Annotated in this window: 47 protein-coding genes, 1 tRNA gene and 1 pseudogene (2 of these 49 running past the window's edge); 32 read left to right on the forward strand and 17 right to left on the reverse strand. The window is 56.9% G+C overall.

Annotated elements, in window-relative coordinates; translation table 11 throughout:
* The 3 genes from ACR3EQ_RS21175 to yghX form a co-directional block, all read left to right on the forward strand.
* Nucleotides 1–743, forward strand: partial view of a malonyl-CoA decarboxylase gene (locus ACR3EQ_RS21175; protein ID WP_170611115.1) — the 3' portion only. Its footprint begins 556 nt before the window's first position; the window shows 743 of its 1,299 coding nt (coding positions 557–1,299); the start codon falls outside the window, past its left edge; the stop codon is at nt 741–743.
* Nucleotides 740–2,263 (forward strand): malonate--CoA ligase, encoded by a 1,524-nt coding sequence (locus ACR3EQ_RS21180; protein WP_170611118.1) that lies wholly within the window; start codon nt 740–742, stop codon nt 2,261–2,263. The genes ACR3EQ_RS21175 and ACR3EQ_RS21180 overlap by 4 nt, the downstream gene beginning before the upstream one ends.
* Before the next feature lie 90 nt (nt 2,264–2,353).
* The gene (gene yghX, locus ACR3EQ_RS21185) at nt 2,354–3,241 is read left to right on the forward strand and encodes a YghX family hydrolase (protein WP_480492002.1); all 888 of its coding nucleotides are present in this window, start codon (nt 2,354–2,356) and stop codon (nt 3,239–3,241) included.
* A 464-nt stretch (nt 3,242–3,705) separates the two neighbouring features.
* Here the strand turns inward: yghX and ACR3EQ_RS21190 are convergent, their stop codons facing one another.
* Nucleotides 3,706–4,647 carry a LysR family transcriptional regulator gene (locus ACR3EQ_RS21190; protein WP_480442350.1) on the reverse strand — a complete coding sequence of 314 codons (942 nt, stop codon included), beginning with the start codon at nt 4,645–4,647 and terminating at the stop codon, nt 3,706–3,708.
* Between the two features lie 100 nt (nt 4,648–4,747).
* Between ACR3EQ_RS21190 and ACR3EQ_RS21195 the strand changes: the two genes are divergently transcribed.
* The 3 genes from ACR3EQ_RS21195 to ACR3EQ_RS21205 all read left to right on the forward strand — a co-directional run bounded on the left by ACR3EQ_RS21195 (nt 4,748) and on the right by ACR3EQ_RS21205 (nt 5,922).
* The gene (locus tag ACR3EQ_RS21195) at nt 4,748–4,972 is read left to right on the forward strand and encodes a DUF1127 domain-containing protein (RefSeq protein WP_170611124.1); all 225 of its coding nucleotides are present in this window, start codon (nt 4,748–4,750) and stop codon (nt 4,970–4,972) included.
* Complete coding sequence (locus ACR3EQ_RS21200; protein ID WP_170611126.1) at nt 4,962–5,189, forward strand: DUF1127 domain-containing protein; 228 nt, start codon at nt 4,962–4,964, stop codon at nt 5,187–5,189. The genes ACR3EQ_RS21195 and ACR3EQ_RS21200 overlap by 11 nt, the downstream gene beginning before the upstream one ends.
* Nucleotides 5,190–5,370: 181 nt before the next feature.
* Nucleotides 5,371–5,922, forward strand: a complete 552-nt coding sequence (locus ACR3EQ_RS21205) for a GNAT family N-acetyltransferase (RefSeq protein WP_170611129.1) — start codon at nt 5,371–5,373, stop codon at nt 5,920–5,922.
* A 159-nt stretch (nt 5,923–6,081) separates the two neighbouring features.
* Here ACR3EQ_RS21205 and ACR3EQ_RS21210 read toward each other — a convergent pair whose 3' ends face one another.
* The 3 genes and pseudogenes from ACR3EQ_RS21210 to ACR3EQ_RS21220 form a co-directional block, all read right to left on the reverse strand.
* Complete coding sequence (locus ACR3EQ_RS21210) at nt 6,082–6,345, reverse strand: PfkB family carbohydrate kinase (protein WP_170611131.1); 264 nt, start codon at nt 6,343–6,345, stop codon at nt 6,082–6,084.
* 165 nt (nt 6,346–6,510) lie between these two features.
* Nucleotides 6,511–8,394, reverse strand: a pseudogene (locus ACR3EQ_RS21215) (DUF3604 domain-containing protein).
* Between the two features lie 10 nt (nt 8,395–8,404).
* On the reverse strand, nt 8,405–10,351 hold the full coding sequence (locus ACR3EQ_RS21220; RefSeq protein WP_480492004.1) for a DUF3604 domain-containing protein: 1,947 nt from the start codon (nt 10,349–10,351) through the stop codon (nt 8,405–8,407).
* A gap of 103 nt (nt 10,352–10,454) precedes the next feature.
* On the opposite strand from ACR3EQ_RS21220, the gene ACR3EQ_RS21225 reads away from it, so the two are divergent.
* The 3 genes from ACR3EQ_RS21225 (at nt 10,455) to ACR3EQ_RS21235 (ending at nt 13,401) form a co-directional block, all read left to right on the forward strand.
* On the forward strand, nt 10,455–11,153 hold the full coding sequence (locus ACR3EQ_RS21225) for a Crp/Fnr family transcriptional regulator (RefSeq protein ID WP_480492005.1): 699 nt from the start codon (nt 10,455–10,457) through the stop codon (nt 11,151–11,153).
* A gap of 199 nt (nt 11,154–11,352) precedes the next feature.
* A complete protein-coding gene (locus ACR3EQ_RS21230; protein ID WP_480492007.1) occupies nt 11,353–12,282 on the forward strand; it encodes a hypothetical protein in 930 nt (309 codons plus the stop codon).
* Nucleotides 12,283–12,351: 69 nt separating this feature from the next.
* Nucleotides 12,352–13,401: a hypothetical protein gene (locus tag ACR3EQ_RS21235; RefSeq protein ID WP_480492008.1), complete on the forward strand. Its 1,050-nt coding sequence runs from the start codon at nt 12,352–12,354 to the stop codon at nt 13,399–13,401.
* 281 nt (nt 13,402–13,682) lie between these two features.
* Here the strand turns inward: ACR3EQ_RS21235 and ACR3EQ_RS21240 are convergent, their stop codons facing one another.
* The gene (locus ACR3EQ_RS21240) at nt 13,683–14,681 is read right to left on the reverse strand and encodes an aldo/keto reductase (RefSeq protein ID WP_170611144.1); all 999 of its coding nucleotides are present in this window, start codon (nt 14,679–14,681) and stop codon (nt 13,683–13,685) included.
* A gap of 203 nt (nt 14,682–14,884) precedes the next feature.
* On the opposite strand from ACR3EQ_RS21240, the gene ACR3EQ_RS21245 reads away from it, so the two are divergent.
* Nucleotides 14,885–15,642 (forward strand): IS5 family transposase gene (locus tag ACR3EQ_RS21245; protein ID WP_480492010.1). Its coding sequence is split into 2 segments (ribosomal slippage): nt 14,885–15,209 and nt 15,209–15,642, totalling 759 coding nucleotides; the frame shifts between segments, so codons are not numbered across the junction.
* A gap of 123 nt (nt 15,643–15,765) precedes the next feature.
* Here the strand turns inward: ACR3EQ_RS21245 and ACR3EQ_RS21250 are convergent.
* A tRNA-Leu gene (locus tag ACR3EQ_RS21250) sits at nt 15,766–15,850 on the reverse strand.
* A gap of 422 nt (nt 15,851–16,272) precedes the next feature.
* The gene (locus ACR3EQ_RS21255; protein ID WP_170611150.1) at nt 16,273–17,721 is read right to left on the reverse strand and encodes a trimethylamine methyltransferase family protein; all 1,449 of its coding nucleotides are present in this window, start codon (nt 17,719–17,721) and stop codon (nt 16,273–16,275) included.
* Between the two features lie 351 nt (nt 17,722–18,072).
* On the opposite strand from ACR3EQ_RS21255, the gene ACR3EQ_RS21260 reads away from it, so the two are divergent.
* The 12 genes from ACR3EQ_RS21260 (at nt 18,073) to ACR3EQ_RS21315 (ending at nt 34,092) form a co-directional block, all read left to right on the forward strand.
* The gene (locus ACR3EQ_RS21260) at nt 18,073–18,564 is read left to right on the forward strand and encodes a hypothetical protein (RefSeq protein ID WP_480441549.1); all 492 of its coding nucleotides are present in this window, start codon (nt 18,073–18,075) and stop codon (nt 18,562–18,564) included.
* A 3-nt stretch (nt 18,565–18,567) separates the two neighbouring features.
* Nucleotides 18,568–20,580, forward strand: a complete 2,013-nt coding sequence (locus ACR3EQ_RS21265; RefSeq protein ID WP_170611153.1) for a dynamin family protein — start codon at nt 18,568–18,570, stop codon at nt 20,578–20,580.
* Nucleotides 20,581–20,588: 8 nt separating this feature from the next.
* Nucleotides 20,589–22,316: a dynamin family protein gene (locus tag ACR3EQ_RS21270; RefSeq protein WP_170611155.1), complete on the forward strand. Its 1,728-nt coding sequence runs from the start codon at nt 20,589–20,591 to the stop codon at nt 22,314–22,316.
* A gap of 52 nt (nt 22,317–22,368) precedes the next feature.
* Nucleotides 22,369–22,770 carry a hypothetical protein gene (locus ACR3EQ_RS21275; RefSeq protein ID WP_170611158.1) on the forward strand — a complete coding sequence of 134 codons (402 nt, stop codon included), beginning with the start codon at nt 22,369–22,371 and terminating at the stop codon, nt 22,768–22,770.
* Between the two features lie 22 nt (nt 22,771–22,792).
* Nucleotides 22,793–23,647 (forward strand): hypothetical protein, encoded by an 855-nt coding sequence (locus tag ACR3EQ_RS21280; protein WP_170611161.1) that lies wholly within the window; start codon nt 22,793–22,795, stop codon nt 23,645–23,647.
* A gap of 67 nt (nt 23,648–23,714) precedes the next feature.
* Complete coding sequence (locus tag ACR3EQ_RS21285; protein ID WP_170611163.1) at nt 23,715–25,757, forward strand: dynamin family protein; 2,043 nt, start codon at nt 23,715–23,717, stop codon at nt 25,755–25,757.
* Nucleotides 25,754–27,046, forward strand: coding sequence for a dynamin family protein (locus ACR3EQ_RS21290; RefSeq protein ID WP_480492012.1), 1,293 nt, complete (start codon nt 25,754–25,756; stop codon nt 27,044–27,046). The genes ACR3EQ_RS21285 and ACR3EQ_RS21290 overlap by 4 nt, the downstream gene beginning before the upstream one ends.
* Nucleotides 27,047–27,384: 338 nt before the next feature.
* Nucleotides 27,385–29,604, forward strand: a complete 2,220-nt coding sequence (locus tag ACR3EQ_RS21295; RefSeq protein WP_170611168.1) for a serine/threonine protein kinase — start codon at nt 27,385–27,387, stop codon at nt 29,602–29,604.
* Between the two features lie 209 nt (nt 29,605–29,813).
* Nucleotides 29,814–30,863: an FHA domain-containing protein gene (locus ACR3EQ_RS21300; protein WP_170611171.1), complete on the forward strand. Its 1,050-nt coding sequence runs from the start codon at nt 29,814–29,816 to the stop codon at nt 30,861–30,863.
* Nucleotides 30,864–30,866: 3 nt separating this feature from the next.
* Nucleotides 30,867–31,652 (forward strand): PP2C family protein-serine/threonine phosphatase, encoded by a 786-nt coding sequence (locus ACR3EQ_RS21305; RefSeq protein ID WP_170611173.1) that lies wholly within the window; start codon nt 30,867–30,869, stop codon nt 31,650–31,652.
* Between the two features lie 22 nt (nt 31,653–31,674).
* Complete coding sequence (locus ACR3EQ_RS21310) at nt 31,675–32,937, forward strand: type 2 periplasmic-binding domain-containing protein (protein WP_480492015.1); 1,263 nt, start codon at nt 31,675–31,677, stop codon at nt 32,935–32,937.
* Between the two features lie 45 nt (nt 32,938–32,982).
* Entirely contained in the window at nt 32,983–34,092 is a 1,110-nt protein-coding gene (locus ACR3EQ_RS21315; protein WP_170611179.1) for a transporter substrate-binding domain-containing protein, read from the forward strand.
* A 470-nt stretch (nt 34,093–34,562) separates the two neighbouring features.
* On the opposite strand, the gene ACR3EQ_RS21320 is transcribed toward ACR3EQ_RS21315, so the two are convergent.
* From ACR3EQ_RS21320 to ACR3EQ_RS21350, 7 genes are all read right to left on the reverse strand, one after another.
* Nucleotides 34,563–36,776: an NADP-dependent isocitrate dehydrogenase gene (locus tag ACR3EQ_RS21320; protein WP_480492017.1), complete on the reverse strand. Its 2,214-nt coding sequence runs from the start codon at nt 36,774–36,776 to the stop codon at nt 34,563–34,565.
* 231 nt (nt 36,777–37,007) lie between these two features.
* Nucleotides 37,008–38,033 carry a trans-3-hydroxy-L-proline dehydratase gene (locus tag ACR3EQ_RS21325; protein ID WP_170611185.1) on the reverse strand — a complete coding sequence of 342 codons (1,026 nt, stop codon included), beginning with the start codon at nt 38,031–38,033 and terminating at the stop codon, nt 37,008–37,010.
* 9 nt (nt 38,034–38,042) lie between these two features.
* On the reverse strand, nt 38,043–39,284 hold the full coding sequence (locus ACR3EQ_RS21330; protein ID WP_170611188.1) for an NAD(P)/FAD-dependent oxidoreductase: 1,242 nt from the start codon (nt 39,282–39,284) through the stop codon (nt 38,043–38,045).
* Nucleotides 39,281–40,213 carry a 4-hydroxyproline epimerase gene (locus tag ACR3EQ_RS21335; protein WP_480492019.1) on the reverse strand — a complete coding sequence of 311 codons (933 nt, stop codon included), beginning with the start codon at nt 40,211–40,213 and terminating at the stop codon, nt 39,281–39,283. Before ACR3EQ_RS21335 ends, ACR3EQ_RS21330 begins: the two co-directional genes overlap by 4 nt.
* The gene (locus ACR3EQ_RS21340) at nt 40,204–41,163 is read right to left on the reverse strand and encodes a dihydrodipicolinate synthase family protein (RefSeq protein WP_480492021.1); all 960 of its coding nucleotides are present in this window, start codon (nt 41,161–41,163) and stop codon (nt 40,204–40,206) included. The genes ACR3EQ_RS21335 and ACR3EQ_RS21340 overlap by 10 nt, the downstream gene beginning before the upstream one ends.
* A gap of 173 nt (nt 41,164–41,336) precedes the next feature.
* On the reverse strand, nt 41,337–42,395 hold the full coding sequence (locus ACR3EQ_RS21345; protein ID WP_480492023.1) for an ABC transporter ATP-binding protein: 1,059 nt from the start codon (nt 42,393–42,395) through the stop codon (nt 41,337–41,339).
* The gene (locus ACR3EQ_RS21350; protein ID WP_170611200.1) at nt 42,392–43,198 is read right to left on the reverse strand and encodes an IclR family transcriptional regulator; all 807 of its coding nucleotides are present in this window, start codon (nt 43,196–43,198) and stop codon (nt 42,392–42,394) included. Before ACR3EQ_RS21350 ends, ACR3EQ_RS21345 begins: the two co-directional genes overlap by 4 nt.
* Before the next feature lie 140 nt (nt 43,199–43,338).
* On the opposite strand from ACR3EQ_RS21350, the gene ACR3EQ_RS21355 reads away from it, so the two are divergent.
* From ACR3EQ_RS21355 to ACR3EQ_RS21400, 10 genes are all read left to right on the forward strand, one after another.
* Entirely contained in the window at nt 43,339–44,598 is a 1,260-nt protein-coding gene (locus ACR3EQ_RS21355) for an ABC transporter substrate-binding protein (protein WP_170611203.1), read from the forward strand.
* 97 nt (nt 44,599–44,695) lie between these two features.
* Nucleotides 44,696–45,619 (forward strand): carbohydrate ABC transporter permease, encoded by a 924-nt coding sequence (locus tag ACR3EQ_RS21360; RefSeq protein ID WP_170611206.1) that lies wholly within the window; start codon nt 44,696–44,698, stop codon nt 45,617–45,619.
* Between the two features lies 1 nt (nt 45,620).
* Nucleotides 45,621–46,469, forward strand: coding sequence for a carbohydrate ABC transporter permease (locus ACR3EQ_RS21365; RefSeq protein ID WP_170619379.1), 849 nt, complete (start codon nt 45,621–45,623; stop codon nt 46,467–46,469).
* The gene (gene melA / locus ACR3EQ_RS21370) at nt 46,466–47,806 is read left to right on the forward strand and encodes an alpha-glucosidase/alpha-galactosidase (RefSeq protein ID WP_170611212.1); all 1,341 of its coding nucleotides are present in this window, start codon (nt 46,466–46,468) and stop codon (nt 47,804–47,806) included. Before ACR3EQ_RS21365 ends, melA begins: the two co-directional genes overlap by 4 nt.
* A gap of 58 nt (nt 47,807–47,864) precedes the next feature.
* Nucleotides 47,865–49,571 (forward strand): IlvD/Edd family dehydratase, encoded by a 1,707-nt coding sequence (locus ACR3EQ_RS21375; protein ID WP_480492025.1) that lies wholly within the window; start codon nt 47,865–47,867, stop codon nt 49,569–49,571.
* Complete coding sequence (locus tag ACR3EQ_RS21380; RefSeq protein WP_480492027.1) at nt 49,571–50,338, forward strand: SDR family NAD(P)-dependent oxidoreductase; 768 nt, start codon at nt 49,571–49,573, stop codon at nt 50,336–50,338. Before ACR3EQ_RS21375 ends, ACR3EQ_RS21380 begins: the two co-directional genes overlap by 1 nt.
* Nucleotides 50,339–50,342: 4 nt before the next feature.
* Nucleotides 50,343–51,236, forward strand: a complete 894-nt coding sequence (locus tag ACR3EQ_RS21385) for a 2-dehydro-3-deoxygalactonokinase (protein ID WP_480492029.1) — start codon at nt 50,343–50,345, stop codon at nt 51,234–51,236.
* Nucleotides 51,233–51,838: a 2-dehydro-3-deoxy-6-phosphogalactonate aldolase gene (locus ACR3EQ_RS21390; RefSeq protein ID WP_480492031.1), complete on the forward strand. Its 606-nt coding sequence runs from the start codon at nt 51,233–51,235 to the stop codon at nt 51,836–51,838. Before ACR3EQ_RS21385 ends, ACR3EQ_RS21390 begins: the two co-directional genes overlap by 4 nt.
* Nucleotides 51,835–52,695, forward strand: a complete 861-nt coding sequence (locus tag ACR3EQ_RS21395) for an SMP-30/gluconolactonase/LRE family protein (RefSeq protein ID WP_480492033.1) — start codon at nt 51,835–51,837, stop codon at nt 52,693–52,695. Before ACR3EQ_RS21390 ends, ACR3EQ_RS21395 begins: the two co-directional genes overlap by 4 nt.
* Complete coding sequence (locus tag ACR3EQ_RS21400) at nt 52,692–54,611, forward strand: beta-galactosidase (protein WP_170815945.1); 1,920 nt, start codon at nt 52,692–52,694, stop codon at nt 54,609–54,611. Before ACR3EQ_RS21395 ends, ACR3EQ_RS21400 begins: the two co-directional genes overlap by 4 nt.
* Nucleotides 54,612–54,649: 38 nt before the next feature.
* On the opposite strand, the gene ACR3EQ_RS21405 is transcribed toward ACR3EQ_RS21400, so the two are convergent.
* The 3 genes in view from ACR3EQ_RS21405 to ACR3EQ_RS21415 are tightly spaced (at most 12 nt apart) and all read right to left on the reverse strand, a layout consistent with a single transcriptional unit that may run on beyond the window.
* Nucleotides 54,650–55,927 (reverse strand): ABC transporter permease subunit, encoded by a 1,278-nt coding sequence (locus ACR3EQ_RS21405; protein ID WP_170611232.1) that lies wholly within the window; start codon nt 55,925–55,927, stop codon nt 54,650–54,652.
* Nucleotides 55,924–56,844, reverse strand: a complete 921-nt coding sequence (locus ACR3EQ_RS21410; RefSeq protein ID WP_170611235.1) for an ABC transporter permease — start codon at nt 56,842–56,844, stop codon at nt 55,924–55,926. The genes ACR3EQ_RS21405 and ACR3EQ_RS21410 overlap by 4 nt, the downstream gene beginning before the upstream one ends.
* Nucleotides 56,845–56,856: 12 nt before the next feature.
* On the reverse strand, nt 56,857–57,671 hold the 3' portion of the coding sequence (locus ACR3EQ_RS21415) for an ABC transporter ATP-binding protein (RefSeq protein WP_170611238.1). 298 nt of this gene lie beyond the right edge of the window; the window shows 815 of its 1,113 coding nt (coding positions 299–1,113); the start codon falls outside the window, past its right edge; the stop codon is at nt 56,857–56,859.

A 57,671-nucleotide genomic window follows, 5' to 3' on the forward strand; every position in this document is an offset into this window, starting at 1 on the left:
CGGTCCATCAAATCAACGATCTGGATGATCTGCGACGCAGGCTCTACCCGCCGGATCGTCGTTGCTTTGCATTCTTCCATCCTTCGATGCCAGATGAGCCGCTGATTTTTGTCGAAGTTGCTCTGACGGCTGAAGTTCCAGACGCAATCGATGCGCTTTTGTCCGAAGATCGGGAACCGATCGAAACTGAACAAGCGAAAGTCGCGGCGTTCTACTCTATCTCGAATTGCCAGAAAGGTTTAACCGGTATCAGCTTTGGCAATCTGTTGATCAAACAGGTTGTAACTGAGCTGTCGCGAGAACTTGAGGGGCTTGATACATTTGTGACCTTGTCGCCGATACCGGGACTGAACCGTTGGCTAGAGGGCGAAACAGACAATCCTGAGCACGGCCACGCCGCCGAGGCCGTACTTGCGGCAACAACCTCGCCGCAAGATTTGCGCGCAATGGCCGCCCGGTACCTGTTGTTCGCCAAGCGCGAGGATGGGATGCCGTTGGATCCCGTGGCCCGCTTTCACCTCGGAAACGGTGCCGAGTTGCACGAGTTGCACGCCGAAGCCGATTTGTCACCGAACGGACGATCACAATCCGGCGGTGCGATGGTGAACTACCTGTACGATTTAAACAAAACAGAACGTCATCACGAAGAGTTCGCGACACATGCGACGATCGAAGCCTCGCGTTCTGTTCGCGCGGCCTCAACCGCTGCGCTTGCGACCAAGCCAAGGGAAAATACAGCGTGACCAACACTCTATACGACAGCCTGTTTGCCCGGCATGAGGGCAACGAGGCTCCGTTCCTGCAACTCGACGATGACCAGATTGTGTCCTATGACGCGTTTTTGAAGCGCACCGCGCAGGTCGCGCATGTTTTGCAAAACAACGGCGTTTCACCAGGCGATCGCATCGTTGTGCAAGCGCCCAAGTTGGCCGATACGATTGCCCTCTACGCCGCTTCGGTACAGGCAGGTGCAGTCTATCTGCCGCTTAACACTGCCTACACTTTGGCAGAGTTGGACTATTTCATCTCTGATGCCCAACCTTCGATGATCGTTTGCGATAGCAGAGACGAAATTGAAGTCGGAAAATTGGCGGCTCGGTCTGGGGCAAAGCTGCGGACACTCGGCGGCGTTTACCCTAGCCTGAGCAGCGAGGCCGACGCGCAGCCCTGCGTATTCGAAACCGTGGATCGCGCTCCGGACGATCTTGCCGCGTTGCTCTACACATCAGGCACCACAGGCCGTTCCAAAGGCGCAATGCTGAGCCATCAAAACCTATTGTCCAACGCCCAAGCTCTTGTTGGTCTGTGGGGTATCACAAACGACGATCGCTTGGTTCACGCGCTGCCGATCTTTCACACGCACGGGCTTTTCGTGGCGATGAATACGTCACTACTCGCCGGTGCCAGAGTTCGCCTTATGCAAAAGTTCGACCTCGGCGCCATCCTGGATGAATTGCCCAAGTCGACCCTTTTGATGGGGGTTCCCACTTTCTATACCAGACTGTTGGCAGACGACCGGTTCACAAAAGAGATCACAGGGAACATGCGCCTGTTCGTCTCGGGCTCTGCCCCCCTGCTTGCCGAAACCCATCAGGCATTCGAAATGCGCACCGGCCACCGAATACTTGAGCGCTATGGCATGACCGAGACAAACATGAACACCTCTAACCCCTATAGTGGCGAACGTCGCGCGGGAACTGTTGGCATGGCACTGCCCGGCATCGAGGTGATCGTCACACATACGAAAACCGGAGAACCACTTCCCCCGGGCGAAGTTGGAATGATCGAAGTCCGCGGCCCCAACGTGTTCAAAGGCTATTGGCAGATGCCCGAGAAAACCGCCGAAGAGTTACGAGAGAACGGGTTCTTCATCACCGGGGACTTGGGCCAATTCAGCGAGGACAGCTATCTATCGATTGTGGGGCGGTCGAAAGACCTGATCATTACCGGTGGTTACAACGTGTATCCCAAAGAAATTGAAGAGATCCTGAACGACATCGACGGTGTTCTGGAATCGGCGGTTTTCGGCGTCCCCGACAACGATTTTGGCGAAGCAATCATCGCCGCTCTGGTTATTGAGCCAAGCGTAAAACTTGAAGCGGATCAGATTGCTGAGACCATCAGGGACAAGCTGTCGCGCTTCAAACATCCGCGCCGCTACGAATTCGTCTCGGAATTGCCGCGAAACACTATGGGAAAAGTTCAAAAGAACGTGCTGCGCGAACGGTACGCGGACATGGAACTGTCGCCGGCAGAATCTTAGTAAGCCCATCCAGACGCTCAATCAAATCAAGACTTTCAGATCGGATACTACCCTCCCCTTCAGACTGCCAAACTCATTAGGAGATCCATAATGACCCGCATGACGGCAAAAGACTTCGACCAGGAACTTCTGGACCTGTACGACTTTTACGCGCACGGCAAGATTACCAAGCGCCAATTCCTGGATCGCGCAGGCAAGTTCGCGGTCGGCGGCGTGACTGCGGTCGCGCTGCTGAACATGCTCAGCCCGAACTACGCGATGGCTCAGCAAGTGTCGTTCAACGATCCCGATATCCACGCGGACTACACCACCTATCCTTCACCGAATGGAACCGGTGATGTCCGAGGGTATCTTGTCCGGCCCGCTGGCGTTGAAGAGCCCCTACCTGGGGTGTTGGTGATCCACGAAAACCGCGGTTTGAATCCTTACATCGAGGATGTGGCGCGCAGGTTGGCAAAAGCCGGATTTATGGCGTTGGCCCCCGACGGTCTGACATCGGTTGGCGGCTACCCGGGCAACGACGCCGATGGGCGCGAGTTGCAAAAGACAGTGGACCGTGTCGAGTTGATGAACGATTTCTTCAATGGGTTTGAATACCTGTTGAACCGAGATGACAGCACCGGAAAGGTCGGCGCAGTGGGTTTCTGCTATGGCGGCGGTGTAGTCAGTGCAATTGCCGTGGCCTACCCAGAACTGGCCGCAGGCGTGCCGTTCTATGGTCGCCAGCCAGCAGCTGAGGATGTTGCCAAAATTCAGGCGCCGCTACTGATTCAAATGGGAGAGCTTGATGAGCGCATCAACGAAGGCTGGCCGGATTTTGAGGCTGCTCTGCAGGCCAACGACAAAGTATACGAGGCATATATATACGAAAACGCCAACCACGGTTTTCATAACGACAGTACGCCACGCTATGATGAGGAAATGGCAAACCTAGCATGGGACCGCACAATTGATTGGTTCAACACCTATCTGAAGTAATTGGTACAAGCTACCAAGCCAGTCATGCGTTGATATCTTTTCGTTGAAATCCTCGCCCCATCTTGGCCAAGACCTTAGAAGCTACAGTAACTTGAACTTCGCAGTTAGAGATTCTGCGACAAGGTCTTGGCCCGCAATCCCTACTATTGGATGTTTTTATGGTTTCGAAACCATGGACGGATATTGTCGAAGCGGTTTTAGATGAAGCGATTCATCGTTAAGTGTTCAGCTCATCTGCGGGTTAAACGTAATATCACTTTTATGCCGCTGATATCAGCCATTGATAACGCGTTCGGAGAAGGCAGCTAGGTGACCGAAATGACCTATGTAGTGTTTTTTGATCAATGCCAGGTTTTTGATGGAGGTACCCCTTCAGTTCTCTTCCAATGTCGGCCGGAATTTTAACCACTCACAGCGGACGGGACCGGAATATTTTGGACAACTACGACCGTTTCTATGCGTAGTTAGCCGTTCCTTTGGTTCTCTTCGGCATCCCGAAACCGCCGCGCGAGATAATCCACAAACGCGCGCGTTTTTGGTGCCAGATTCCTCCGTTCGGCAAACATTACGACAATATCCGTGCTGGGAGGTGCATACTCCGGCATGACATGGACAAGTTCGCCAGAGAGAAATTTCCTGTTTGCCATATAGCAGGGCAGCCGTGCGATGCCGATACCAGCCAGAGCGGCTCTAAAGACGACATCGGTGCTGTTCCCCTCAAAGCTGCCCGTTGCTTCAAACTTTTCGCCTGCGTTCGGTTCGATGCTGTTCCAAGCGTTCCGTTGGCTTCTCCCAGCAACTCTCAAGCAATTGTGCTCAGCCAGTTCGGCAAAATTCGACGGTGTTCCACAACGCTCAAGGTATTCAGGTGAGGCACATAGTACCCTTCGACTCTGCATAACGCGCCTAATCACCATATCTGGATTCTTCCGTTGTTCCGCAAAGCAGATCGCCGCGTCGAACCCTTCGCTCCGAAGATCAATTTCTCGGTCGGTCAGATTTAAAGACATTTCTACCTCTGGGTTCTCTTTCATGAACTCTGGGAGGGCAGGAATCAGTTGGGACTTACCGAATGCAACAGTGGATGCGATCCTGAGTTCTCCGCGTGGGACACCGTCAAAGCTGTGGATCATCGCTTTGGCTTCATTGAATTTGTCAGCCATCTCTTTGCATTTTTCATAGAAATCTTGGCCTTCCCGCGTTGGAGAGACACCCGTTCTGGTACGATTCAGAAGGCGGTAGTGCACCTGATCTTCAAGTAACCCGATCTGCTTACTTACTGCTGATGGGGTCTGCCCCATTGATCTTGCAGCCGCAGAAATACTGCCCTGCTCGACAACCGTCGCAAAGATTAGCATTTGCGCAGAAATGTCCATGTCATAACCTTTGCTGTTCCAATATGGCATGGGGCCTTTGCCAAAATGGCGAGTTGTGAGCGCTACCAAATGCCCTTATCTCTGCATTGCAGCATAAATACTGCATTGCAGCAATGGACGAGGCAATATCATGGCAATTACTCGATCAAACAGCGCGCTGGATGTCGTTTTCGAAGCTGGCCGCACGTTCTTTCATCAAAAGCTGGACACGATACGCAAGGCACGGGCCAAACGCAGGGTTTATCGCGAAACTTGTTATGAACTCTCGGTGCTATCTGACCGTGACTTAATAGATTTGGGCATTCCGCGCAGTAGCATCAAAAGACTTGCTATGGAGGCTGCATATGGCTGCTAACACCCAAACGGCTGGTACAGATCGTGGTCACGCCATTGCCCTATCAATCAGCTTCTTGGCGTGGATCAGATCCACGGCAAAAGCTGCCTTGAAAGCACTGAAATTGGCCCGGATGCTCTCTGCGCTTTCAAATATGAGCGATTACCAACTCTCTCAGATCGGAATTTCGCGATCTGAGATCCCGGAATATGCCGGAAAATTGATGGCTGACGAATAGGTAAGCGAGCCCTCAGGTCCAAAAGCTTACACGAAAAATGCTGGTTCTCGCTCCTCCCAGAGTAAGCCAGCATGAGCGGTGGCGAAAAAGCCGACAGGGAGCGCCAACGCACGGGCCAGCATTTTCAACTCCTCCCGAAAGTGCTGGCCCAAACCAACCTGCCAAGCAGGAGCCCCGAAAAATGAGCGATAGGAGAACTTCACAAGATCTGGTCGTCCGTCGTCTCGGTTTCGGCGATCTAGATAACATCTGTGATCATTTTCTGCGGTTAGATGTCCGAACGCGGCGGGCACGATTTTGTGGAGCCGTCGACGACAATGGTGTCTTGAGTTACGCACAGAATATCCTCCGGTACGACAGTATCGCTTGTGGAGCGTTTGTCTGGGGCCAATTGAGAGGCCTTGTCGAACTGCGCGGCCTCTTTCATTCATGGCCATCAAAGCCAGAGGCTGCACTCTCTGTCGAAGCTGAGTGGCAAGGCATTGGGATTGGCGACGCTTTGTTTCAACTGATGTACGCGATGGCGCAGAACAGAGGCGTCCGGACTATCCAAATGATGTGCCTGAAGGAAAACCGCCACTTGCGCTATCTTGCGGCGAAACATAACGCGCAGTTTGTAGCTGACGCGGATATTGTTGAAGCAATCTTGCACCCCAACTGGCCGACGCCCGCGTCAATTGCCATTGAGATTATCGCTGAAACTAGGGCACACTCACATCTGCTTTTTACTTAGACGACCAATAACACACTGCGTATTGCGGTCGTTTAATTGGACTTAAGCGAATGACCTTTTCTAATACCTTTATTGTTTCAGTGTTTAAGTTGCCTTTCTTGAGATAATGGCCGTGCGGTGCGCATATTCCACGTTAAACACAAGTCGGGATTTATCGTCTCAGGCTGTAACACGCAGTGCATCGACAGGAACCAGCGCTCCCTTGGCTTGGATTACGTAGCTGGCCAATTGGCAGCCTAATGATATTCCTGCGCGGAAATCGCTTTTCTCCAAAACGCTGAGCAAAACGCCAGCGTTGAAGCTGTCACCAGCGGCTGTTGTATCAATAGCGGAAGTTTCCGGCTTAGCGGGCACCTCCCCTCTAATATTCCCATCTTGATAAACCACAGAATGCTCGCCGTTCTTTACGACGATCCGCTCCACACCATGTCTTGCATATCGTTCAAGAGTCGCGGTCGGACAAGGGCCGCGGTACCCAGCGCGGGACGCAGGCCGCGTAGAAATTTGTCCATTTATGTCACCTCGTTCAGACGAATTCACGCGTTTGTCGCGTTGTCCCTTCGTGCGGGGGTTGATTACTGATTGGGATCAGGGCGTGTACCAGATGGGCGATGTGTAAGCCCGGTCCTGAATGGACTCGGGCGCGCCTTCGGGCAGTTCGACGCCAAAGAACTTGCGGTCAAAGGTGGTCCAGCGCGGGGTAGGGATTTCCAGAACCCGGACGTAGTAGAACGCGCTTTGTGTGGGTTCGAAATCAGGGTCCTCCCAATAGCCACCTAAAATCGCCTGGCCGATGTCGTTGGTATAAGTAGCCTCTTGCGCATCAACTGAGTTTCCAACCGGGCCATCACACGCCCCGTCGACAATCTCGCGACCACCGCATGAGACGTCATAGACTTTCTCGGATGTGGTGCCGTCGGCGTTCAGCCAGCCCTTGATGACCTGAACCCGGTCCAGATTGGCGCCATCCGGGTCACGCAACGCCCGAATTAGGAATCGCGGCGCACGACCTTCACTCGTTTCCAGATCACCCCCCATAGGTACGCCATTGGCGTAGCCGTGCGCCGCGAAGTCCGACCGAGGGAGGTCAGATTCTTCAAAGTCATATCCGGCAAACACACGGACGCGGATGCGCGTTCCGGTGGTTGCGAAAACCTCGCGCCGCATCATCGCGTCAAAGATCTCTTCCCGTGTATTGTCACGAGCCCAGACGGCTGCAAGGCCGGATGCGCTGGTCTGCCACGCCCGCAACCATGTGTCTTGTGGCCCGAGCCGTCCGGCGACCGGTTCCTCAAAACGGATCGGATCCGCCGTTGGCTCAAGCTGCGCAACTTTGCCGAAAAAGTTGTTTTCACGCGTCGATGCCAGAGAGGTGTGGGCATCCGTGGATCCGATCACCCCAAATTTCCATGGGTTGGCACCCAGTTCCGCACCATGTGCAAGGCCACGTTTTAATGCTTCACGAGCATACTCGCCCGAGACCATCTCGGGCACCTTTGGTTCAAATCCGCCCAGCGAGGTCGTATCCCAAGTCTCAAAATCGGCAAACGGATCGTCTGGCGACAGCATCGGGTGGGCTTCGCCATCCCCTTTCATCTGGGTGACCTCGTAGATTGGCTCCCACCGCTGACGTCGCGCGGCATAGTCCGCGTTTATCGGTTCGTCTGTTCCATATCGCGTGTCATTGAACATTAAACCGTTGGACAGGTTTCCGTTGTGTGGGATGGCCAACAAACTGCCACCGGTCTCGGCCTCAACCTCTTCCATCCAGTCCCACAGCGCTTCAGGGTTCGGATCAAGGTCAGATGACAATGGTATCCTGCTGTTCGCAACATCTTTACCGTCCTTGAAGACAACGACACGATGCAAATTGTTCCCATTAGGGGCCGACGTCCATTCAAACCCGATGAGTGCCGTGAACCTTCCGGGCTCGTTGGCAACTTCTGCAGCGTCGATGATTTCTTCCCATGGAGCCACTGGCACATTCGGGTCGGACGCGAGAGTGTTCGTTCCATCCGCCTTTGTCTTGGTGAAAAGGTTAAAGGCTTCTCCCGCAGCATCCGCGGTTCCTTGCATCACCAGGGCATGCAACTCCTGCCCCAATGGGTCTTACAGAATAATCGGATCAGACCGGGCAATCATCGGGGCAACCCCCAGCGCTTCGGCGTGATCCGAAATCACAAGCCAGTCGAGAGGCCTGATGAGCTGTGTTTTGACGCCCATCGATGAGGTGACTGTTTCGCCTTTGGCGTATCGGTAGGCTTCATCGGGGCCCAATGTGTTGCCAATCATCCCTGCATCAACCGAATAAGACGTGTGCAGGTGGGTATCTCCAAATAAAATCTGATTGGGAAAATCCTGTCCCGGGTACTGTGAGTATTCACGTTCCCCCGGATTCCACGGTGGCGCGTCCTGCGCTAACGCGGCCGAGGACAGTGCAAGGGCTGATACTGTAAGTGCTTTCAAATACATGGTGAAATCCTCAGGACGGTGTGTACCAGATGGGTGAGGTATAGGCGCGCCCCTGGATGGAGATTGGAGCACCCTCGGGTAGTTCAGTGCCAAAGAACTTTGCGTCAAAGGTGGTCCAACGCGGCGAAGGAATTTCCAGCACGCGCACGTAGTAAAAGGCAGACTGCGCCGGGTCGAAATCGGGGTCTTCCCAGAAACCGGCCAGAGTGGCCTGACCGATATCGTTGGTCCAAGTGGCGGTTTCCTGATCCACCGTATCGCCCACCGGACCGTCACATGCTCCGTCAATCAGGTCACGTCCACCACAGGCGACGTCGATCACCCATTCCGTGGTCGTGCCGTCCGCGTTCATCCAGCCCTTAACGATCTGAATACGGTCCAGGTTGGCACCATCTGGATCACGAAGCGCCCGCACCATGAAACGCGGCGCGCGGCCATCGCCCGAGGCGGCCAAATCGGCCCCCATCGGCACGCCGCTCTCATACCCATAAGCGTCAAAATCCGAACGCGGCAGGTCGGTTTCCTCGAAGTCGTATCCCGCAAAGACACGAACTCTCATGCGTGTCCCTGTCGTAGCGAAGACCTCGCGCCGCATCATAGCGTCAAAGATGGCCTCGCGAGTGTTTTCGCGCGCCCAGACAGCGGCCAGCCCCGACGCGGAAGTTTCCCAAGCCTTGATCTGGTTGGCCTCGTCGCCGAGCCGACCGGTAATGGCTTCATTGAAGCGCATCTCGTGGGCCGATGGCTCAAGGGCCGTGATTTTGCCAAAGAAGTTCTCTTCTCGTGTCGTCGACAATGACGTGTGAGCATCTGTCGATCCAATCATCCCGAACTTGAACGGGTTCGCACCAAGAGCAGCTTCGTGTTGCAACCCCAAACGATAGGCCGAGCGCGCGTATTCGCGAGGCAGCATTTCCGGTGTTTTTACTTCGGTCCCGAAACTGCCCTTGTCCCATGTCTCAAAATCCGCGAATGCGTCATCCGGGGACAAGGCCGGGTGCGTCTCACCATCCCCTTTCATCTGGGTCACCTCGTAAAGAGGCTCCAGACGTTGCCGCCGCTCGGCATATTCTGCTGACAGAGGTTCCCCCGAGAACCGTTTGTCATCGAACATCAGCCCGTTGGACAGGTTCCCATTATGTGGGATGGCCAGAAGCTGGCCGCCGGTTTCGGACTGGTAGTCCTCCATCCAGTCCCACAGTGCTTCGGGATCATTGCTGAGTTCATTGGACAGCGGAATACGGGTATTCGCCTCTTCCTTGCCATCCCGATAAACGACGACACGGTGCAGGTTGTTGCCGTCCGGGGCCGAGCTCCATTCATATCCGATGAAGGCTGTAAAGCTGCCGGGCACATTGGCCTCTTCAGCGGCATCGATGATCTCTTCCCACGGAATCTTGGGGACATTTTGATCCGATGCCAGATGGTTCGTGCCTTCATAGGCGCGGCCAAGCCACAAGTTATGAGCGGCCTGCGTGCTTTCGATCGTCTTCTGGCTGACCAGCTCATACAGCTCTGCGCCCAGAGGGTCTTCCAACAATGTCGGATCAGAGCGTGTCAGCAGCGGAGCGATGCCAAGACCGTCAGAGTGGTCGGAGACCACCAGCCAATCCAGCGGCCTCTGCAGTTTTGCGGGGATACCCGTAGACGCAACCACCGTTTCGCCTTTGGCAAATTTATAAGCATCTGCAGGGGATAGTTTGTTAAAGACCAATCCGGCATCCCACGAATAGGATGTGTGGAGATGCGTGTCGCCGAAAAAGACCTGATTGGGAAAACTTTGTTCTGGGTAAGGGGAATATTCAGCCCGATCTGGTGCAACATTGGGCGCATCCTGCGCTGCTGCCGAATGTGCTATTATACCTGCAATGCAAGTAATAGCAGCGCAGCTGACAACAGAAATCGAGAACAGAAACCCACGAGAATTCTGAGCGGAATGCATCCCTAATGCCCCCATAATATTGTTTATTATCAGATATTTATACTATTGTAACGTAAACGTTATTGGGCAAAGCTAACAGAACGGTTTGTCAAATACTTTCCCAAACGGGGTAATTGCGATGAAGAAGGAATCTAAAGATACGTTTTTCCCTATCTTTTCTTCAGCATGGCTAAGAGGCGTATCTCAAGAAAGCTTAGAAAAACTCAAACAGATTCCCGAAATCGTCACTTACAAGGATAAGGAAACAGTTTACGCTATTGGTGGGCCGCAAAGCTTTCTCTATGGCACCGTCTCGGGAAAGGTTCAGGTTCGCCTCGCCCTGACCGAAATAGAGCCGGTCTTGGGTCATATCCACCACCCCGGTGCCTGGTTCGGTGAATCAGAGTTGTTGCTTGGCGTTGACGGTCTGGTGGAAATGAAGGCCGCAGGCGGTGTCAGATTGGTTAGGATCGCATATTCTCGGTTTCGGCCACTGGCAAATGCACGCCCTAAACTATGGGAAGCATTTGCCCGCCTCACCTCGATGAACCAGCTACTGGCCATGTCTGCAGCCAATGACCTTGCGCAACGAAACACTCGCAAACGCATCGCTGCCGCGCTTTTGCGGTTGGGCGGATGGCGTGGCGTTTTACAGGGCGCCGAACCGACAGACACCGTTGTAGCCAGCCAGCAGGAACTTGCGGACCTGTCGAATATCGCCCTGTCCAAGATCTCGGTGTATTTAGGAGAAATGGCGACCGAAGGACTGATACGCTTGGAATATGGGCGCACCGTCTTGATCGACTTGGACGGGTTGCAGCGCGTGGTCGAGGAATAGAGTGATGCGTGCTGTTCCATGTCATAACCGTAGCCAATCTTGGAAAAAGCTACCCCTATCCTTTTCTCGGGTTTTCATCGTATTTTCGATCTTCTGCTTTGGGCTATTCGGCCCGCGTTCGGCTTTGGCATGCCAAGTTTGCATCACGCTGCCCGAGGCCTCACTTGCGGATCACTTGATCACGGCCGACGTCGTAGTCATGGCAGGACCAGCACAGGACAATCCATTCAAGTTTGCCCCACGTCAGATCATAAAAAGTACATCGGACGATCTGGAGAGATTTCCTGAAATTCCATTCTTGATCGACAGCACAACCCGCGCTGCCTTCCGCGCTGACCCCAAGATGTCAGTTCTGCTGACTTACGGAACTGTTGCCAAGGATGGTGCCGGACGCGGCTTGTCACGCAAGTGGACAAGGATATTCTCGCTGACCCCCGAGCGCGAGAAATTCTTGGAAGCGCTTTGGACCGAAGCCGAGCTGTGGCAGGACCGCACTACGGCATCCAATGCGCGCGTTGCGTTTTTTGCCCGATACCTTTCGCAAGAAGATCGGGTGCTCAGAGATACTGCCCTGATCGAAATCGACCGAGCGCCGAACGGCAGTATCCAAATGTTGCGCAACACGGTTGCTGCAGAAGAGTTATTGCGTGAGTTCGACAGCCTCGCTCGCATGAGCTTCGTTCCGGTTGCGATCCGATTGCTGGGCCTCCAGGCCGACGATGACAAGGCCAGACAAATTGTCCGATCAAGATATCCCAGGTCGGTTTTTCAAAGCTCGGGGTATGCGTATGATTGGGCTTTGGCTGGGATATCTGTCGATGGGCCATACGCTGTCACAGTTGTCGACGCCGCGTTGGGGTCGGCAAACCTCAAACAGGACCATAAGCAATCCCTCATTCGCGCCCTGGCTGACTCAGGTTGGGTGTCGCCTGAACTCAGAGATAAGATCATCAAGATTTTTTCCCGCGAGTTGGAACAGGATCACTCGTCGGCTTTGGAGATTGCGATTGCCATGCGCAATTGGAATGAAACGCGCTTGGATACCCAGTTTGCGTATTTGCTGCAAAACGATGAAATTGACCCGGTAACCAAGTTCGTCATCCAAACCAAACTAGCCTCAATTGAGTGACAACTGACGGTTTCGATCTGCGCCGAAACTGCTTCATTGATTGGCCCCACATACTAAAGCAGCTGATCTTTGTTGCGTATTAAAATTGCACTCCTGCCAGACGCCCGTCTAGAATTATTTCATGGTTGGTTGATCCGAACGTTCGGTTTCTGGGAATCGAAGATCCATTTGGCAAGCGCGGCGAGTGTCAGCCTTCCGCCCGTGAGCGACGAATGCTGCGCTCATGATCTATGTCGTCTTTCGGCTCAAAGCGGTCATCCGCATTGTTTGGTCGCTCATCTGGTTTTCCAACTTCGGCAATGCGGACAAAGCACCATTTCGCGGTCGCTTTGCGAACAACTGCTTTATCGAGAAGCTCGACATCTCGACAACGTATTCTCTTGGCCGGTGAAGCAGTCCGGCGCAGTAGTTAGCATGCTTGCCGAGATACCGTCTCTTTCGTTAGGCTCAGCTATGAATAGTTTTGAGCCAACCACGACTTCCTACGCATTGTTCTCGATGCCGCTTGACGAAGCTGCGTCGGCACTAACGGCATTTTTCTCCACCGGTGCCCTCGACCCTGTCCAATCCGATCTGGAAGGCAAAGCCGACGAGCTATTTCCCAATCTTGAGCCGTTGAGCATGGCTTCGGACCGAGCGCTTCTTGTCGCCAACGGGAAGAATTGGACGAGCTACTTCAACAACAGCCTGCTTGGATCAGACGTCTTTTTGGAAGTGTCTTGGCTTGCAAGGGCGCATAGTTGCACTGGATTGCGGATCGTAAAGAAACCGAAAGCGACCATTTTTGAAGCCTATAATTGCCCTGAGCGGGGTGGACAGGCCCCCAATAACTGCAGGCGAAGCATTTACGCCGCACCAGAAGGAAAGTGGACGTTCGGTTCGTCCGGAGCGCCGTATCCATTCGAAGACGTCTCGCGCTACGAGGCAAAAAGTATCCGGGATCGCTTCACACCTGAAACGTTGGATTACATATTGCGAGGCCTTGGCGCGCCACATGAGCCATTTCCCGTTTGCGAGAAACTTATAGCCAAGCTGTTCGTTTTTGATGGCCGTGCCCCGCAGCTCCCAAGATGGACGTATGCCGAAGTGCAGGCAGGACAACCATGGAAACCGGGCTAGGCAGTTTCCAGTCCGGTCATCCGACAAGTCTCTTGGGTCCCAATTAGCAAAAAGCTGCCGTTGGTATGCGATGCAGCATCCGTCGCAATGGGCTCGAAACAGACCTTGGTCACCTGTAGAGTAGCCCCTGACCAGTCCAACAAGGGAACGGACGACGGCTGTGCGGGACGAAGCAGACGTTTAGCCGGGGTTTCAAACTTATCGCCTCGAATGTCGACGCACTGCATTTTGGAGTATGGATCATCGTATTGTCGATACCTACGACTGATCAGACTACCCATTTAACAGTATCTCTCTGGTCCAATCCACTGCTCCACCGAATAGCGGTCCCCGTGCGTCCAGCCGACTGGCAAAACTTCTTCTATTCGTTCCAGGTCGGCATTCGTAAGGTTCAACTCCGCACCTGCGATGCACTCTCGGAAGTGATCAACAGACCGCGTTCCAGGGATCGGTATGACGTGAGGCCCACGGGTCAGGAGCCAAGCATTCGCCAAACCTGCAGCTGACGTGTCCATTTCTGCCGCTAGTTTTCGGAACCCATCTGTGATGCGGAGATTTTCAGACAGGTTGGGTTCCATAAAGCGCGGGTTGCCAGCTAAGAATGGCAGGCTTGTGATGCGCTCACGCGGGATCGGGTTGTCCGTCAGTAGCGACCGCCCGACAGGCGAAAACGCTACCATAGCGACACCCAGTTCGGCGCACGTCTGTACCAGTCCAAGATCGGGAAACCGGGTCGATAATGAGTATTCGGATTGGACGGCGGCGATTGGAAAGGTTTGCATCGCGCGGCGCAGCGTCGTAGGCGCGACTTCGGAAAGCCCGATTGCTTTGGTTTTTCCCTTCTCGACCAGTCGGCCAAGATTGGCCGCAGTCTCTTCTGGCGTAAGGCGAGGATCGCGGCGGTGCGCATAGAACAGGTCAACGCTGTCCAGCCCAAGACGTTGCAGCGACTTGTCCAGCTCGGCCTCCAGATGCTCCGCCGAGTTATCGAATACGCGATTGCCGTCGGCGTCGCGTGTAATCGTCGCTTTGGTCGCAATGACAAACTCTTCACGGGCGCTTGGATTGGCTTTCAGATAGGACCCGATGGCATTTTCTGATTTACCCATGCCATAGACGTTGGCCGTATCCAGATGTGTGACGCCGAGGTCACGACACGCATTGAGGATCGCGTGGCTAGCTTTCTCATTTGTTGGTCCATACATGTCTGAGAACGACATTGCGCCATAACCAATGGCACCGATTTCAGGTCCGTTTGCGCCTAGTTTACGTGTCTTCATTTTCTTCCTTCGACAAGCCACAACGGCAGCTGACCATGAACCAACTGGCGATCCAAACAGCAACGCGCTGGTATTCTAATGTTTAGTCAATAGCCTAATACCGAAGTTCGTTAATATGCTACGTAGGCGTTCGGTTGCCTAGGGTCAGGACCCATTGATTTCCGTTCTTCGGCATGATTCACCGTTCGAAAACGAGCGGTGACATGTCTGACCTTTTCTGGCTGAGCGATGCGCAGATGACGCGTCTGGAGCCCTATTTCCCCAAGTCCCACGGCAAACCTAGTGTCGATGATCGGCGTGTGTTGAGTGGGATTATCTTCATCAACCGCAATGGTTTACGGTGGCGGGATGCGCCCAAGGAATACGGGCCGCACAAAACCCTGTACAACCGTTGGAAACGATGGAGCGACAAAGGCATCTTTGCCCAGATTATGGTCAGTCTGGCCGCTGAGCATGGCGAAGAGAAGACGATCATGATCGACGCCACCTATCTGAAAGCCCACCGCACAGCGTCCAGTTTGGGCGTTAAAAAGGGGGACGCGGTCGCCTGATTGGCAGAACCAAAGGCGGTATGAATACCAAGTTGCACGCCATCTGTGACAGTAAAGGCCGCCCACTGAACCTGTTTGTAACCGCTGGACAGGTGAGCGATTACATCGGGGCAAAAGCCCTTTTGAGCAGCCTGCCCAATGTCGACTGGCTGCTCGGAGATCGAGGTTACGACGCCGATTGGTTCAGAGAAGCCCTGAAAGACAAAGGGATACGCGCATGTGTCCCTGGCCGGAAGCAACGCAAGGCCACCGTCAAATATGACAAACGCCCCTACAAACGACGCAATCGGATCGAGATTATGTTCGACAGGCTCAAGGATTGGCGGCGTGTGGCAACCCGATATGACAGGTGCCCAAAGGTATTCATCTCCGCCATCGCTCTCGCCGCCACGGTCATCTTCTGGCTATGAAACAAGGACGAGTCCTGACCCTAGTCCGCAGACTATGGTGAGACTAAGGTTGGCCTGTTAGTGGGTCTGGTGGCCACTGCTTTCATCTAACTATTTGATATATATTATGATTTATTAAAATTATGGTGCGGGTGGAGGGACTTGAACCCCCACGCCTTGCGGCGCCAGAACCTAAATCTGGTGCGTCTACCAATTTCGCCACACCCGCATTCCGGCATTTGCGCGCCGGATTGACGGGGTCAATATCAAAGCTTGAAACCAAGTGCGAGAGGGAATTGCAGGCGACGCCAAAGTTTATTCCCGTTCGCAATATTACGCCTGATCAAGGTACTGATCCAAATTCTTTCATGGCAACCGTCAGCTGAACGAAATCCTGTTCAATGTCGTGTAGAAACAATGACATAGCGATACAATTGAACAGGCCCTGCTGAGTTTATTCGTCTCTACTGAGATGATCGGCAATATAGGTGCGCAATCGGATGAGGTGTTCATGAAGTCATCTGCGCGAGCATTTCTGCTTCGCAAATTCCGCTGGGTCCAATCAATCAGAACTCTGCGCACCAAAGCAGAAAAACCAATGCGAGTCCGCTCACTACCGGCAATCCCGATTTCTGCTGACGCGTGGGGTGCTCAAATCTTCAGGCGAATAGGCAGCCGCGCACGCAAAGCCTCCTCGGCCTTAGCGGGCAGATGGTCGGGCGCGGGTTGTGCCTCGATCTGGGCAACGCGGGCGATGGCGCGATCCCATACTGTCTGTGCACCGCTTTCCAGCCAATCATTGACGCTTTGTCGATCACCCAGAGAGGGGTAGACATATTCGCGGGTCATCAGGTTCAGTGTTTGAGCGGTGCCAAGATAGTGCCCGTCGCCTGTGACGACCTCTTCAATCAGGTCAAGATCAATCGAGGTGTCACACATCTCGACCCCGCGAACCGACCGCAGGATCGCACCGCACATGTCGTTGTCGATCACCAGCGCCTCTTTGCTGGCGGCCATGATCGAGCCCAGCATGCCGACCGAAAGGTTGATCATGTCCGCCCCGGACTGCGCGGCCAGGGCGATGGTATAGCCCTTCTCGTATCCTGACTGCGCGTCAGCCGTCTTGGCATCGGTCATCCCCGCGGAAACAGTCGATGGCAAGCCGAGGCTCAGCAACAGCTGCGCGGCGGCGGCATTGGCGATTGCGGCTTCACCCGATCCACCGGTCATGGCCCCGGTGCGCAAATCCGAGATGAATGGTAGAAAGGCAAGGATGCAGGGAAAGCCAGACCTCATCATGTTGACCAGCACCAGACCCGCCAGCGATTCTGCCAGACCTTGCGCCAGCGCTCCGGCCAGAGAGGCGGGGCTGGTTGCCCCCGCCTGAGCCGCCGAACAGATCTGGAGCGGCATCCCAAGACGCACGCATTCGCGCATGACACCACATGCTTCTTCTGCCAGCGTCAACGGCGGCACCACATGACATACCGAGGCAAAACAAAACGGTTGGCTCCCGAAACCCCCTTCTGCCCCCAACGCTTGATCAAACATCTCGATCACTGGGGCGACGTGCGCCGGGTCAAAAAAGCTGGTGCCGATGGGCTTTGATGTCGCCTTCATTGCCGCAAAGGCGGTGTTGATATCCAACGTCAACGGGTCTTCCAGATCCCGCGCGACCACCGGGCGCAAAGAATAGTGAATCGCATCACAGGAATCGACGATCCGCATCAGACCATAAAGGTCCTTCAGCGTGCTGTCGCGATATGTATTGGCTTCGGAATCAAGGATGTGTACGGCCGCGCCGCCGGTACCTATATGAACCTTTCCACCGCCTATCTCGATCCCGCGATCCTTGATGAACCCGGGCAGTTCGACCCGCTTGCAGGCCTTAGAAATCACCTCTTCAACCAAAGCGCGGGGAAAGGTGATACGCCCGTCCGCCCGCTGCAACGCGCCGTTGTCCAGTGCAAGTTCACGAATATCACGGGACGCACCCGACACTCCTGTCCGTTCCAAAATATCAAATGCGGCGTTTGTAATTTGGGCAAGTTTGCCCTCGTCCAGCGGTCTGAACCGCCCACCGAAAGGAGGCGGCGTCATTTGGTGCGCAGAAAGTGCCAAGCCCCGACCGGATCGTGATCGCCGCATGTCTACATCCTATGTGGATCCCAGTGCGGAGGCATCTTAGGAAGCGCCACTTTCAAGCTCAATTCTATTAGTTGCATAATTTCGTGAAATTATTTCGCTCAAGGCAGGCCGGGCCCACCACCCGCCCTGAACGACGGGACGTCCTTTTTCTTGTTGCCGGGAAGGAAATCAAGCGAACTCTCCCATGGGTTGAGGCATTCTTATGCGCGCCTCACCACATTCGCGCCACAATTCAAACGTTAAAATATCTTATTCGCGTCAAAATAACACCGCCTTGAGGGTTCTTCTTGGGCACAGGAGTTAATGAGTCTTTTTGCGCATCTGCTGCGCTGTACCAGTGTTTCACTCAACTCCAGCACAAGGGTCTTTACCGTGACCGACATGATGAACTCCGCCGCTGCCGAGCAAGACGCTGTCGTTTTTGCACGTCAAAGCTTTCTTGGTGAACTCAAAACACTGAACCGCGATTACCCTGACACGGGATTTGGCATTGCGTTGCGAACCCATTCCGGCGACCACTATCTGCTTGCCAATGCACGGATGCCTTTGCCTTCCGTCAAATCTGAAGGGTTTCCCACCGGACGCCAGGTTGCACGCCTGGAAAATGGTGATCATTTCAGTCTGATCGAAGTTCTGGCCGATGCCGGAGCATATGAAAACATTTCTCCGCGCGCCGAAGCCGAAATTCTGGGCAACGCTCTGGATTTGATTGCCCGGATCGACACCCTGACCCGCGCGCCTTCTGGCCGTATGCCGGAAACCCTGCAAATCGCCGCAACTGGAACCGGAGGCTGATCCATGGCGCGCAACGAACATCTTCTGTCCGTAGGTAATGAGGCCCTGTCACCTATGACGTCGGCCATGACGTCCCTGACGGCTCAGATCGACCAATTGACGGAAGTGGCCGATGCGCGCTCTTCGGCGCGGCTGGCGACACTCAAAACGCGGATGGAGAACTTTACCGCGTCAGTGACGCTGGTCGGGCAGGTGAAGGCCGGTAAATCCTCGATCGTGAACATCCTTGCGGGCCGTCCAGCCCTGCTGCCGTCGGATGTGAACCCATGGACCTCGGTTGTCACCACCCTGAACATAAACACCCGTACGCAGGGCGGCACCAAGTCCAGGTTTACCTTCTTCGAGCAGGAGGAGTGGGACAATCTGATGGTTGGCGGCGGCCGGCTAGGCGAACTGGCCAACCGGGCTGGTGCGGACGACGAAATGGACGATATCCGGCGTCAGATCAATGAGATGAAGTCCAAGTCCGAAGCGCGGTTGGGAAAGCACTTCGACCTGATTCTCGGCCAGAGCCACCAGTACGACTATTTCGATGAGGAACTGATCCAGCGCTATGTGTGTCTGGGGGACGAAGACGACCCGGATATTAACCCAAAAACGGGGCGGTTCGCCGATGTCACCAAATCAGCGGAACTGTTCATGGATATTCCTCAATACCCGATCTCGCTGAAGCTCTGCGACACGCCCGGTGTGAACGATACTTTCATGGTGCGCGAACAGATCACCTTGCGCAGCTTGCGCGGATCCGAGGTCTGTATTGTGGTTCTCGCGGCCAGTCAGGCGCTGACCACCATGGATATGGCGCTGATGCGGATCATCGCCCAGTTCGAACACCGTCAGATCATCCTGTTCGTGAACCGGATCGACGAGCTGGCCGATCCCGTCAATCAGGTTCCGGAAATCCGCGACCGGATTCAAGACACGCTGAAACAGAACAACATCGACATAAACACCAGCGTTGTATTTGGAAGCGCTTTGTGGGCCGAGGCCGCACTGACTGGCAACCCCGACATCCTGACAGAAGAATCTCGACAGGCGTTGAACACGTTCTATCTGGCGGCCGGATTTGGCGATCAGGCACCTTCGCTTGACAAAATCTGGGCGTTGTCCGGTCTGCCTGACCTTCTGCTGGCCATGAATGAACGCATTGCCGAAGGCGCGGGCACCCGTCTGCTGGATCGTGTGCGCCACCGGGCCCGAAACATTGCCAGCCAGATTCGGGCCACGGCCGTCGCCAAGACACTGTCTGGTGACGAAGGAGTGGTTCGGGATCTGGACGGAGTATCGCCAGAAGACGCCATTTCCACCGTAGCCGCCGAATACGAAAAGAAGGTCGCTGACCTGACCACGTCGCTGCGCGACAAGGTGCTTGAACGGTTGGCCTCGGCTGAGGCAAATTTTGTCAAACGGGCGACGGATTCCCTGATTTCCCATCTGGAACAGAACGGCGAACAAGGCACCTGGCAGTATGATCCGGCCGGGCTGCGCACCCTGCAGAAGGCCGCCTATTTCAGCTTCGCCCGAACCATGCGCAAGGAAGCCGGAGCGCTTTACGCAACCGCCGCAACGGACGTGGAGGCGCTGTATCACAGTTTGCTGGGCAACCATTTGGGTGAATTCAAGATCGAAGCCCCGATTGTACCGCGCGTCCCGCCGCCATTGGGCATCGGGCGAACCATTGCGCTTGATTTGCAAAGCACCTGGTGGCGCCGCTGGTGGAAACGCCGCAAAGGATTCGAGGCTTATGCGGCGGATTACACCCGCCTGATCGCCTCCGAAGCGAACTCGATCACCAAGGATATCGAAGAAAACCAGATCGCAGCCGTTCTGGAAAACGTCAGGGCTACTCTGTCCGATTTCATGCGTGAACAGAATGAGACCCTGCTGAACATCTCGGCTACGGCGGAGCAGGATCCCGGACGCAACACCGCATTGATGGCAGGCATCCAACTGCAGAAATCGCGGGACGAAATCCTGGGTAGCATCCTTAAAGATCTAAGTAACGAGGCAGCATAAGTAGAGATATGACAAAAGACTCACAAAACCGCTTCGTGTCACCTAAGGCCTGGGAACGCATCGAGCAGTGGTCCCGCCGCAAGCCGGTCTTTGCGCTAATGGGGGAATTCAGCGCCGGGAAATCGACGCTGATGAATTTTCTCCTGCGCACGCAGGCATTGCCGACACAGGTCACGGCGACGCAATTGCCGCCCATCTGGTTCAGTTGGGGCAACAAACCTGCCTTCGTAAAACGGCATGATGGCAGCACGGAAAGTATCACGCTGGATCAGCTTGAAAGTGTTGGCGTGAATGATGCGCAGTTCATTCGCATCTATCTCGAGGCCGACATTCTGGAAGCTGTCGACCTGATCGATACCCCGGGCATTTCGGATCCCAAGATTTCGACCGATGTGTGGCGGCGCGCAATCGGTCAGGCCAATGGCGTTCTGTGGTGTACCCATGCAACGCAGGCCTGGCGCGAGACTGAACGCGCAACCTGGGTATCCCTGCCCGAGCGTTTGCAGAACAACTCCCTGTTGCTGGTCACCCGCGTCGATGCACTTGATGTCAAAGACCGCCAGAAAGTGCTGCGACGGGTCAATCGGGAAGCCGGACATCTGTTCAACAGGTCGATCCTGTTTTCTGCGCGCGATGCCATTACGGCACGGGACAAAACCGGTGATGCCGAGCTTTGGTCGCGCAGTGGTGGCGGCAAGATGGTCGACAGCTTTCTGGAGATCACTGAGCACATTATGGACAACCGGGCAGAACAGCTGTCCCGTTATCAGATCGACAAGACGCTTTCCAACGAACCCAGGGTTCAGCCGCTGCGTCCGTCGCGTAAGGCTGATGGCGAGGGGGACAAACGGCCCGAAAGTGAAGCGGTGCCCCTCCAGCTGATAAACCCCCTTGCCGACGAAAGCGACGAACCCAAGGTCGTCACCAGCTTTCCAGTGCGTCCTGCACGTGTGGAGCGGCAAGGCGAGGATTCGGAACGACCGAGAATTGACGCGGCTGAGGCCGAGCGACTGCGGGCTGAGATGGTGCCCGATACCGTAGACTCGAGCAAAGACGGCGTAGACGACGACGATTTACGGACCTTTTTCCGCAAAACGTCGGAGGGCCCGCTGGACCTGACGGCACTGGCCAGATCCACTTCGGATGAAGACGAGTTCGATCTGCTGGACGAAGACGAACTGGATGAAGAGGCTCGCGATCCCGCGATTGCAACCAGTGAACCCGAAGATTGGGACGAGTCTGAAACCCTGATCGCGGCGACTGAAGACAATCCAGCGGATGCGCCTGAAGTCTCGGTCGAGGACGAGGCTGAAAAAGAAGAGGGAATTGAGGTTTCGGTCTGGTCGATCACCGCTTTGCTGGCCCAGCAATCGGACAAGTCAGACCAGGAATACGAACCCGAGCCTGAAGACCTTAGCCCGGCCGAAGCCGAGATTCTGTCCATGCCGGGCGGAAATGCCGAAGCGCAAAGCCGCGATTCCGAGAACATAGATGCGATAGCTGGTCAGATGTCGGCGCCTAAGGAAAGCTCGCTCAGCGCATCCGCCATGTGGCGCGAGGTTGCGAAGGACGAAGACCTGCCGGAAGATGTCGAAGGCTTAAAGAACGTATTTACGGCGTTTCTGGCTGAGTTTGACAAGATCGCCATTGAGCACAACGAGCAGCAGACCAAAGAGGCGTTGCGCCCAATGGCAAAAACCAGTGAAAACAGCAGGGCGGAATGGCATGTGCTTTAGCCCCGGAAACATTGTCCTGACGGACAGTTTCGACAGAATTGCCAGGTGTTAGATGTCGATCGAAGCTGCGTTGACCACTGCAATGGAATCAATACCCGACTGCATCGCAGCCGGGTATATCGATATGGAAACCGGGATGTTGCTGGGGACAAAAGTCGCTGACCCGGAAGGTGGCGACGCATTGGACACACTTGCAGTTGCTGTCGCCAACCTGTTTCAGGGCCGGGGAGTACGGGCCTTTGAGCAGCTTCTGCGGCAGGCAGAACCAGTAACCCCAAACGGTTCCGGCTTTGGCGAGATTGCAGTGTTTTCCAATGATCGGCTCAATATTTTTCTGCGGACCCGGGAATATCCCGATCATGTTGTCTGCTACGTCTGTCACAACAGCGCGAATGTCGGGTTGGCGCTGGCGAAATCACATCTCAGTCTGGGCTCGGTGGCGGCTGCAGTCTAGTTGGACCTGAGGGGGTCAAGGCATGATGGATACTGACATACTTGACATGCTCGAAGACATCGGGCGGTCATCAGTTGCTCGGCTTTCTCCGGCTGTGACGCTGGCGGGTGACACGCCCGTAACACGTCGCGCTGAAGTATTGCGCGCCATTCGCCGCACCGTGTTGCCGCGCCGCCTGGAATTTACGGCCGCCAATGGGGATTGCCTTGCAATTGAGGTCAACAGTTCAAGGGTCACGGATGTCTTTCGCGTCCGGTCCGGTTTGGTGCCGGATTTTGAAACCGAACCGCGGGATGCGTTGACTGACAGGCTGGCCCATCTGGTGTCGGACATTGCCGCTGCCCCTGCCCCGCTGGAACTGACGTCATTGCAGCCGGATACCGCGCTGGAAGCAGATGATGTCGGGATAACCCTCAGCGAAATCCAGGTTGCCTGCCAGAGTATAGAGTTTCCAACCGAACCAATTGTTTCGATTGTGCCCAATGTCGAACCGGACCTGCAACCGCCCGTACCCCAATCGGATACGCTGGCGGCAAGATACTTTGACGCGGCCGACAAATTTGCGCTGGGACGCATTCTGGCGGAAAGCTCAGATGGGCGCGAATTGCAATCCGATGGTATTTGCGCACCCGGCCAAAGCGCTGGGCCAGATCAGGAACTTCTTGCACAATTTGCGAAGGATTTGAGCGGTTGGAACGCCGATCTGGCTATCGATTCCGAAAAGCCGCAACTAATTGTCATGCGTCCGTCCGGCGGTAAAGGAGCCGGCCTGGCGGTACTGCAGCATGGTGATCAATTCGCGGTCGCCTTGCATGAGGCGCGCAAGCTGGGTTCAGCGGTCAATCTGTGGACCACTCTGAAGGGAACAGAGGAATGACCGCGCCCAAAACAATCAAATTTTCGAATAATTCAATCCGTGAGTACGAGTAAACAGGTAAAATGTTATGAGTGAAAATAATCGTCGCGAGTTAATTCGCATCGCAGAAGACATGAATGAAGTGAGCAATGACGAAACCCGTCAGTTCATTTCGCGCATTGTCAGAGACCTTACAAATCTGAGGCCCTCCATCGCTTTTGTCGGTCAGATCAAGGCCGGTAAGTCTCGTCTGATCAATGGCTTCACCGGGCAGGCCGAGTTCCTTCCGTCGGATGTAAACCCCTGGACCACCGTAATCACCGATATGCATTTCGGGCATCCTTCGGGCCGGACGGACGGGGCCGAGTTTCATTTCTTCGACAATCGCCAATGGCAGGCGCTGATCGCCGAAGGTGAAGAATTGCGCAACATGTTCCCCGACGACGAGGACAGCTATAAGCGCGAGATGATCGAGGAACAGGTCGAGGCGATGAAAACCCGCGCCCGGCTGCGTCTGGGCGAAAGCTATGAACAACTGCTGGGTCAGCACCACGATCTGGAGCATCTCAATACGGACGATCTGGCGCGCTATGTCTGCGCCGGGGATGATCCAACCGATACTGAAACGCACGACCCCGGTTCTGACCGGGGCCTCTACAGTGACATTACCCGCAAGGCCGAAGTCTATTTTGACATCGGCCACTTTCCGTTCCCGCTGACCGTCACGGACACACCCGGTGTCAACGACCCGCTGCTGATCCGCGAGGAAATCTCGCGCCAGTATCTGAAGGAATCCGACTTTTTTGTTGTGGTTCTGTCGGCGCATCAGGCCCTGTCCCGGGCTGACCTGAAACTCTTCCGTTTGATGCAGGCGTTGGAGTTGGGCCAGATCGTCGTGTTTATCAACCGCGTGGACGAACTGGGCGGTGGTGCCGAAGATGCCACGAAAGTGCGTGCGGATGTTCGCGACGGACTTGAGAAAGCCCTTGGAAACTCGGATATCGACGTTTTGATGGGCAGTGCCCAATGGGCACATTATGCCCTCACCGGAGATGACACCGGGATCAATCACGATCACGTTCTTGCCTGGTTGCGAGCCCATCCCGAACAGATGAAGCAATATCTGAAAGGTGTTGAGGAGATCAAACAGGGGCCCGGTCCCATCAGTCGCGAAGGTGTCCTGCGCTTTGCGGCCATGATCGCCTCGGGCCTTCCGGATCTGCGCCGGCATGTGACCCGCGCCCTCACCGAGGGCCCCCGGAACGAACAGATGCGCATGGCGTGGCAGCACCTGAACAGTTTCGCCAAGGGCGAGGTTGAACGCTCTGGCGCGCATCTTCGCGCTTTGGAAGTCGATTCCGGCAAAGACACTTCAAGTGCGGATGAAAACGACAAGACGCTGGGCGATCTTCGCGCCTTGGTGGTCGAAAAAACCAGCGAAATCACAAATAATATGGACGACGTTCTGGCCAATCTGCGAGGTGTCATGGATGACACGGTGGCTGAATCCGTATCGGGCGTGGTGCGCGGACCGAACGGGCAATCGCCGCTGCTGATCAGGGGCGGCGATACCGAATTGAACTTTACCCCGCTGCGCGACCGGATGCGGGAACTGGTTCAGGGGGCGACGCAGGTCGTCCGTCAACGGATGCTGAGCGAACTTTACGCCATCGACATGCAATGCAACGCGGCACTGCGGACACTGGCAGGCTGGCATGATCCGGCTGACAACCGCATGAACACCAGTGCCGTGCGGTGGTACCGGCCGGACACAACCGCCCTGACACGCGGAATCACGGTAGAGTTGCGTGTGAACTGGCTCTCTCGCCTGATATCGCGTAATAGTGTGGTATCCAGGGCCGAACGAATGATCGTTCAGGAATTCGAGATGATCGGTGATGATCTGGTCGACACCGCGCGCGGGGATTTACTGGAACGTCTGAATACCGTTCTGGATCACTACATGGCTCTGTTGGCCGGACATCTTGAACATCGCGCCGGTAGCGGAGAGGCAAATGCGAGAACACAGGCGCAGACCGCATATGATCGCGCCCGGCGGATTGCCGATGAACTGGGTTCCGTATTCGGGCCGAATTTGGCGGAAAACACACAAGCAGAGGCTGCTGAATGATTGAATTTCCCGGAACCGAAAAGGAGGTGCGTCAGCTTGAGCGCTTTCTGACCGCGACGGAGGCATTGCCTTCCGATACGGCGCTGGACAAAATGCGCGAGCGTGCGCTGGCCCACGCCGAACGGTTGTCCAATGCTGTCAATATCGGTTTCGCGGGCGAGTTCGGGGCTGGCAAATCCAGTCTGGCCAACATGCTGGCCGGGGCCGACATACTGCCGACCGGGCCGCAACATCTGAAACTGCCCTTGGTGATTGTTGCCTATGCCGATACACCGGAAACCACCGTCGGGTGGTGGGATAAAGAGCCAAGGGTGTACTCTGGCATAGCGCTTGAGAAGGCGGCTGCGGACAATCCCGATTTCATCTCAGTCGGGCTGAATACACCTGCACTCAAGGAAATCTCACTGTTCGATCTGCCGGGGTCTGGTGCGCTTGACGATACGTACAAGCAAACGCTGGACCTTCTGAAGTTTGTCGACTGCGCGATCTGGTGCACAAACGGAACCAATGCCTGGCGCGAAACCGAACGTCATCTGTGGGCCCGGGTTCCGGAAGAACTGCGGGCAAACAGCCTGCTGGCCGTCACTCATACCGATCTGCCGCCGGTCCGCGATGCGCTGGATCGTGTTCTGGCTCGGTTGAACAAGGAAAAAGGTGACCTGTTCCGTACGGTTGTCCCAATCGGCACACCGATAGCGGTCAAGGCAATGGCGCAAGAGCCCGAGCCCGATTTCGACCTATGGGAAACATGCGGCGGGCGAAATTTAGCGGAACAGGTATTGCAAGTCGCATCCGACCGACGCCTGAAGGATCTGGAGGCCGCTCGCACCGACCTGCGGCAACAATTTCTGCCCTATCTGGAAAGCCTGCCCGGTGAGGAACCGGCGCCGGAGTCAGAAAGCGCCGATGCGTCGGCCATGCACACGGCGCTCGGGACCGCCCTGCCCCCATTGGACAACCCGATCCTGGAAGACTGGCTGGCCGCAATCACCAGCATCTACGAGGACCTGCGGGAATCGTCCAGTATCGAACCCGCAGCCTTCCTTCAAAGCTGCCAGGATATCGTCGAAGACTTCGCCGAACGTCTGGAACAGGGGGACGAAATCGACCCCGAGGCAGACTGGATACCGGGTGAGTTCGAAAAGGCCACTGACCTGCTGCTGTTGCTTCAGTTCGAAAGTGGCGATGCGCCGCTCAAGGACGCGATCAGCATCTTGGCGCAGCTGGGCGACAACCTGGCCTGGGCCGGAAGCAAGGTTTCCTCACCACAACCGAAAACCGGCACCTGACAATTTTCTCTTTAAAATTGATCTTGGATATCGCGAATCGAGCCCGGCAGAATCGGCCTTTTATTGTTTCTATTTCGTGGACCAAGAGCGTTTAGCGGACGATCAGTTCACACGCTTGACGAGCTGGAACACAACATATAGCTACAACACCCGCCTCTGTTACTGTATGTAGTTTTTGATCAAAAACGATCCTTAGTGAAGCCATCAGGTGGCCCCAATAAAGTCAAATTTGAAACGTCTAACCGTTCTCAAGTGTTCTGCGGTTGTTTCTGGTTGTGAGTTCGAGGGCCATTTGCCCGGTTGTCATTACGCCGCAAAGTTTAGAACGGGTGGAAAGAATGAGCCGCAACCAGGCAGTCGGTGCATCGCACGACGAACCGAAAATTGAAGGATTAGAACCGGGCGCAAAGCTGTTGCGCGGTCAGTATGAAATCCTTCGCTATCTCAGCAACGGCGGATTTGGGATCACCTATCTGGCGCGCGACAGCCTGGAGCGCGATGTGGTGATCAAGGAATGCTATCCCGGTGCCCTTTGCCGCCGGAATGGCGATCTGGTGGAACCCAACGACCCTTCATATCAGGAAGATCTGCGCGCGATCATCGACCTGTTCATTCAGGAAGCCCGCAACCACGCTCGGCTTGTCCACCCCAATATCGTCGATGTGCATCAGGTGTTCGAAGACAATGACACCGCGTATATCGCCATGGACCTGATCCGGGGTTGCGACCTGCTGGACTACGTCGAGAACCCGGAAAACGATGGCGGGCCCGACTTTATCGTTCAGGTCACCGAAAAAATGCTGTCGGCCGTGTCCTTCATTCACCAAAGCGGCATGTTGCATCGTGACATCTCGCCCGACAACATTCTTATCGACGAAAACGGCGATCCTGTTCTGATCGATTTTGGTGCGGCCCGGGAACAGGCAGCACATCAGAGCGCGGCTCTTCTGACGCTTCGCGTGATCAAGGACGGCTATTCCCCCCACGAATTCTATGTGCGCGGGGCCGAGCAAGGCCCAAGCAGCGACCTGTATGTTCTTGCGGCGACCCTGTACCACGCGATCAGCGGCGAACGCCCCATAGATGGCCAGACCCGCCTGAACGCCTTCAACAGCAGCCAGGATGACCCCTACACTCCGTTGGCCGGTCAATTTGAAGGTTATCCCGAGGGATTTCTGGAAGCGATTGACAAGGCGATGGAAGTTCACGCCACGGACCGGTTGCAAAACGCGCTGGAGTGGTTGCGGATGTTCCGTGGTCCGAGCGTGATGTTCGACAGCTTTGCCTATCGCCCTGTGTCGGTCATCGTCGGCATGGACCGCAAAGATGACGAGGAAGAAAAAGCCCGCATCAAGGCCGAAAGCGAAAATGCTGAGGCGGTGGTTACCGCCCTGCTCGCGGGCAACCAGGACATCGTCATCGGCAATGACGATGACAAAGATCTGGCCAAATTCGCGCCCAAGGCCGACGAGCCGGTTGCGGTAGACACCGTTGTACAAAACCGGTCAGGCGGCAGCGGCAAAATGATTGCCGGCCTTGCCGTAGTCGCAGCACTTGCGGCAGGTGGTTACATCTTTATGGAGAGCAACAAAGGCACCGATATCTCCAGCACCACGGAAATAGCCACACCTGCGGCCGAAACGGCGGAACCTGCGGTAATTGCCGCGGAACCCGCCGAAGAAAAGACCGAAGTTGCAGCCGCCCCAGTCGAAGAACCCCCAGAGGTTGCGGCGCCGGTCAGTGCAGACACCACCGCAGTCGAGACCCTTCAGACCGAAACGGAAACAGCAGTTGTCACACCTGCCGAACCCGTCACCATACAGGAAGAAGACCCCCAGGAGCAGCCTGTCGAGCAGACACAGGCCAAACCGGCGGCCCTGAACGAGGCCGAAGCAAAGACCGCCGAGGGAACAGCGGAAACAGAAACACCCGCGGCCCCGGCGGCACCGGTTAACCTCGCTGAAACGCAAGTTGCATTCGCTCATTGGGACGTAGAAATTCCTTTTGCGACCGCCAAACGCCGCGCCTCAACCGGTAACGTGATCGCCGTTACCGAGGTTGATCCGTCGCTTGACATGGGCGTCATCGGTGAATGGGTCCAACGCGGTGCCGCGATTTTCACACTGAATGGCAATCCAGTGCGCTCGGATGTGACGTTTGCCGCCCAAGTTCTGGATGACCTAAAGGTCGATCCGGACGGCTATATCCGGGTATCTGCACGCTATCGCCCATTGGGCAAGACCCGCGCTCAGAACGGATTGCTGGCGTTGCCTGCTCATCGCAAGCTCGGGCTGGAGAATGGGTTTGCCTTTGATATCCGTCACAACGGTGACGGCTGGCAGACGGTTGTCACCAGTGCCCCTGCAGGTAAAGCAGGCGGCCTTCGGCAAGGGGATGTTCTGCGGAATGAAACGCATACCGGTCTGGCCATTGACGGCCCGGAAAGCCTGGATGCTGTACTGGCCGATCTGGTCTCGGAAAATCAGCCCCAGGCACGGCTGACTGTGTTGCGCAACGGTGCGGACACGTCTGCCACCATGCCTTTGGCGAGGGAGTGATCGGACAGTTTGAAATGTGATCTGCCAGTGTGTGTTTGCTGAGGGTCGCGGGTCAAACCCGCAACCCTGACGGGAACCGGCCCGTCGCGGAAAGTTAAGTTAGTTCTCTGGTTTCTCAAATCGTAGGTGCCGCTGCGCATGTTGCGCGGAGGTGAGTAGCAGCCGCGCGGGACAGTCGTCCTGTGCCCAAAGTCAAAGGTGTCGACACCATGTTCAAATATAAAAGCCCTCTCAGCCGGCTTCTCGAAGGTGCCGGCAAAGCAAGAGAAACCGAAACCGAAGACGTTGCCGCCCCGGCGGAAGAAAGCCCGGAAAACAAGCAGCCGATCGCGGACTTCAACGCACTGCGCGCAGCGTTGGGCGGTGGAAACCTCTCGGCCGAAAGCTACGAAGAAGCCGACGAACTGATCCCTGAAGAAAAAATGCCAGACTTCGCTGAAGGCGAAACTGAAGTGGACTCCTCGGATGACGAAGCGCAGGTCGAAGTAGAAGACGCGGTAGCAGAACCGGAAGCCCCACAGCCCGAAGAGACACAGGATGATCAAGTTGTAACTCTGCACTTGACGACTGAAGTTACCAAAGTTGAGGCGGTTGAAGAAACCCCTGAGGCCGACGAAGCCGCAGTTGAAGTAATCGAAGACCCTGAAGAGCCGGAAACTCAGCCGGAACCGGAAGCCGTGCAGTCACACGAACCTCAAGTGATGCAGGTCGCCGAACCGGAAATCGTCCAGGTGCCTGAAACGGAAGTTGCACAGGCCCCGGAGGTCGAGGAAACCCCGGCAGCGCCCGTTGCCGCCGATGATCGCCGCAGCCGCGTGAAGACAACCTTCCTGGGGTTTGAGCGTGCCGACACACATGTGCAGGATCTGATGGAAACGGCCGAACCGGTCGCCAAATCCGAAGCTGCACAGGAGACCTTTCCTGTTGGCTGGCTGGTTGTCACATCCGGCCCAGGTCGTGGTGCGTGCATCACGCTGACTGAAGGCCTGATGCAGATCGGCCGCAATGACGATCAGGCCATTCAGCTGGACTTCGGCGACACAGGTATTTCGCGCAGCAACCACGCCGTGATCGCCTATGACCCCGAAGATCGCAAATGCTACCTGGGGCACGGCGGCAAGGCCAATCTTGTGCGCCTGAACGGCAAGCCGGTGCTCAGCACTGTGGCTCTGTCCAGCGGCGACCTGATCCGGATCAGCGAAACTTCGATCCGTTTCGCTGCTTTCTGTGATGACGGCTTTGACTGGCGGGATTCCTGATAGATGCTGGCGACCCCGGCATATGATATTGCACTGATCCTGGATCAGGGTCAGCGCGACACGCAGGAAGATGCGATTGCATCGCGCATGTTTGACGCGTGCAACGCAGGTTACGTGATCGTGGCCGACGGAATGGGCGGTCACGCTGCAGGTGAAATAGCTTCGGAGTTGGTGATCGCCGCCTGGCGCGGGGCACTGGACGCCGAGCTTGAGGCGGACACTCCAAGCGAAGCTGACCTGATCGACGCCCTGCCTCTGGCCGCCATGCAGGCCAATGCCGCTATCGCCAACCACAGCGAAGAACAGGGCGACGGATTCAACATGGGCTCGACCCTGCTTGGTCTTCTGCTGCTGGGCCAACGCGCGTTCTGGATTTCGATCGGTGACAGTCCGCTTTATTTGTTCCGGAATGGCCAGCTGACCCAGATAAATGAAGATCACTCGATGGCGCCCGTGATTGACGCACAAGCTGCCGAAGGTGCTCTGACCCTGGCCGAAGCGCAGGCTCACCCTGACCGCAATCAACTGACTTCGGTGGTCATGGGCGCCGCTATTCCCAAAGTCGATTGCCCTGAACAGCCTTTGAAGCTGGAAGCCGCTGATATCCTGATATTGGGCAGCGATGGGCTGCAATACCTCAACGACGCGGAAATTCGGTCCATCGTGACCGACAATGCGCAGGCCTTGGCACAGGATCTGGCGGATGCGTTGCTTCGCGCCCTGCAAGCCAAAAACGACCCCGATCAGGACAACGTATCAATCGCCGTGGTGAAACCGGCAATACCCTAACACAGGCAAAGCAACAGGACCCATGAGAAACCATCTGATCATATCAAGCCTGGCTCTCGCAGCCGCGACGGGCGCGGCCTCGGCGCAAGAGGCGTGCAGTACCTACGAGATTCAGCGAGGCGACAGCCTGCGGGAACTAGCGATACAGGTCTATTCGACTGAAGACTATCGGTTTATCTACGACGCGAACCGGGATGTCATCGGCTCGAACCCGAACATCATTCGGGTCGGCGATATTCTGACTTTCCCCTGCCTTGAAGAGGTCGGACGCGAGGCAGCAGTGCCGGATACCGAAGCCGGACGCATCGCCGCGGAAATGGCTGCCGAGTTGGTGAAAGCCGCAGAAGAGCGGGCCGAAAAAGCCATTGCCGACGCCGAAGCCCGCGTTGCAGCAGCCGAAGCCGAGGCCAAGAAGGCCAGCGAAGACGCTGTGATCGAGGCCAAAGCGGCGGCCAAAGAAGAAATTGAAGCCGCACGCGCCGAAGCTGCAGCGCTGATCCGCAACGCAGGCGACAATGAGCGGCCCGAGGTTCGGGATCGCCAGATTTTGCTGATCACCGGCGGAAATTATGCACCCTTCACGGATGAGGCACTGCCGAACCGAGGGTTATATACCTATCTGGTCGAAACCGCGATGCTGCGGGCCGCGCCCGAGCAATCCTACAAGATCCAGTTCGTCAACGACTGGTCGTCGCATCTGGATCTGCTGATGCCGACGCTGGCGTTCGACGCGACATTCCCCTGGTCGCGCCCCAATTGCGAAGAGGCCGAAGCCCTTTCGGACAAGGACCGTTCGCGGTGTGAGACCTACAATTTTTCCAACCCATTCTACGAGGTTGTTGACACCTTCTTCGCCCGCGAAGGTTCGGGCTATGAACAGACACTGACCTACGCGGATTTCGCGGGCACCACGATCTGCCGCCCCGAAGGCTGGTCTCTGTCGCACATGGATACGGTCGGCCTTTACGAGCCGGCGATCAAGTTGATGCGCCCGGTTTCACCGGATGACTGCTTTCATGCCGTCATGGATGGCACCGCCGACATCGTCGCCATCGAGGCCCACCTGGCGGTCGAGGCAATCGGTCGGCTGGGTTACGAACACCGCATCGTCGAAAACCCCAATCTGGCGGCGATCAAGTCGCTTAACATCATGACCCACAAGGACAATCCTGACGGGGAGGCAATCCTTGAGACGCTGAACCAGGGTCTGGCAATCATGCAGCAATCGGGCGAATGGCGCGACATCGTGTCGACCGCCCTGCGTCACCAAATGGAAAATGGCTAAGGCCGCAATCGGCCTGACACAAAAGAAAGTCTGGAGGAAGTGGACATGTTTAATATTGATCTGAAGAAAGTGGTAATGTCGGCCACCGCCGTCACAGCACTGAGCGCAACCGCGGCGGCGGCACAGGAAGCCTGTACCAACTACACCGTCGAGGATGGCGATACGATGGCAACCATCGCCATCGCGGCTTATGGAACGTCGAACTATCAGCCGATCTTCAACGCGAACCGCAACGTCATTACGAACCCGAACGCACTGGAACCGGGCCTGGTTCTGGCCCTGCCCTGTGAGGACGGCAGCCTGCCCAACGGTCAGACCGCACAGGAAATCATCGCGGCGGAAGAACAGCGCGCGGCCAGCGTAAAGCGGTCGAGCGTCTACCAACCGCCGATCAAACTGGTCACCGGCAATGGCTGGGCACCGTTTGCCGATGAATCGCTGAACGGCGGCGGTGCAATCACCCGCCTGGGCACCACTGCCCTGCAGCGTGGCGGCAACGCCCGCGACTATTCGGTCAGCTTCGTGGACGACTGGAACTCGCACCTGGAAACGCTGCTGCCTTTGGGGGCGTTTGACGTATCCATGGCGTGGAACATGCCCGACTGCACCAACCGCACCTACGAATGGTCGTGGGAAACTGAAGTGCGCTGCACCCAGTTCGACTCGTCCGTTCCGGTTTATGACATCGTGGTCGGGTTCTACACCCTGCCGGAAAGCAGCTATGCAAGCGCGACAACTTTCGAAGAGCTGAAAGGGTCCACCATCTGCCGCATGGACGGCTGGTTCATCCACGATCTGGAACAGGAAGGCCTGCACAACGGCGAATCCATGACCCTGATGCAACCCATCACCGCGCGCGAATGCCTCGACGCTGTTCTGACAGGTACCGCCGACGTCGCGACGTTCGAAGTTCAGTTGTTCTCGGACACCATGGTCGAAATGGGCCTGAACCAGAACGACATGGTGGAAAACCCCTTCGTGACCTCGCTGTCTTCGCTGCGCTTCATCAGCCACCGGAGCAACCCGTTCGGCAAGCAGTATCTGGCGATGCTGAACAAGGGCCTGAACGAAATGCGTGAATCCGGCGAATGGTACGCCATCGTTTCTGACACGCTGCGCGAGCACAACGAGAAACTTATGGCAGCTTCGAACTGATCCCTCGGTTCAGCTGATACACTGGGGCCGGTTCCGCAACCGGCCCCTTTTTTGTTCGTGATAACCCAGTGCCCTGGCCTGGACATGGTGGTTGGGCGCCGCATCACGGAACTGAAAGAAGCCTAAGCTGATCGCCTTTTTGTCCTTTGTATCCGGGATTATTCTGGACACGGTGACCGTCGGACGGCGGGAAATGAAGCGGCTGCATTATCTCAGCCTGCCAGCGCCAATATCCAAATAACGGCACTCGGTCTGCTTTCGGACGGGCAAAAAACACCCCAACTACGGGAAACCCCCAATATCGGAAGCTGCCGGGTTTGATATTCTGACCCCAACAGCACCGGTGAGGCCTGAGCCTCTCCACTCACTTGAAAAGGGACTGACTTTGGGGGTCAGTCCCTTTTTACTTGGCTCATTGGATATTTACTATCTGTAAAGGGCCGCACAGATACGCGCGGCCCTGGATAATTTTACCCGATAATGGCGTTCAACGTCGCGCTGGGGCGCATGACCGCGGCTGCCTTCGTCGGATCTGCGTGATAGTATCCACCCAGATCGGCGGGCGCGCCTTGCGCCGCAGCCAGTTCGGACAGGATTTGCTCTTCCTTGTCGGCAAGTTCTTTGGCAACCGGGGCAAACTCGGCGGCCAGATCGGCGTCATCGGATTGCGCAGCCAGCGCCTCGGCCCAATATCGTGCAAACCAGTAGTGGCTGTCGCGGTTGTCGGGCTGGCCAACCTTGCGGCTGGGCGATTTGTTGTTGTCCAGAATGCCTTGCGTCGCGGCTTCGGCTGCAGCCCCTAGAACACCCGCCTTGGCGTTGCCCTTGCTGTCGGCCAGGAAATTCAGCGATTCACCCAGCGCACAGAACTCACCCATCGAGTCCCAGCGCAGGTGGTTTTCCTCCACCAACTGCTGCACGTGTTTGGGCGCCGAGCCACCCGCACCGGTCTCAAACAGACCGCCGCCATTCATCAGTTTGACGATCGACAGCATCTTGGCCGACGTGCCCAGTTCAAGGATCGGGAACAGGTCGGTCAGGTAGTCACGCAGGACGTTGCCGGTGATCGCGATGCTATCCTTGCCTGCTGTAATGGTCTCCAGCGACTGACGGGTCGCCTCACGCGGGGCCATGATCAGGAACTTGTCCGCGACGCCAGCCGCCTCAAGCGCCGGTTTGACGTATTTGATCAGCTCTGCGTCATGGGCGCGGTTTGCGTCCAGCCAGAAGATCGCCTCGGAACCGGTCAGGCGCTGACGGTCCATCGCCAGCTCAATCCAGTTTTCGATCGGAGCCATTTTGACGGTGCAGGACCGCCATATATCGCCCTTTTCGACCTCATGCGAATGCAGCGTCTCACCATTGGCCAATACGATACGGATCGTGCCATCGGCGGGTGCTTGGAAGGTGGTCGGGTGCGAGCCGTATTCTTCCGCCTTCTGCGCCATCAAGCCCACATTGGCCACGGCACCGGCAGTTGCCGGGTTCAGCGCGCCGTTGGCTTTGAAGAAGTTGATGGCCTCATCATAGACGGGCGCATAACAGCGGTCGGGAATCACGCAGTTGGTGTCACCCTTCGCGCCGGTTTCGTCCCAGCCCTTGCCGCCTGCGCGGATCACCGCGGGCATCGACGCGTCGATAATCACGTCCGACGGGACGTGCAAGTTGGTGATGCCCTTGTCGCTATCGACCATGTACATCGACGGACGGTCCGCCTTGATCGCGTCGATCGCGGCCATGATGTCGGCATTGTCCTTCACGCGATCCAACAGATCACCCAGACCAGAGTTCGGGTTCACACCCAAGGCATCCAGTTCCGGGCCAAACTTCTCGAACACCGGTGCCAGCCATGCCTTGACCGCATAGCCGAAGATGATCGGGTCACTGACCTTCATCATCGTCGCCTTCATGTGCAGCGAGAACATGGTGCCATCTTTTTTAGTGTCCTCGATGGCGTCCGCCAGGAACGAAGACAGCGCCTTGACCGACATGAAGGTCGCGTCGGCAACAGTGCCTTCGGCCAGAGGCCAGGCATCTTTCAGAACGGTCACGCTGCCGTCCTTGCCAACAAATTCGATCTTGGCATCACCCGCCTGAGCAGCCGTGATGGTGGCTGATTTCTCATTGGCATAGAAATCGTTGCCAGACATGGAAGACACTTTGGTTTTGCTGTCCGACACCCACTCACCCATCGAATGCGGGTTCTTCTGAGCGTAGTTCTTGACCGCACGGGCCGCGCGACGATCCGAGTTGCCCTCACGCAGAACCGGGTTAACAGCCGAACCTTTGATGGCATCATAACGTGCGCGGATCGCCTTTTCCTCGTCAGTCGAAGGCTCTTCCGGGTAGTCCGGAATATTGTAGCCCTGCGATTGCAGCTCTTCGATGGCTGCAACCAGCTGCGGGACCGACGCCGAGATATTCGGCAGCTTGATCACATTGGCATCCGGCGTCTTCACCAGCTCACCCAGTGCGGCCAGATCGTCTGTGATGCGCTGATCTTCGGTCAGGTTCTCGGGGAAGGTTGCCAGAATGCGGCCCGCCAGCGAAATATCCTTGGTGCCGACACTCACGCCAGCGGCCGAAGCGAACTTGCGAATGATGGGCAGGAACGATGCGCTCGCCAGCTCCGGCGCTTCGTCTACAATGGTATACAATATATCGAAGTTCGATTTTTCTGCCATATTCCCTTACCTTTTTTAAGCCTTTCAGGGGCGTGCGATCCAAGAGTTGATGCCACATCAACGTGGCGCGGCAGGGGCACGATCAGGATGCTGCCCCTTGGTTACTCTGATTTGACAGGGCCTCCCATAAAACAGGATGGCCCCGGGATCAATCACCGGAACGCGCGCAAATTGACACGGGGTTGGGTGAACCAGATGAAACGGCGCAGAAAAAGGGTCGGCCTTGCTGCCTCAGACGCCCCAGGTGTCGCTCAGACGATAGCCGCCCGGCCAAGGGTCATCGGGATCCAGCATGTGTTGGTGAATGCCGGTAATCCAGCCCTGGCCGCTGATCTCCGGGACAATAGCCGCGCGATCGCCCAGCCGTGTTGCCTCGACGATTCGACCGGTAAAACGCGAACCGATGATGGAAATGGCTTCGAACGTTTGGCCGACCTGCATCTGTCCTTTGGCGGCCATCAACGCCATGCGTGCCGAGACCGCCGTGCCGGTGGGTGAGCGATCGACTTTACCCGGTTGAATGGCCACGGCGGACTTGCCGCGCACCCCTTCGGGAGCTTCCTCCAAAGGACCGCAGAAGGCACAGAAGGAGATGTGATCCCAATCCGGGTTTTCGGGATGGGAAAAACCAATCTGTTCATTCGCCGCATTTGTGATTGCAACACCCATACGCGCGATATCACGCGCCTCATCTTCGGTGATCTCAAAGCCCAGAGCGGCGGTATCGACGACAACGAAACTGTCGCCTCCAAAGGCCGTATCGACCTGCAACGTTCCGACGCCCGGAACTTCGAGTGGAACGCCGAGCTTGTCGGCAAAGCTGGGCAGGTTCTGCACAAAGATACGTCTGGCCTTGCCGCCCTCGCACTCGGCCCGGACACGGACCAGGCCGCCGGGCGCCTCCAGCGTCAGATGGGTTTCGGGCTCCTGCATCGGGATGATGCCGCCATCCAGCAACACGGTCGATACGCAGATCGAATTCGATCCGGACATCGGCGGCGTATCTTCAGGTTCCATGATGATAAAACCCGCATCAGCGTCAGGATGTTTGGGCGGCACCAGCAGGTTTACATGCCGAAATACTCCGCCCCGCGGTTCGTTCAGGACAAAATTTCGTAAGGTCTGATCATTTGCGATGAATGAACGCTGGTCCCACAGCGTGTCGCCCGGGGGCGGCGCGACACCGCCAACGATCACATCCCCGACCTCGCCTTCGGCATGGGCTGAAATCACATGAATTGTCTTCACGCTGCGCATGAGGGCTCCTTAAAACCGGGTGGCAGAAAAGGGATCAGGGGAAATCTCAGGAGTATTATCGACAAGGATGTCGGCAACCATTTCAGCGGTCCCTGCTGACTGGGTCAAACCCAGATGACCATGGCCAAACGCATAGATCACATTGCGTGAACGGCGTGCAGGGCCAATCACCGGAATACTGTCGGGCAGCGACGGGCGGAATCCCATCCATTGCGTGCCACCTTCGGTCCTGAGCCCCGGCAGAAACTGCGTCGCCTTTTGCAAAAGGGTGTCCGCCCGCCGGAAGTTCGGAGGCAGCTTCAGCCCACCAAGCTCGACAGCACCCCCGATGCGCACGCCGCCGTTGATGCGACTGGCCACGAATCCGTGGCGGGAAAAGGTCAGATGCATCCGCAGATCGAAGGCGCCTTCTGGCAAGGTCGTGTTATAGCCGCGCTCGGTCTCCAGCGGGATGTGATCGCCCAGAGTGCGCGCCAGTTCATGCGACCACGCACCGGAAGCGACGACAACTTTGTCGGCCTCAACCGTTCCACCGGCATGGCTCAAGTGCACCGATGTGTCCCGGGGAGTAACGGCGCGAATTTCCATTTGCTCGATCCGGCCGCCGCGATCCAGAAACGCTTGCGCCAGATGGCCTACCCAAGTTTTTGGATCGACCGTGTTCATCCAACCCGGTGTGAAACCGGCATGAGTAAAGCGGGGGCTGAGACCAGGCTGCAACTCGGCAATGGCTTCACGGTTTTCCAGCAGTTCAAACGCGATCCCGTGACGGCGGCGTGTTTCCCATCCGGGCAGGCTGGCACGAAACTCTGCCTCGCCTTCATAAAGCTGCATCTGACCATCCCGCTGAATCAGCGCGTCGCCATCGACGTCCGAAATCAGACGCTCCAGCGCAGCGCCCGACAGGCGCATGAGGCCCGCCTGTGCGGCCAGAAGCTCGTGATACCGGCGCGGACGGCTGGCCTGCCAGAACCGCATCATCCAGGGCGTGATCTTCAGGGCATATGCAGGGGGAATTGACAAAGGCCCCAGCGGATCCAGCAACCATTTGGGTGCCTTGCGCATGATGCCCGGCGTCGCCAGCGGCTCGACCTCGGTCAGGGCAAACGCTCCGGCATTGCCGGCAGAAGCCTGCGCCGCGACGCCTTCGCGGTCCAGCACGCGAACATTATGACCCCGACGCTGCAGCTCAAGCGCAGTTGTTATGCCGATGACACCGGCACCGATTATCACAACATCCGAATGCTTCACGTCGCAATCCCGGCTTTGAACCGATCATTTTCGGCAAAGATCAGCTTCGCCTCGGCCATGACATGGGCCTGCCCGGTAATCGAGGGTATGACACCTCCATTCGGGCCCGGCTGATAAGACAGGCGATAGGTGCTTCCGATCACAGATTCCTGCACGATCTCCTCGCCCGGGGCCAGTTTTCCATCCGCCGCCAAACAGGCCAGCCGTGCCGAACTACCGGTGCCGCAGGGCGAGCGGTCGTAATTGTCATCCGGACACAGAACAAAGTTGCGGCTATGAACGCCATCCGTCGAAGACGTTCCCTGAAAGATCACATGATCAACCGGTTCACCCTGTTCGCCGCCAATACCCTGCGCGATCGAGGCTTCGCGGATGGCCACGGCCATATTCGTCAGCTTTGCGATATTCCCGACACAAACCGGAATTGGACTGTGATCGACAATAAAGAACCAGTTGCCACCATAAGCCAGATCGCCCGTCACCGGCCCGTACGCTGGCACGTCCAGGGTGACAGAGCGCTGTACCCGGCGGCTTTCGATGTTTGTCACGGTCACTGTGTTTGCGTCATGCAATTCGACCGTCACCACCCCCGCAGGAGTTTCGATGCGATGGGTGCCCTGCCCGATCCGACCCAAGTGGGCCAATGTCACGGTCAGACCAATGGTGCCATGACCACACATGCCAAGCACTGCGTCTACGTCAAAATAGATCACGCCGGTCACACAAGTCGGATCAACCGGTTCGACCAGCAATGCGCCGACCATGGCCGGTTGCCCGCGCGGCTCGAGCATGATGGAGCGGTAAAACTCCTCATGCTCGGTTGCCAGTCGCCGGGCTCGTTCGGCCATGGGGCCATTGCCCAGATCAGGTGCGCCATCCAGGATAACCCGCGTGGGCTCGCCCCCGGTATGGCTGTCGATCACATGCATTCAGCGATCACCCCGCCCTGCGCTGACCAGTCGGCGAACCAGCTTTTGAACAGTTCATACTGCTGTTCACAATAGTTGCGCTGTGCATCATTCAACTCATCGCTTTCGTTATAGTGCAGGCGGTATTCCGGTTCACCGTTCAGCACTAACAGATGCTTGTAATAGAGCACCAGATCGGGGCCTTCGTCAAAGCTGGAAAGAACATGGAACGCCTCGGTCAATTCCTGAGCGCGCAAACGGGCCTCGGCGCTTCCGGTGGCGGCTTTTTGCGACAACGCCGCCAGCAACAGCGCCTCGCGCGGCAGCGCATTGCCGATTCCGGTGATCGAACCGGTCGCGCCGCAGTTTACAAAGCCATGAAAGACTTCGGTATCGACGCCTACCATCAGGGTCACGTTGTCATCCTGACTGGTGATGTTCTCTGCTGCGTAGCGCAGATCGTCCTTGCCACCGAATTCCTTGAATCCGATCAGATTGGAGTGTTCGGCCCGCAGCGCAAAGAACAACTCGGCGCGGGTGGCGAATCCGTAATAGGGGCTGTTGTAGATCACGGCAGGAATGTCGGGCGCCGCAGTCAGAATATCCCTGAAATGGTTCTTCTGCGCCGCCGGCGAACTGCCACGTGACAGAACGCGCGGGATCACCATCAGGCCGGCGGCGCCCACTTTTTGCGCGTGGGCGGCATGGGCCACGGCGGATTTTGTGTTAATGGCCCCGGTGCCCACGACAACCGGAAGGCCGGCGGCTACCAGACGCTCGACCCCCTCCACCCGCTGTTCGTCGGTCAGCAGGGGCCAATCCCCCATCGAACCGCAATAGACAACCGCCGACATCCCTGCATCGATCATCTCCTGACCCTTGCGGACCAGTGCGTCATAATCCGGTTTGCGGTCCGGTGTGCAGGGCGTCATGAGGGCGGGCATGGTGCCGGTGAAGACATTTTTGGGCATGGGGCAAGTCCTTTGGAAGCAGCGTTTCGTACGGCAGGAGGAAATCAGGTCAGAGCCGTTTCGAATCGGAATAACGGATATTGGATACAAAATCCATAAAAATTCTGCGCCAAAGCAAAACGCGCCGAACCGGTGGCTCGACGCGCTGTTTGATCAGGGTTCAGGTGTCAGATTCAGCGCAGGCGCTGCCCGGTTTCGGGGTCGAACAGTAATGCGCGGTCAGGTCGGACCGAAATGCCAATTCGCTCGCCCTGCGTGCTGCGTTGATCGTCGCGTTCTTCGACAATCATCCGGTCGCCATTCGGCGTTACCAGGTAAGAATACGACACCCCGCCAAGCGCTTCGGTCAGGTCAACGGTGCAGGTCTCGCTGCCGCGATCAATCTGGATATGCTCTGGCCGAATGCCCAGCGTGACCTTGTTGGCCCCCGAAGGCACGGACGCCGTAACCGGAATCGACTGATTGAGTGCAGGATGACTGACCTGACCATCAACGACATCGCATTCCAGAAAATTCATCGCGGGCGAGCCAATGAAACCGGCCACAAACCGATTGTCCGGATCACGGTACAAATCCATCGGAGCGCCGACCTGTTCGATCCGCCCGTCCCGCAGCACAACGATCTTGTCGGCCATGGTCATCGCTTCGACCTGATCGTGCGTGACATAAATCATCGTCGCGCCGATTTCGTTGTGCAGTCGCGCAATCTCGACCCGCATCTCGACCCGCAACTCGGCATCGAGGTTCGAAAGCGGCTCATCAAACAGGAACACTTCGGGCCCGCGAACGATGGCGCGCCCGATGGCCACCCTTTGCCTCTGGCCACCCGACAAAGCCTTCGGCTTGCGTTTCAGGTACTGGTCCAGCTTCAGAATTTCCGATGCTTCGTGCACCTTCTTGTCGATTTCGGTTTTCGAGACGCCATTCATGCGCAAACCAAAGCCCATGTTCTCCGCCACCGACATGTGCGGGTAGAGAGCATAGGTCTGAAACACCATTGCCACGCCACGTTTGGCCGGGTCCATATGGGTTACATCCCGCGAACCGATGTTGATTTGCCCTTCGGTCGTTTCCTCAAGCCCGGCGATCATGCGAAGAAGGGTGGACTTGCCGCAACCTGACGGACCCACAAATACGCAGAATTCACCATCTTCGATCTCAAGATCTATGCCGTGAATGACCTGTGTCTGGCCGTACCGCTTGATCGCGCCGTTTAGTGTAACTCCGGTCATGTCGCATGCATCCTGTCTTTGCGGGTGGTCCTACGGGATTCTGGGAATTGCCATGCCTGAGCTTCGGCACCGATCTGATCGGCCACATGGCGGACACGGGGAATCCAGGCTTCGAGCTGGGTGAAATCCATCCGTTCCGTGAAGCCGGTTACGGAAATTGCGCCCAACATGCGCCCGCCCGAAGTCAGGATCGGGCATGCGATGCAGATGATGCCGGGCTCGTGCTCTTCATCGTCGATCGCATATCCGCGCTGCCGGATCAGTTCCAGATCCGCGCGTAGCGCCTGTTCCGAGGTAAGTGTCTTGTCGGTAAACCGGTGATAGCTTTGTTGCGACACCGCCTTGGTCAACGCCTCGTCATCCAGATGCGCCAACATCGCCTTGCCGACGCCTGTGCAGTATGCGGGGCCGACTTTGCCAGCTTGCGAGAACATCTCGACCGGCTGCGCTGCGTTACGTTTGTCGACATACAAAACCTGACTGGAATCAAGCTGTGCAAGGTGAACTGTTTCCCCTGTTTCCTGACTTAGCGCGTCGAGAAACGGGCGGGCAATCGGGGCCAGTGAGCTTTGGGTCCAGGCATCATGCGCCAACCGCACCAACCTCAGGCCAGGTGCATAGGTCTGACGGTCGGGATCGTAGGACAACATCCTTTGGTGGGTCAGCGATTGCAGAAACCGGTACAACGTCGCCTTGGGGAAACTGCTGTTGTCCAGCAGCTCCGCGAAACGGACCGGGCGTCCGAATGCAGCCACCTGATCCAGCACATCGCATGCTTTCCCAATTGTTCCTTCACCTGCCACGGGCGCTTTTCTCCTCCGTTTGCCCACGGCCGACAGCACGTGGGTCTTGACAAGACTAACCGAGTCGATGTGTAGTTTTCAATATATAAAACTAAGTTTCACTATGTGGAACCTAAATGTGGAAGCTAAGGGAGGAAACCATGCATTCCATCTACAAGCGCACAACGGCCGCGCTGGCCATGAGCGTTGCACTTGCCGTTCCGGCCTATGCCGAACTCACTGGTGAGCTGCGGATTTTCCTGGACACATCCAACCCGGCGCCGCGCGCGACGATGGAAGCGATGATCGGCCGCTTCGCTGAAAAGCACCCGGGGCTGGAAATCGAAACCACAGTGATCGACCGCGAGGCGTATAAGACGCAAATCCGCAACTTCCTGACCGCCGACACACCGGACGTTGCCACGTGGTATGCCGCCAACCGCATGAAGCCTTATGTCGAAGCAGGCCTGTTCGAGGATGTTTCGGACCTGTGGGCCGAGCCTGAGATTGCTGAAAACCTCGCCTCGACCAAGGGCGCGATGACCATCGATGACAAGCAATGGGGTGTACCCTACACCTACTACCAGTGGGGAGTTTATTACCGCAAAGACATCTTTGATGAGTTGGGCCTTAGCGAACCCACCACCTGGGAAGAGGAACTGGCCAACTGCCAGAAAATCGTCGACTCAGGCCGCGCCTGCTATACCATCGGCACCAAATTCCTGTGGACCGCAGGCGGCTGGTTCGACTACCTGAATATGCGCACCAACGGCTTCGACTTCCACAACCAGCTTGCCAATGGCGAAATCAGCTGGGAAGACGACCGGGTCAAGCAAACCTTCGCCAACTGGAAACAGTTGATCGACATGGGCGCATTCATCGACAATCACCAGACCTATAGCTGGCAAGAAGCTCTTCCCTTCATGGTCAACGGCGAAGCGGCTGCATATCTGATGGGGAATTTCGCTGTCGCGCCGCTAAGGGATGGCGGCTTGACCGACGATCAGCTGGACTTCTACCAGTTCGTGTCCATCAACCCTGATGTCGAAATGGCTGAAGATGCCCCGACAGATACATTCCACATTCCTGCGAACGCATCGAACAAGGAAGCAGCGCGTGAGTTCCTGCGCTTTGTGGTCTCTGCGGAAGAGCAGACCGAAATCAACAATGGCTCGAACCTTGGGCAATTGCCGGTGAACGCACAATCCTCGGTGGATGATGACAAGTTCCTCCAGCAGGGCTTCCAGATGTTGTCGTCGAACAGCCCGGGCGGCGTGGCGCAATTCTGGGACCGGGATGCACCGGCGGAAATGGCAAAAGTGTCTATGGAAGGCTTCCAGGAATTCATGGTCAAACCGGACAATCTGGACCGTATCCTGGCCAAGCTGGAACGCGCACGTGAGCGCATTTACGAAAACTAATCCGGTTGGGCCGGGCACACGCCCGGCCTGCACCTGAACCTGTGTAAGGCGGGTGCCAACCTGCCTTGCTCCTTCCACCTAAACCATGAGTATCCGCATGTCTGCCGTCGACGTCCCCGAACAGGAAAGCTGGTTTCACAGAAATCAGCAGCGCATCGCGCCCTGGCTGTTTCTGGCCCCCGGCCTGCTGTTCTTTATGGTCTATGTGATCATTCCGGTGTTTCAGTCCTTTAACCTGTCGCTTTATGAATGGGACGGTCTTGGTGCGGCTGAATATGTCGGGTTCCGCAACTACGAGGATTTGTACTGGGAATGGGTTGATCGGGATGCATTTTACATCTCTCTCAAAAACAACCTGATCTGGCTGATCCTGTATCTGGCTGCGATTCCCGCCGGCTTGTTCATTGCGCTGTTCCTGAACCAAACGGTCTGGGGCATTCGCCTCTACAAGTCGCTTTTCTTCTTCCCGTTCGTCATCTCTCAGGTCGTTGTGGGCCTCGTCTTCACATGGTTCTACGATCCGACTTTCGGACTTCTCAACGAGTTCCTGGGTTTTTTTGGCGCCGGACCGCTGAATGTCCTAGGAGACGAACGTTTTGTCACCTATGGCATCATCTTGGCGGGCCTCTGGCCTCAAACCGCGTATTGCATGATCTTGTACCTCACCGGTTTGAATGCCGTTGACCCCGAACAGATCGAAGCTGGGCGTCTTGATGGAGCCAAAGGCATGCGGATGCTCTGGCACATCATCCTGCCGCAACTGCGCCCGGCCACTTTCATCGCCTTCGTTGTCACCATCATCGGTGCTCTGCGCAGCTTTGACCTTATCTCGATCATGACGCAGGGCGGCCCCTTCGGTTCCTCCCGCGTCTTGGCTTACTACATGTTCGAGGTCGCCCTGTCCGAATACGGCTTCCGCATGGGGTACGGCGCGGCCATCGCGGTCATCCTGTTCCTGATCATGCTGTGCTTCATCGCTTATTTCCTCTGGTCAATGTACCGCGAAGAGAAGGGGCACTGAGATGTTTCCCAAACCCATCGAAAAACAACCCCGCTCGGCGCAGATTACCTATCAGGCCATGCTGCCACTGGCGCTGCTTCTGTGGTTGGGACCATTGCTGGCCGTCGCGCTGTTCTCTGTCAAACCGGCAGCGGATTTCACCAATGCAAACTACTGGGGCATGCCCTCCAGCTTTGAAGGCGCGTTCAACTACGGTCAGGTATTCTTCAACTCGGACATGCCGCGCTATCTGCTGAACTCGTTCATGATCACCATCCCAACGGTGATCGGAGCGGTCGCGCTCAGCTGCATGACGGGGTTTGCGCTGGGGATCTACAAATTCAAGTCAAACATCTGGATCTTCTTCATGTTCGTGGCGGGCAACTTCGTGCCGTTCCAGATCCTGATGGTTCCCGTGCGCGACCTGACGCTGCAACTGGGTCTCTACAATACAAAAACAGGGCTGGTCCTGTTCCACATCGCCTTCCAGACCGGGTTCTGCACCCTGTTCATGCGCAACTTCATCCGCGCCCTGCCCTTTGAACTGATCGAGGCCGCCCGGGTCGAAGGCATCAGCGAGTGGCGTATCTTCTGGTATGTCGTTCTGCCGCTTATGAAGCCTGCAATCGCTGCCCTCAGCGTCCTTATCTTCACGTTCATCTGGAACGACTACTTCTGGGCCGTGGTTCTGACCCAAGGCGCAGAAAGCCAGCCCGTGACAGCCGGTATCACAAGTTTCAACGCTCAGTTCCGGGCCGCCTACCAGTTAATGAGCGCAGGCTCGATCGTCGCCGCTTTGCCGCCTGTGGCCATGTTCTTTCTCATGCAGAAACACTTCATCGCGGGTCTGACCCTCGGAGCAGTCAAATGACCAAAATCACCTTTATCGGTGCGGGTTCCACGATCTTCATGCAGAACATAGTGGGCGACGCGCTGCTGACCCCCGCGCTTGCCGACAGCCATTTTGCACTGATGGATATCAACCCGGTGCGCCTGGCGGAAAGCGAGGCCGTAGCAAGGGCGATGATCCGTTCGGTTGGAACCGGCGCGACCGTGTCCACCCACACCGACCGTCGGTCAGCATTGGATGGGGCGGACTTCGTAATCACCGCGTTCCAGGTCGGGGGATACCAGCCCTGCACTGTCACCGATTTCGAGATCCCCAAGCAATATGGCTTGCGTCAGACCATCGCCGACACGCTGGGGGTTGGCGGCATCATGCGCGGGTTACGGACCGTTCCGGTTCTCTGGGACGTGGCGCAGGACATGATGCAGCTTTGTCCCGACGCGACGCTGCTGCAATACGTCAACCCGATGGCCATCAATACATGGGCCCTGGCGGAAAGATTCCCGTCGCTGAAACACGTGGGCCTCTGCCATTCGGTCCAGAACACGGTCGAGGAACTGGCCCACGATCTGGACTTGCCCAAAAGCGATATCCGCTACCGGGTGGCCGGCGTCAATCACGTCGCCTTCTTCCTTCGACTCGAGCACGCGGGGCGCGATCTCTACCCAGCCCTGCGGCAAGGCTACGCCACCGGGAAGCTTCCCAAAGCCCCTCTTTTGATGCCGCGTTGCCCCAACAAGGTGCGCTACGAGGTGATGGACCATTTGGGCTATTTCTGCACGGAAAGCTCCGAGCATCTGGCCGAATACGTTCCGTGGTTCATCAAGGACGGGCGCGATGATCTGATCGAGCAGTTCTCGATTCCGCTGGACGAGTACCCGACCCGGTGCGAGGAACAGATCGCCGACTGGCAGCAGAAGGCAAAAACTCTGACTGATGGGGGCAACATAGACGTGATCCGCAGTCACGAATTCGCCGCCGACCTCATGAACGCCATCATCACAGACGAACCTTATACGGCCTACGGCAACTTGCCAAACACCGGCCAGATTCCGCAACTTCCATTGGGCGCTGCGGTGGAAACGCCATGTCTGGTGGACAGCAACGGTGTTCAGCCTTCGATTGTGGCTGATGTTCCGCCACAACTGATCGCCCTGATGCGCACTCAGATCAACGTGCAGGAATTGACCGTCCGCGCCCTGACCGAGCAGAACCCGGAGCATATCTATCACGCGGCCATGATGGACCCACACACCGCAGCGGAACTGGACCTGCGGCAGATCCGAGGCCTGGTTACCGATCTGCTGACTGCCCATTCCGACTGGCTTCCCGATTGGTGCCGCCCGGCCCGCGCGGCCTGACCTTCATCTTTTCACAAATACTCAAACCCAACCCGAACCACGAAAAGCAAAACAAGAAATGAAAAAGCGCCGCTCACAACACTGGTACGGAAAACTCGACAAAGATGGGTTCATCCATCGCTCCTGGATGAAAAACCAGGGATTTCCTGATCATGCCTTTGACGGGCGCCCAATCATCGGCATTTGCAACACCTGGTCTGAATTGACACCCTGCAATTCAGGCCTGCGCGATCTGGCCGAGGGCGTGAAACGCGGCGTTTGGGAGGCCGGTGGCTTTCCCGTCGAATTCCCGGTGATGTCGCTGGGCGAAACCCAGATGAAGCCCACCGCCATGCTGTTCCGCAATCTGCTGGCGATGGATGTCGAGGAATCTATCCGCGCCTATGGCATCGACGGCGTCGTGTTGCTGGGCGGTTGCGACAAGACCACGCCGGGCCAGTTGATGGGTGCGGCCTCGGTTGATCTGCCCTCGATCGTCGTCAGCTCGGGCCCGATGCTGAACGGCAAGTATCGCGGGCAGGATATCGGTTCCGGCACCGACGTGTGGAAATTCTCCGAGGCTATACGCGCGGGGGAAATGACCCTGCAGGATTTCATGAACGCAGAATCCGGCATGTCCCGCAGCGCAGGTGTTTGCATGACGATGGGCACGGCCTCGACCATGGCGTCTCTGGTCGAGGCGATGGGCATGAGCCTGCCGACCAACGCTGCCCTGCCCGCTGTCGACGCCCGCCGCATGGCGCTGGCGCATATGACCGGCAAGCGGATTGTCGAGATGGTCGACGAAGACCTCAAACCCTCGGACATCCTGACCAAAGAAGCTTTCGAGAACGCCATCCTCGCCAATGCCGCCGTCGGTGGTTCGACCAATGCGGTTGTCCACCTGCTGGCTCTGGCCGGTCGTGTTGGCGTGGATCTGACACTCAAGGATTTCGAGATCGGGTCCGAAATTCCCCTGCTGGTCAACTGCATGCCTTCGGGAAAGTACTTGATGGAGGATTTCTGTTACGCAGGCGGCGTTCCGGTTGTTCTGAACGAGCTCAAACCCTTTCTGCGCCCGGCCAGAACAGTTTTGAACAAGGATATTTCCGCCCATTACGAGGGTGCCGAATGCTTCAACACAGACGTCATCCGTCCCTTTGCCGATCCGGTGAAACCCGCCGCGGGCCTGCGGGTTCTTCGCGGCAATCTTGCACCCAACGGTGCCATCGTGAAACCTTCGGCGGCCACGGACGCTCTGCTTGAAACCGAAGGCGAGGCATATGTTTTCGAGAGTATCGAAGACCTAAAGGCCAATATCGACCGCGACGATCTGCCGGTGACGCCCGAAACTATTCTGGTCCTCAAAGGATGCGGCCCCAAAGGTTATCCGGGGATGCCCGAGGTCGGCAACATGCCGATCCCCGCCAGGCTGGTGAAAGAGGGCGTGCGCGACATGATCCGCATTTCCGACGCCCGTATGTCCGGCACCGCATATGGCACTGTCATCCTGCATGTCAGCCCCGAGGCGCAGGCCGGTGGCACGCTGGGCTTGGTCAAAACCGGTGAGCGCATCCGGGTTTCCGCCAGCAAGGGCGAACTGGAACTGTTGGTCGATGAAAAGGAACTGGACGCCCGCCGCGCCGCGTGGCAACCGGACGACCCCCATTATTCCCGCGGCTACGCGAAACTCTATATCGACCACGTGCTACAGGCCGATCAGGGAGCAGACCTTGATTTCCTTGTCGGCAAAGACACCCGCCTTGTGACCCGAGAGAGCCACTGATGACCCAAGCCGCCACATTCCACGACCTCAACGGCGCGTCCGTTTTCATCACCGGCGGCGGATCGGGCGTCGGAGCGTCCCTGACCGACGGATTCCTCGCACAGGGCGCAAATGTTGCCTTCATTGGCCGCTCGGACGCCAGCGCTTTTGTCGACGAGATGCACGAGAAGCACGAGCGCGCACCGTTGTTCTTGCAGGGCGACATCACCGATACAGAGTTGCTGCACGCGACCATGGCAAAAGCCGCCGAGGCTTACGGGCCGATCAAGGTGCTGGTCAATAACGCTGCGAACGACAAACGGCACGGACTGTCCGAAACCACCACGGAGTTCTGGGACTGGATGATTGAGGTAAACCTCAAGGCTTATTACTTCGCGTGCCAGGAGGCCGCGCGGCAAATGCAGGAGGCCGGCGGGTCGATCATCAATTTCTCTTCAATCAGCTACATGATGGGCAACGCGGGATATCCGATCTACACCACATCGAACGCCGGGATCACGGGGATGACAAGGTCGCTTGCGCGCGAGTTGGGTCCGCAGAAAATCCGCGTGAACGCGCTGGCCCCCGGTTGGGTTCTGACGCAGAAACAGCTGGACATGTGGGCCACGCCCGAGGATTTGGCGGCACATATGGAGCGCCAATGTCTGAAAGAACACCTGACACCGGACGACATGATTGCGCCGACACTGTTTCTGGCTTCGGACGCCAGCCGCGCGATGACGGGGCAGTGCATGGTGGTCGATGGCGGCGTCGTTGTTACGGGGTGAGAACATGAACACAGAATGGATCGCGGTTGATTGGGGAACCTCCCATCTGCGCGCCTGGGCAATGCAAGGCGATTCCGTACTGGATCACGCCCAATCCGACCGGGGCATGTCACGTGTTGCGGGGCGCGATTTTCAGCAGGCCCTGCTGGACCTGATTGGAGGCTGGCTTGGCGCCGGCCCGACCGATGTGGTTGCCTGCGGCATGGTTGGCGCCCGGCAGGGTTGGGTCGAGGCCCCCTACTCTGCGGTTCCGTCCGCGCCGCTTCCGGAAATGCCAATCCGTGTGCCGGACACTGATCCGAGTATTCGCGCGTTTGTGGTGCCGGGACTAAAACAGAGCGATCCCGCCGATGTCATGCGCGGCGAAGAAACCCAGATCGCAGGATTTCTGGCAACACGTCCAAACTGGGACGGTGTGATTTGCTTGCCCGGGACACACACGAAATGGGTTCAGGTCAGCGCTGGCGAGGTCGTAAGTTTCCGCACGTTCATGACCGGCGAAATGTTTGATCTGCTTCAGGGGCAATCGGTCCTGCAACACTCGGTTGGCACCGGCTGGGATGAGGCCGCTTTTGCGGAAGCCTTATCAGACACCCTTTCAAAGCCGGAGCAGATGGCGGCCCGTCTATTCGGCCTGCGCGCGGCTGACCTACTGCATGGCCAGGGCAAGGACGGGGCGCGCGCGCGCCTTTCCGGTATTTTGATCGGTGCGGAACTTGCAGCCACGCGCCCCTACTGGCTGGGCCAACAACTGGCCATCATTGGCGCGGAAGGACCATCAGAGGTTTACGCCAAGGCGCTACAGCTACAAGGTGCGTTTGTGGAAACGGCGGACGCCACTTTAGTAACACTGGCAGGTCTGGCTCAAGCGCGTCAACTCACGAGGCAAACCGCATGAGCCGTCCGATCATAGCCATTTTGCGCGGATTGCGCCCGGATGAGGCAGTCCCAGTTGGTCAAGCGCTGCTTGAGGCCGGTATCGACCGGATCGAAGTCCCCCTGAACTCTCCTGACCCGCTGGAGAGCATCCGCATTTTGTCCGCCACCTTCGGCGGTCGCGCTCTTATCGGTGCAGGAACCGTGCTGACACCTGAACAGGCCGAGGCAGTTGCAGCCGCAGGCGGGAGACTGATCGTTTCCCCGAATTGCGATGTGGATGTCATCAGAAAATCCGTTGCGCTGAACATGCAAAGCTGGCCGGGCGTCTACACACCAACCGAGGCATTCGCTGCACTTCGCGCCGGCGCCACCGGGTTGAAACTGTTTCCCGGCATTCTTGCCGGTCCCACAGGACTGGCAGCGTTGCGCCCTGTCCTTCCCGACGGAACACTGGTATTTGCCGTCGGCGGAGCGGGCCCGGACAACTTCCGGGACTGGATCAGGGCAGGCGCGGACGGTTTCGGAATCGGATCAGCCCTGTTCAAACCCGGAATGAGCGTCACGGAGATTGCCGACCGCGCCGGAAAGATCGTGGCGGCGTATGATGAGGCCGTGGAATGACCGAAATCTATGACGAGCGTCCCTGCGCGTTGGGCGAAGGGCCGCTCTGGCATCCGGAACGGCAGCAGTTGTTCTGGTTTGACATCCTTAACCGGTGCCTGATGACAAGGGATCAATCCGGGCAAAAAAGCTGGGATCTTGCCGAACATGTTTCTGCAGCTGGCTGGGTGGATCTCGACACGTTACTGATTGCGTCGGAAACGGGATTGTGGCGCTTTGGCCTGAGCAATGGCAGAAAGGAACTGGTCACACCGCTTGAAACCGATAACCCGGTGACACGTTCGAATGACGGGCGGGCTGACCCTTGGGGCGGATTCTGGATCGGGACCATGGGCAAAAACGCTGAACACGGCGCCGGGGCGATCTACAGATATTGGCGGGGTGAATTGCGGCAACTGGTCCCGGACGTGACAATCTCGAACGCGATTTGCTTCGCACCTGACAGGTCCTGCGCGTATTTCACGGACACCGCTGTCGGGCAGGCCCGGCGTTGGGCGCTGGAAGGCAAAACCGGGTGGCCCATTGGCGACAGCTCGGTGTTTTTGGACTTTCGCGAAGCCGGTCTGAACCCTGACGGAGCCGTAACGGATGCCGCAGGCAACATCTGGATCGCGCAATGGGGGGCTGGCCGTGTCGCTGTTTACAGTCCCGAGGGCAGTTTTCTCCGCGCGGTTTCCGTTCCGGCCGCCCACACCTCGTGCCCCGCATTCGGTGGTGAAGACCTGACCACTTTGTTCTGCACAACGGCCCGCCAGGGTCTGGATGCGGACGTAATCGAAGCACAACCCACCAATGGCATGACCTTCGCCGCCCGCGGCGCTGGTCAGGGTAGGGCAGAATATCGGGTCATCCTATGAAGCCGGAATTGGGCGTTTGCTATTATCCCGAACATTGGCCCGAGGAAATGTGGGAAAATGACGCCAGAAGCATGATCGAGGCCGGCCTGCATTGGGTTCGGATCGGGGAATTTGCCTGGAGCCGGATGGAACCGCAACCGGGAGAATTGCAGTTCGACTGGCTGGACCGGGCGATTGAAACGCTTGGCTCGGCCGGTCTTAAGATTGTTCTGGGTACGCCAACGGCAACACCACCACGCTGGATGATGGACCGCCATCCGCACATGCTGGCAGTGGACGCTGTGGGGAACCCTCGAAAGTTTGGATCAAGGCGTCACTATTGCTTCAGTCACAAGGGTTACGCGAACGAATGCGGCCGCATCGCCCGGATCATGGGTGAGCGGTACGGGCGCAATCCTCATATCGTGGCCTGGCAAATCGACAACGAATACGGCTGTCATGACACCACAATCAGTTACAGTCCGGCGGCCTTGCAGGCTTTCCGCCTTTGGCTCGCCGCCGAATACACGAGCATAGACGCGCTGAATGAAGCCTGGGGTAACGTGTTCTGGTCAATGGAATACAGTGAATTCGACCAGATCGACCTTCCAAACCTGACGGTGACCGAGCCGAACCCGGCGCATGTCCTGGCCTTTCGTCGCTTCAGTTCTGATCAGGTCGCGGCTTTCAATAAGGTGCAGGTAGATGAACTGCGTCCGCTGACGGATGCACCATTGCTGCACAACTACATGGGCCGCGTGTTGGAATTCGACCATTTCGCGGTGGGCAAAGACCTCGATATCGCCACGTGGGACAGCTATCCCATCGGTTTTCTGTCTGACAGGCTTGAAGCGGATGAGGATCATAAATCTGCGTTTCTGCAGCAGGGTGATCCGGACATGCAGGCCTTTCACCATGATCTTTATCGTGCAGTTGGTCACGGGCGCTGGTGGGTGATGGAACAACAGCCCGGACCGGTGAACTGGGCCCCCTATAACCCAGCCCCCCTGCCCGGAATGGTTCGGCTTTGGTCCCTTGAGGCCGTTGCCCATGGTGCCGAGGTGATCAGCTACTTTCGTTGGCGGCAGGCCCCGTTCGGGCAGGAACAGATGCATGCCGGTCTGTTGACACCGGACAATCGCCCCGCTCCTGCATTGGATGAGGTCAGGCAGACCGCAGACGTTCTGACCGGATTGGGGGAAGTGAGGCCATCGCGTGCTCCAGTTGCAATCGTGTTCGACTACGCCTCGGACTGGGCTTGGAGAACACAGCCGCAAGGTGCCGGTTTCGATTACTTTCGGCTGGTTTTTTCGGCCTATTGCGCCCTTCGCCGTGCTGGGTTGTCTGTTGATTTCGTAACTTCAGCGGACAAGTCCGCGGAAAAGTACAGGCTGATCCTTGCCCCCGGTCTGGCAACGCTGGATGACGGGTTTGAAAGCAGGCTGTCGGAAAGCTGTGATCTTGCCATCCTCGGGCCCCGAACAGGGGCAATCACATCTGAATTTCAAATACCCCAGACAGGCCGTCCCGGCCTGAAGGCACTTAGTTGCAATGTTGACCTTGTGGAAACGCTACCCCCCAACGTTGACCGCGCGGTCGTCGGCGGCGGAGCTGCGAAACACTGGGTCGACCGCGTGTCAGGGGACGCCCCCAATCTGCTTCTGTTTCAGGACAAGTCCCCGGCGCTGAAAGGCGCTGATGGGCTTTGGTATCTGGCGGGGTTTCCGGACGAGGCCCTTTGGGACCGCGTGATTGCTTTGGCCGCTCAAGAGATTGGCCTGTCCTTGCAACCAATGCCACGTGGCCTGCGCCGCCGCGAAACTGCGGATCACGAGATCCTGATTAACTACAACGCTGATCCCGTGGAATGGAACGGCCATGTAATTGATGGATGCGATGTGATCATCCTAAATCGCAAACCGCCCGAACAAGACTGACTTGTCCGGGCGGTGGTCTGGTGTTGGGCGAGTTACGTCTAGTCGCCGCTGTTCAGGCTGTTGGGGTCAAATGCCCCGCCGAAACCCCCGCTTCCACCGTTCGAATCCGAGGGCTGTTCTTCGGGTTCCGAAGCACCGTCGCTCTCCTCTCCGCCCAGTGTATTTGGCGCGAACACGTTTCCAAAGCCGCTGTTGTTCGACGGTTTCGGAGCCGATTGCTGGGCGTCGCCCTGTTCGGCCTGTTCCGCCTCGCGCTTTTTGCGCTGTTCTTCGCGCTGCTTGCGCAGCTCCTGAATCCGCTGTTCTGCCTCTAGGCGCTTCTCTTCTTTCACATTGGCAATGCACTGCGCGGGGTTATAGGCCGTAGCAGTACCCACAACGGTGATCGTTGCGACCGAGAAGATAACCAGCAATACGGCGGCGGTGTTGCCTGAAAAGAAGCTGGGCAGTTTGATCTTGCCAGCCAATTCCTCAACTGTGGCCTGCTTGCGGGCCGCCGCGACCAGTTCCTGACGTTTCAGCTTTGCCTCGTTCAGCAAGGCAAAAAACACGGTCAGCGCCACGATGATGAAGGCCAGGGCCGAGATCGCAGGCGTGATACCATAGCGGACCTTCTGCGCCAGTTCGATTGTCAGGGTCGGGTATTCACCGAAGGTGAAGGTGGTCGTGTTGTAGTTCTCGAACGAAGCGAGGAACGCCAACACTGCCGCCGACGCAATCGCAGGGCGCATGAAGGGCAACAGAATCTTGCGGAACGCCTGGGCATGGCTTGCCCCGAGATCCAGCGCCGCTTCGGTCAATGCCACATCATAGCGCTGCAGACGCGCTACCAGCACCAGCATGCAATAGCTGGCAATAAAGGTGGACTGGCCGATCACCGTCAGGAAGATACCGTTGGACAGGAAGCTGTCAGCCCCCAGGCCCAGAAACCGGTTGATCCTGTCCCAAAAGACCAGGGTCGAGATACCCAGAACAACACCTGGGATCAGGATCGGCGCGATGATGACGGTGTAGTAGGTCGCCCGAAGCTTGGGCCAGATCTGGGTCAGCATCAGCGCCCCGGCCAGACCCATCGCCACCGACAGAACAACCGTTCCGGCACCGATGATTAGCGAGTTCTTGATGCCATTCAGAATACGCTGATCCTGAAACAGCTCGCCGAACCACTGGAAGGTTAGGCATTCCCACGGACTCATCCTCGGGAACCCGGACGAGTTGAAAGCGGTAATCGACATGATCACCAGCGGGCCCAGCAGGTACAGGAAAAAGATGACCAGATAGACCCAGATGCTTATGCGGAGGAAGGAATTATTCATTTCCCGATGTCCCCCATGTTCACTTTGAACACACGCATCATCGCCAGAACGAACAGGATACAGGTCACCAGCAGCACGATGGCGTAGGCGGCCCCCTGCGGCCAGTCATTGTTGTCGTTGAACTGCTGATAGATCAGCTGCGTGAACCACAGCGACGATGGACCGCCCAGAATCTGTGGCGCGGCCAGCGCACCGGCGGACAGCATGAACACCATGGTACAGCCAGAACTGATACCCGGCTTGGCATATGGAATGACCACGCGCCAGTGAATCCGCCACCAGGGCGCACCCAGATCCCGCGCCGCTTCGATCTGGTTTTTGTCCAGACTTTCAATGACGTTATACATCGGGAAGATCATCAGCAGGATGTAGGCATAGCCCAGACCCGCATAAAGCGCGATATCGTTGCGGATGAAGTCGAACGGCGTATCCCAGATCCCCAGTCCCACGAACAGCGTATTCAGAACACCGGTCTCGCCAAAGATAATCCGCAGGGCAAAGGCGCGCAGGATTTCATTGATCCAGTATGGAATGATCAACATGATCGCGAAAATACGGATTTGATTGCCCTCGGTCTGGCCGAGGTAATAGGCAATCGGATAACAGATGATCAGGTTGAAGATCGTCACACAGACCGCCGCGACAAGCGTTCGAAAGAACACCCGCAGATCGACCACGTTATAATCCTGACTACCACCTTCGGGGCCATAGATCAGGTATTTGTAGTTCTCCAGCGTATAAACGTCCTTGGGCCCGCCGATTTCAGGCGGCGGAAGGTTTGGACGGAAAGAGAAGTCCAACATCGACAGCTGAGGCAAAATGATCAGGCCAATGGTCCAGAAGACCACCAAACCCAAAATTGCCAGTCCCATGCCGGTGCCGTTGCGATTGAAAAATTCTTTCAGAAACCGGGGCATAAGTTCTTCCCCTTATTCCGCTGCCAGCTCACCAGCAGGAACCAGAACCGCGTTGCGGGTCTCGTATTCCAGCGTGATGTTCCGACCGGTGTGATCCTCGAAAGACTGTCCGTTGTTCGGGATCGACACTTTGATCTCTTTGCCGCCTTCACCTTCGGTGAAAATGTTAAAGACGTTGCCCTCGAATTCTTCGTGGTTGACGCGGGCAGTGACGAAATGATTGCCCGTTGCACTGTCCGGCGCTATGGCGAAGGCTTCGGGACGAATGAACATCATCGCGTCGTCGCCTTCCTTCATCTTGCCCTGATTGGCGGTCGAAATCCGTGCAACCAGCTCACCCGAGCGGTTGGTCGAAATCAGGGCCTCATTGCCCATCACCTGCTTGATCTTGCCGCGGAAGACGTTGTTTTCGCCCACGAAAGAGGCTGCAAAAGCCGTATTGGGATCGTTGTAAATGGTTTTACCGTCGGCGATCTGGTCGATGACACCTGCTCGCATCACGGCGATGTTGTCCGACATGGTCAGCGCCTCACCCTGATCGTGCGTGATGTAGATGAACGTGATGCCCACACGCTGTTGAATTTCTCGCAGTTCGGTCCGCATGTGCTGGCGCAGCTTGAGGTCCAGGGCGGACAGTGGTTCGTCCAGCAACAGCACATCGGGTTCGGCACACAGGGCACGTGCGATTGCCACACGCTGACGCTGACCGCCCGACAATTCGCTGGGCAGTTTGTCGCCCTGCCCCGGCAGCGCGATCATGTCCAGCAGTTCGTCCGCACGTTTGCGACGTTCGGCAGCGCTGGCGCCCTTGATTTCCATCGAGAAGG

The organism is Ruegeria sp. AN11, assembly GCF_056536005.1.

Coding starts and splice junctions, on each gene's coding strand:
- yghX (WP_480492002.1), top strand. CDS start 2,354: ATGACCCGCATGACGGCAAAAGACTTCGACCAGGAACTTCTGGACCTG.
- ACR3EQ_RS21190 (WP_480442350.1), bottom strand. CDS start 4,647: ATGCCATATTGGAACAGCAAAGGTTATGACATGGACATTTCTGCGCAA.
- ACR3EQ_RS21195 (WP_170611124.1), top strand. CDS start 4,748: ATGGCAATTACTCGATCAAACAGCGCGCTGGATGTCGTTTTCGAAGCT.
- ACR3EQ_RS21200 (WP_170611126.1), top strand. CDS start 4,962: ATGGCTGCTAACACCCAAACGGCTGGTACAGATCGTGGTCACGCCATT.
- ACR3EQ_RS21205 (WP_170611129.1), top strand. CDS start 5,371: ATGAGCGATAGGAGAACTTCACAAGATCTGGTCGTCCGTCGTCTCGGT.
- ACR3EQ_RS21220 (WP_480492004.1), bottom strand. CDS start 10,351: ATGGGGGCATTAGGGATGCATTCCGCTCAGAATTCTCGTGGGTTTCTG.
- ACR3EQ_RS21225 (WP_480492005.1), top strand. CDS start 10,455: ATGAAGAAGGAATCTAAAGATACGTTTTTCCCTATCTTTTCTTCAGCA.
- ACR3EQ_RS21230 (WP_480492007.1), top strand. CDS start 11,353: ATGGCAGGACCAGCACAGGACAATCCATTCAAGTTTGCCCCACGTCAG.
- ACR3EQ_RS21240 (WP_170611144.1), bottom strand. CDS start 14,681: ATGAAGACACGTAAACTAGGCGCAAACGGACCTGAAATCGGTGCCATT.
- ACR3EQ_RS21255 (WP_170611150.1), bottom strand. CDS start 17,721: ATGACGCCGCCTCCTTTCGGTGGGCGGTTCAGACCGCTGGACGAGGGC.
- ACR3EQ_RS21260 (WP_480441549.1), top strand. CDS start 18,073: ATGAGTCTTTTTGCGCATCTGCTGCGCTGTACCAGTGTTTCACTCAAC.
- ACR3EQ_RS21265 (WP_170611153.1), top strand. CDS start 18,568: ATGGCGCGCAACGAACATCTTCTGTCCGTAGGTAATGAGGCCCTGTCA.
- ACR3EQ_RS21270 (WP_170611155.1), top strand. CDS start 20,589: ATGACAAAAGACTCACAAAACCGCTTCGTGTCACCTAAGGCCTGGGAA.
- ACR3EQ_RS21275 (WP_170611158.1), top strand. CDS start 22,369: ATGTCGATCGAAGCTGCGTTGACCACTGCAATGGAATCAATACCCGAC.
- ACR3EQ_RS21280 (WP_170611161.1), top strand. CDS start 22,793: ATGATGGATACTGACATACTTGACATGCTCGAAGACATCGGGCGGTCA.
- ACR3EQ_RS21285 (WP_170611163.1), top strand. CDS start 23,715: ATGAGTGAAAATAATCGTCGCGAGTTAATTCGCATCGCAGAAGACATG.
- ACR3EQ_RS21290 (WP_480492012.1), top strand. CDS start 25,754: ATGATTGAATTTCCCGGAACCGAAAAGGAGGTGCGTCAGCTTGAGCGC.
- ACR3EQ_RS21295 (WP_170611168.1), top strand. CDS start 27,385: ATGAGCCGCAACCAGGCAGTCGGTGCATCGCACGACGAACCGAAAATT.
- ACR3EQ_RS21300 (WP_170611171.1), top strand. CDS start 29,814: ATGTTCAAATATAAAAGCCCTCTCAGCCGGCTTCTCGAAGGTGCCGGC.
- ACR3EQ_RS21305 (WP_170611173.1), top strand. CDS start 30,867: ATGCTGGCGACCCCGGCATATGATATTGCACTGATCCTGGATCAGGGT.
- ACR3EQ_RS21310 (WP_480492015.1), top strand. CDS start 31,675: ATGAGAAACCATCTGATCATATCAAGCCTGGCTCTCGCAGCCGCGACG.
- ACR3EQ_RS21315 (WP_170611179.1), top strand. CDS start 32,983: ATGTTTAATATTGATCTGAAGAAAGTGGTAATGTCGGCCACCGCCGTC.
- ACR3EQ_RS21320 (WP_480492017.1), bottom strand. CDS start 36,776: ATGGCAGAAAAATCGAACTTCGATATATTGTATACCATTGTAGACGAA.
- ACR3EQ_RS21325 (WP_170611185.1), bottom strand. CDS start 38,033: ATGCGCAGCGTGAAGACAATTCATGTGATTTCAGCCCATGCCGAAGGC.
- ACR3EQ_RS21335 (WP_480492019.1), bottom strand. CDS start 40,213: ATGCATGTGATCGACAGCCATACCGGGGGCGAGCCCACGCGGGTTATC.
- ACR3EQ_RS21340 (WP_480492021.1), bottom strand. CDS start 41,163: ATGCCCAAAAATGTCTTCACCGGCACCATGCCCGCCCTCATGACGCCC.
- ACR3EQ_RS21345 (WP_480492023.1), bottom strand. CDS start 42,395: ATGACCGGAGTTACACTAAACGGCGCGATCAAGCGGTACGGCCAGACA.
- ACR3EQ_RS21355 (WP_170611203.1), top strand. CDS start 43,339: ATGCATTCCATCTACAAGCGCACAACGGCCGCGCTGGCCATGAGCGTT.
- ACR3EQ_RS21360 (WP_170611206.1), top strand. CDS start 44,696: ATGTCTGCCGTCGACGTCCCCGAACAGGAAAGCTGGTTTCACAGAAAT.
- ACR3EQ_RS21365 (WP_170619379.1), top strand. CDS start 45,621: ATGTTTCCCAAACCCATCGAAAAACAACCCCGCTCGGCGCAGATTACC.
- melA (WP_170611212.1), top strand. CDS start 46,466: ATGACCAAAATCACCTTTATCGGTGCGGGTTCCACGATCTTCATGCAG.
- ACR3EQ_RS21375 (WP_480492025.1), top strand. CDS start 47,865: ATGAAAAAGCGCCGCTCACAACACTGGTACGGAAAACTCGACAAAGAT.
- ACR3EQ_RS21380 (WP_480492027.1), top strand. CDS start 49,571: ATGACCCAAGCCGCCACATTCCACGACCTCAACGGCGCGTCCGTTTTC.
- ACR3EQ_RS21385 (WP_480492029.1), top strand. CDS start 50,343: ATGAACACAGAATGGATCGCGGTTGATTGGGGAACCTCCCATCTGCGC.
- ACR3EQ_RS21390 (WP_480492031.1), top strand. CDS start 51,233: ATGAGCCGTCCGATCATAGCCATTTTGCGCGGATTGCGCCCGGATGAG.
- ACR3EQ_RS21395 (WP_480492033.1), top strand. CDS start 51,835: ATGACCGAAATCTATGACGAGCGTCCCTGCGCGTTGGGCGAAGGGCCG.
- ACR3EQ_RS21400 (WP_170815945.1), top strand. CDS start 52,692: ATGAAGCCGGAATTGGGCGTTTGCTATTATCCCGAACATTGGCCCGAG.
- ACR3EQ_RS21405 (WP_170611232.1), bottom strand. CDS start 55,927: ATGAATAATTCCTTCCTCCGCATAAGCATCTGGGTCTATCTGGTCATC.
- ACR3EQ_RS21410 (WP_170611235.1), bottom strand. CDS start 56,844: ATGCCCCGGTTTCTGAAAGAATTTTTCAATCGCAACGGCACCGGCATG.